The sequence below is a fragment of the Nonomuraea glycinis genome, from assembly GCF_014646515.1.
GTDB lineage: Bacteria > Actinomycetota > Actinomycetes > Streptosporangiales > Streptosporangiaceae > Nonomuraea > Nonomuraea glycinis.
The window spans coordinates 169,872-227,542 of sequence record NZ_BMNK01000001.1 but is presented as its reverse complement, the minus strand read 5'-3'; the positions used below and the strand labels follow the sequence as shown (position 1 = coordinate 227,542).

Genomic DNA, 57,671 nt, shown 5'->3' with positions numbered 1-57,671 from the left:
GAGGACGGGACATCCACGCAGGTCAGAGGGCCGTCCGGTAGCGTCATCCCTTGATATGAGACTTGACGGAATCCCACTCTGGGACGGCACAGAACCTCGCGGCCCGGTCGAGCTCCAGTGGGAGCCCGACCGGATCACCGGCCTGCGGCCCGCCGAGCAGCGACACGACGACCTCTGCGTCATCCCCGGTCTGGTGGACACGCACGTCCACCTGATCGGCGACGCCGGTGAGGGCCGGTCCGACTTCAGCACCTGGCCGCTGGTCACCACCCGGGACGAGCAGGTGCTGCACGGCGTCGCGCACGCCCAGCGCGCCCTGCGGCACGGCGTGACGACGCTGCGCGACATGGCCGGCGACGAGGCGCAGGTGGCGCTGGCCCGGGCCTTCGACGCGGGGCTGCTACCTGGCCCGCGGATCAGGGTGCTCGGCATGGTGGGGATGACCGCCGGGCACGGTGACCTGTTCGTGCCGGCCGCGCATCCGTTGCGCAAGCCGACCGCCGACGGTCCCGACGAATGCCGCAAGCTGGTGCGTACCTGGGCCAGGGCGGGCCTGCACGGGATCAAGATCACGACGAGCGGCGGCGTGCTGTCGGTCGGCGACCGCCACGCCTGGCGCAACTACACCCGCGCGGAGGTCGGGGCCATCGTCGACGAGGCGCACGCGCTCGGCATGCCGGTGGCCGCGCACGCCCATTCCGAGGACGGCATCCGCGTCGCCGTCGAGGAGGGCGTGGACTCCATCGAACACGGCACGTTGATGAGCGCCGACCTGGCCGAGACCCTGGCCGCGCGCGGCACCCCGGTGGCTCCGACGCTGCTGATCAGCAGGGTGATCGCCGAGGGCCGCGTCCCGGTGCCTCCTGACGTCATGGTCAAGGCCGCCGAGTTGGTGGCCCAGCGGGACAAGCTGTTCGCCGAGGCCGCGCGGGCGGGGGTCCGGTTCGTGCTGGGCACCGATGCCAACGGCTTCCACGTGCGCTTCGGCGACCAGTGCGCCGAGGTCGTCTACATGGCCGAGGTTCTCGGCCTCGACGCCCCGTCGGCGCTGCGTGCGGCCACCTCCGACGCCGCCGACGCCATCGGCATGCCGGTGGGGCGCATCGCGCCCGGACTCGGCGCCGACTTCATCGTGCTGCGCGGCCGTCCGTGGGAGCGGATCGAGGACCTGTCCGTGGCGAACATCGTCGCCGTGGTGTCCCGGGGCCACCTCGCCGCGGGCAACCTGCCCTGACCCGGAAGGGCGTGTACGGTCCCGCCTGGGCGACCTGATCGGGGGCGGCCTCCAGCGGTCGCAGATCGCCGCGTGCTTCGGGCTGATGCGGGGAAGACGGCCACGGTGTGCGGGGGGGCGATCCGGAGCGCCTGCGGCTTCTTCGTGGCGGCCTTCGGGATTCGGGGCCGGACAACGTGGAGGGGCCCGCCATGTAGACGGGCCCCGGGTCACGCTTCGCAGCCGCCGAGGGTGAACGTTAGCTGATCACGCACTTCGAGTCTTTGCTCTTGATGCCGAGGATCTGGCTCAGGATGTCGCCGGTCTGCAGGACGAGCACGCCCCTGGTGCTCTTGTCGACTGCTTCCTTGGTGAAGATGTTGTCGTCACCGCAGATGATGACCCTGTTGTCGAAGTCCGGGTCGTCATGCGGCCAGCCGACCGACGCCGAGGTGGGGGCGCTGGGCATCGCAGCTAGCGCGGAGCCGCCGAACATGACCATCCCGCCGACGATCCCGGCCAGGATGAGCCCTTGTCTGTACATACTGAATCTCCTTGATACCGATCGACTACTCTCCGTAGCTATCGGGAGAAGATCTGCCCGGCGCCTACTTTCCACAAACTCTCGCATTTTCACTCTTGACCTGCGAGAAGACGCCACATGGGGGAAGCGATGCCGAAGATCGGCCCACTTGACGCATAGATGTTCCTAGCTGAGACGCACTCCCGCTTCTCATGACCAGTTCCAGACCATCGCGCAGCGCCCCCTTGGCGCAAACTGGGTCATGTCAGTTGAAAACGGAGCATGGATACGCACATCGGGCATGCTCGGCAGACACCCCCGATATCGACTGACGGGAGGTGCCACAGCAGAGATGGAAACGCTCCGTGACGCGGCTTCTACACGCTCGCGTGCCGGAGGACGACGCCCGGCGTCCAGCGGGGCTCAGATGGGCTGCAGCGGCGGCCCGCATGACCAGGGCCGCCTCGGTCGAGCGGCGATGCCTGCTCGGGAGTGCGGTGGAAGGCGACCGCGGCGCGGACGACGAGCACGCCGTCCGCGCGGCGGGGCGGCGAGCGGGGTTCGCCGCCCCGCCGCCCGGAGTCGGTGTTGGCGAGCGGGGTTCGCCGCCCCGCCGCCCGGACTCGGTGTTACGCCCTCGGCGTTACGCCTTGAGCCAGCTCATCATCGGACGCAGCGTGGCGCCCGTCTTCTCGATCGGGTTCTCGGCGAGCTCCTCGCGGTGCTTGGTGAACTCCTTCTGGCCGCCGTCGAACTCCTCGACGAGCTGCCGGGCGAAGGTGCCGTCCTGGATCTCGCCCAGGATGCGCCGCATCTCCTGACGGGTCTCGTCGGTGATGACGCGGGAGCCGCGGGTGTAGCCGCCGTACTCGGCGGTGTCGGACACCGACCAGTACATCTTCGAGATGCCGCCCTCGTACATGAGGTCGACGATGAGCTTCATCTCGTGCAGGCACTCGAAGTAGGCGACCTCCGGCTGGTAGCCGGCCTCGATGAGGGTCTCGAAGCCCGCCTTGATGAGCTCGGAGACGCCACCGCACAGCACGGCCTGCTCGCCGAACAGGTCGGTCTCGGTCTCCTCGGTGAAGGTCGTCTTCAGCGCGCCGGCGCGGGTGCCGCCGATGCCCTTGGCGTAGGACAGCGCGAGGTCGAAGGCCTTGCCGGAGGCGTCCTTCTCGACGGCCACCAGAACCGGCACGCCGCGGCCCGCCTCGAACTGGCGGCGGACGAGGTGGCCGGGGCCCTTGGGGGCGACCATGCAGACGTCGACGCCCTCGGGGGCCTCGATGAGGCCGTAGCGGATGTTGAGGCCGTGGCCGAAGAACAGCGCGTCGCCCTGCTTGAGGTTGGGCGCGACATGCTCGGCGTAGAGGTGGCGCTGAATGTGGTCCGGCGCCAGGATCATGGTGACGTCGGCCTCCTTCACCGCCTCGGCGGGCGTGAGCACGCGCAGGCCGTCGTTCTCGGCCTTCTCGCGGCTCTTGGAGCCCTCGGGCAGGCCGACGCGCACGTCGACCCCGGAGTCACGCAGGGAGAGCGCGTGGGCGTGGCCCTGGCTGCCGTACCCCAGCACGGCCACCCGACGTCCCTGGATGATCGACAGGTCGGCCTGGTCGTCGTAGAAAATCTCGGTCACTTGCTGAAACCTTTCAGGCGGTACGGTCCAGTGCCCTGAGGGACCGGTCAGTGATGGAACGGGCACCGCGGCCGATGGCCACCATGCCCGATTGGACGAGCTCCTTGATGCCGAACGGCTCGAGGATCTTGACGAACGCCTCGAGCTTGTCCGTGGTGCCGGTGACCTCGATGGTCACGGCGTCGGCCGCCACGTCGATGCAGCGAGCGCGGAAGAGCTGGACGAGCTCCAGCACGCTCGACCGATTGTCGGCGTCGGCCTTGACCTTGATGAGCATGAGCTCCCGTTGCACGGCGTGCGAGGTGTCCAGCTCCACGATCTTGAGGACGTTCACCAGCTTGTTGAGCTGCTTGGTGACCTGCTCCAGCGGAAGCTCCTCGACGTTGACCACGATCGTCATGCGGGAGATGTCGTCGTGCTCGGTGGGCCCGACGGCCAGGGAGTCGATGTTGAAGCCCCGCCTGCTGAACAGGGCGGACACCCGGGCCAGGACGCCTGGCTTGTTCTCCACGAGCACCGAGAGCGTGTGCCTGCTCATTCTTCGTTCTCCCACTTAGGCGCCATGTCACGGGCGATCTTGATCTCGTCGTTGCTCGTCCCGGCCGCGACCATGGGCCAGACCATCGCGTCCTGGTGGACGACGAAGTCGACCACGACCGGCACGTCGTTGATCTCCATGGCCTTCTTGATGGTCGCGTCCACGTCCTCGGGGCGCTCGCATCGCAGGCCCACACAACCATAGGCCTCCGCCAGCTTGACGAAGTCCGGGATGCGGCGCGTCGCCTGCAGGTTCGTGTTGGAGTAACGCTTGTCATAGAAGAGGGTCTGCCACTGGCGAACCATGCCGAGATTACCGTTGTTGATAACGGCGATCTTGATCGGCACCCCCTCCAGGGCACAGGTGGCGAGCTCCTGGTTGGTCATCTGGAAGCAGCCGTCGCCGTCGACGGCCCACACGACCGCGTCGGGCCGGCCCATCTTGGCGCCCATCGCGGCCGGGACGGCGAAGCCCATCGTGCCGGCGCCGCCCGAGTTGATGAACGCGCCCGGCCGCTCGTGCTCGATGAACTGGGCGGCCCACATCTGGTGCTGGCCGACCCCGGCCACGTAGTAGGCGTCCGGCCCGGCGATCGCGCTCAGCCGCTGCATGACGTACTGGGGGGCCAGGGAGCCGTCCTCGAACTCCTCGTAGCCCAGCGGGTAGGTCTCCTTGTAGCCGTTGAGCGTGGTCCACCAGTCGGTGTAGTCGCCCTTCTCGCCGGCGGTCTCGAGGGCGGCGATCAGGTCACGGATGACATCCTTGCAGTCGCCCACGATCGGCACGTCGGCGTGGCGGTTCTTGGAGATCTCCGCCGGGTCGATGTCCGCGTGCACGACCTTGGCGTACGGCGCGAAGGAGGACAGCTGCCCGGTGACGCGGTCGTCGAAGCGGACGCCCAGGGCGATGAGCAGGTCCGCCTGCTGCAGCGCGCCGACGGCGGAGACCGAGCCGTGCATGCCGGGCATGCCCATGTGCTGGGGGTGGCTGTCGGGGAAGGTGCCCCGGGCCATCAGCGTGGTGACGACCGGGATGTGGACCAGCTCGGCGAGCGTCAGCAGGTCCGCCGAGGCGCCCGCCTTGTGCACGCCGCCGCCGACGTAGAGCACCGGGCGCCGGGCCTCGGCGATCAGCTTGGCCGCCTCACGGATCTGCTTGGAGTGCGGCCGGGTCACCGGCCGGTAGCCGGGCAGCTGCATCGTCGGCGGCCAGACGAACGTGGTCTCCTTCTGCAGCGCGTCCTTGGAGATGTCCACCAGCACCGGGCCGGGCCGGCCGGTGGAGGCGATGTGGAACGCCTCCATGATCGTGCGGGCGATGTCGTCCGGATCGGTGATCAAGAAGTTGTGCTTGGTGATCGGCATGGTGATGCCGGAGATGTCGGCTTCCTGGAAGGCGTCCGTGCCGATGGCCGCGCTGGCCACCTGGCCGGTGATGGCCACCATCGGCACCGAGTCCATGTAGGCGTCGGCGATCGGGGTGACCAGGTTGGTCGCGCCGGGGCCACTGGTCGCCATGCACACCCCGACCCGGCCGGTGGCCTGGGCGTAACCCTCGGCCGCGTGTCCCGCCCCCTGCTCGTGCCGTACAAGCACGTGCCGGACCTTGGCCGAGTCGTAAAGGGGATCGTAGGCGGGCAGGATGGCGCCGCCCGGGATCCCGAAAACGGTGTCGACTCCCACGTGCTCCAGCGCCCTGACCAGGGCCTGTGCACCTGTCATCCGTTCGGTCATCGGCTCGTTCCTTGCGTGGCTACTCACTTAAGGACATAAAAAATGCCCCTCCCCACCGGCGGTGGGACTGGGGCGGCGCGCAGGTCGAAGTGCTTCGCTAACGGCCTGCGCGCCGGCGAAGTACTACGAGAATCTCACTGCGAAGCATGCCTTACACCATAGCCGCTCCGAATGCCCAAGTGTCAACTCAGTGGACACTCGTCTCATACAGTGAGACTCGTCTGCATGAGCGAGTCGACGCCCCTGGCCGCCATCGGCCGGGCCACCAGGAAGCCCTGCCCCCGGGTGCAGCCCATCTCCCGCAGCAGTTCGAGCTGCTCGGGCCGCTCGATCCCCTCGGCCACCACGACGAGGCCGAGGTCGTGGCCGAGCCGCACGATGGTGCGGGTGAGCAGGGTCAGCGTGTCGTCCCGGCCGAGACCCGACACGAAGGACGGATCGATCTTGATCATGTCGACCGGCAACTGCCGCAGGAACGCCAGCGAGGCGTAGCCGGTGCCGAAGTCGTCGATGGCCAGGCGTACGCCCAGGGCGCGCAGCTCCGACAGCCGCTTGATCGTCTCCTCGGCGTCCTCTACGAGCATCTCCTCGATGACCTCAAGGGTGAGCGCGGAGGCCGGCAGCCCGCTCTCCGCCAGCGCCTCCTCGACGGTCTCGACGAACCTCGGCGCGGTGATCTGACGCGCCGACAGGTTGAGCGACAGCCCGATGTCCCAGGACGAGGCGCGCCAGGCGGCCACCTCGCGGCAGGACTCGCGCAGGATCCACTCGCCCAGCGGCACGATCAGGCCGGTGTCCTCGGCCGGGCCGAGGAACTGGTCGGGCGGCACGAACACCGAGCCGCGCCACCAGCGCACGAGCGCCTCGACTGCGGTCACCCGGGAGGTCGCCAGGTCCACCACCGGCTGGTATTCGATGGCGAACTGCTGCTCGATGAGCGCCCGCTGCAGGTCGGCGGCCAGCTCCAGCCTGCGCACCACGTCGGCGTGCATCTGCGCGGCGAACACCTCGACCCGGCGGCCGCCCAGCTCCTTGGCGCGGGCCATGGCCACGTCGGCGTTGCGGATGAGGTCGCCGGCGGGCAGCTCGTCCTCGGCGAAGGCGACGCCCACGCTCGCGGTGAGCGCCACGTCGCGGTCGGCCACCCGGAACGGCTCCTGCGAGACCGTCCGCACCAGCCGCTCGGCCAGGTCGACGGCGTGCTGCGCCTCGCCGCCGGTCTCCACCAGCACCGCGAACTCGTCGCCGCCCCACCGGGCGAGCGTGTCGTCGGGGCGCACGGCCCCGCGCAGCCGGCGCGCGGCCTGCCCGAGGAGGTAGTCGCCGCTGGCGTGGCCGACGGAGTCGTTGACGGAGGTGAAACCGTCGAGGTCCAGGAAGATGACGGCCACGTGCCCGGTGCTGTGCCCCGAGCCGTGCCCGGTGAGCACCTCGCGGGTGCGCTCCTCGAAGTAGGAGCGGTTGGGCAGGCCGGTCACGCCGTCGTGGAAGGTGAGGTGCGCCACCTGGTTGCGCAGCGCCTCCTCGTCGCTCACGTCCCTCGCGGTGACCAGCAGCTGGTCCTCACCGCTCGCGTGGCGGGTGGCGACGGACTCGGTGGGCCGCCAGGTGCCGTCCGCGCCGCGCACCCGGCAGACGATCATGCAGGCGCCGGACTCGGCGTTCTCGTCGTCGTCCAGGCCCATCGCGAGCAGCGAGGACTTGATCTGCGGCACGTCCTCGGGGTGGATGTAGTCGAAGATCGATCCACCGACCAGCTCGTCGGGGCCGTAGCCGTAGGTGGCCTCGACCCCCGCGCCGATCTCATGCACCTTGCCGTCGTAGTCGCAGATGAGCACCACGTCGCCGGTGCTCTCGGCCAGGTCCCTGAGCTGCTTGTCGCCGAGCGAGACCAGCGTGCGCAGCCGGATGTTGACCCCCGACAGCACGAACACGCGCAGCAGCAGGAGCAGGACCACCGAGGCGGCGACCACCACCACGCCGGTGACGGGATGCTGCCCTGGCCCGCTCGCCAGGTGCACGAGCATGGTGCAGGTCGCCACGGCGACCAGCGCCGGCGGCACCAGCGAGATCAGGGTGCCGACGAGCGGCACGGCCGGCATCTCGCGCGGGCGCATCCATGGGATGGCGGCCAGCAACAGGAACGCCAGCGGCGCGAGGGTGAGGCTCCAGGTCGGCGGCGGGCCGCCGTCGAGCCGGGCCATGGCGCTGGCCATGCCGGCCACCGTCGTGGTGGCGAGCACGGCGACGCCCGCCGCGCCCAGCGGCCAGGCGGCGGACCTGCCGGTGACCACGGACGGGATGACCGCGCAGGTCACCACCAGCGCGAGCATCGGCGGCAGCAGCGCGAAGGTGAACAGCGCGGGGTCGGCGGTCTCGGCGTAGACCTGCCGCAGCACCGCCACCCAGGCGATCAGGAACAGCGAGGCGGCGCAGAGGTAGGAGCCGGCGAGATGCCGTAACACCGTCATGGCCGACAGCTTGCGACCGGCGGCGATCAGCGCGCCGCCGCCCGTCAGCACGGTGCCGAGCAGCACGAGGAGGTCGGCGAAGCTCGACATGAAACTGGAGCTCGCGGCGAACGGGCGCACGGCCATGCCCACGGCCCAGACGGCCGCGCCACCGCCCATCCAGCGCGTGCCCATCGCCATGGTCCGGTGCTCGACCGGCTGGATCGAGGCGATCAGGAGGGAGGCCGCGGCCAGCAGGGCCGCGAGGAATCCGGCGACGGAGCCGGCGAGGAGGGCCGGGCCGCCCGCGAGGAGCGCGGCCGCGAAACCCGCCACACCGATCGCCGTCGCGGCGGTCAAAGGTGCCCGTGAATCACGCCAGCGGATCACAGTCGTTGCCCATCCCGTCTCGAACCCTGCTCCCGTGACCGCCGAAGCCCGGCGGTGCACATCGCCAGTGTGTGCGGTCGTGGGTGCGCGGGTGGTGACAATGCCGATGTCGTCACCGATCTGATAACCACACCGACCCATTGCCGCCAGGATCTCCTTGACAGGCAGTCAGGAAATCCTGCTTAGACGCCACCGTACGCACTGAAGGTCACGGACCAGCCACGGTCCGGATTCCTCTCAATACGCGTCGGTGATGACGTTGTCGAGTGGATCGCCGGCGAGGTGCCGAGTCATTTGCGAGCGCATGAGCCGCAGCATGCGACGCGCCGAGGCAGGGGTGCTGCCCGCGACGTGCGGCGTGATCAGAACGCCGGGGGCGCTCCAGAGGGGGTGGCCCTCCGGCAACGGCTCGGGCGCGGTCACGTCGAGTGCCGCTCGCAGCCTACCGTCTTTGAGCTCGGCGACCAGCGCGTCGGTGTCGACGATCCCGCCCCTGGCGGCGTTGACGAGCACGGCGCCGTCCTTCATCCGCGCCAGGAAGGCGGCGTCCACCATGCCGGCGGTCGCCTCGGTGGCGGGCACGAGCAGCACCACGACGTCGGCGGCGGGCAGCAGCGCGGGCAGCTCCGCCATGCCGTGCACCCCCTCGCGCGCCCGCCTGGCCACCCGTACGACCTCGACCTCGAAGCCGTCGAGCCGCCTTTCGAGCGCCGCGCCGATGGAGCCGTAACCGACGATCAGCACGGTGGCGTCGGCCAGCACGCCGGTGTGGTGGTAGGTCCACTCGCCCCGGCGCTGCGCGTCGGTGAAGCCGGGGAACTCCCGGATCACCGCGATCATCGCGCCGACGGCCCATTCCGCGGTGCCGGCGTCGTGCACGCCGCGGGCGTTGCAGAGCACCGCGCCCTCCGGCAGGTGCGGCCGGTAGGCCTCCACGCCGGCGGTGACGGTCTGCAGCAGGCGCAGCGACCGCATCCTGGCCAGCGTCCCCGGCACGTCGGGCACCGGGATCAGCGGCGGGATCCACACCTCGACGTCCTCGATCCCCCCGGGCTCCGGCCCCGTGCCGTCGTAGACGGAGCAGCGCACATCGGGCAGGGCTGACAGGGCTTCGGCGACCTCGCCGGACGGGACCCAGGTTTCCATGCACGAAACTTTATGGCCCTGGGGTGAGTATGGGACACATGAGGAAGCTATGGACGATCATGTTGTTGACGGTGCTCACCGCCTGCTCCAGCGCCGGAGGGGACGCCTCGCCGACGGCGTCGGTGTCCGCGGCCGCGCCGCCGGGCGAGCCCCGGGTGGTGGCGCGCGACCTCGCCGTGCCGTGGGCGATCGCCTTCCTGCCGGGTGGCGACGCGCTGGTGACCGAGCGCGACACGGCCAGGCTGCTGCGAGTGGGCCAGAACGGCCAGGTCACCGCGCTGGGCACGATCGACGGCGTCGTCCCCGACGGTGAGGGCGGCCTGCTGGGCGTGGCGGTCAAGAACGAGCAGGTGTTCTTCTACTACACCGCCGCCTCGGACAACAGGATCGTCCGCTACCGCCTCAGCGGCGACACCCTGTCGCAGCCGCGGGTCATCGTGGCGGGCATCCCCAAGGGCGGCATCCACAACGGGGGCCGGCTGGCATTCGGCCCCGACGGCCACCTGTACGCCGGCACCGGGGAGACCGGCGACGGGGACCTCGCCCAGCGGCGCGACTCCCTGGCCGGCAAGATCCTGCGCATGACGGCCGACGGCGCCCCCGCGCCGGGCAACCCGTTCGGCACGCTCGTCTACAGCCTCGGCCACCGCAACGTGCAGGGCCTGGCCTGGGACGACTCGGGCAGAATGTACGCCTCGGAGTTCGGCGCCAGCACCTTCGACGAGCTCAACCGGATCGAGCCGGGCGCCAACTACGGCTGGCCGGAGGTCGAGGGCCGCGGCGACGATCCCGACTTCACCGACCCGATCGTCACCTGGGACACCTCCGAGGCCTCACCGTCCGGCCTGGCCTACGCCGGCGGCTCCCTGTGGATGGGCGCGCTGCAAGGCGAGCGCCTGTGGCAGATCCCGCTGGCGGCGGACGGCGCGCCGGGCACGCCGGTCGCGCACTTCACGAACACGTACGGCCGGCTCCGCGCGGTGACCACCACCCCCGACGGCGGCCTGTGGGTGAGCACCAGCAACAAGGACGGCCGAGGCGACGAGCGCGACGGCGACGACAAGATCCTCGCCGTCTCGCCGTCGTAGCGCTCAGCCCGTGCCGGTGCAGGTCACCTGGGTATGCGGCCGATACTTCGTGGTCACCTTCGGGTCGCGCTTGAGCTCGTCGCCGCCCTTGAAGAACACCCGGGTGACGTCCATCGTGAAGCCCTGCTGGCCGATGACCGGCCGGCAGCCGGCGGCGGCGCCGGTCTCGACGCGGAAGGGGGTGAAGTCCCGCTTCGCCGACTCCACGGCCTCGATCTTGTCGTAGCGCTTGGTGCTCCACAGCGCGACCGTCACGGACGTGGCGGTGGACGCGGTCTTGATCAGCACTCCGTGCTCGGAGTCGTTGCGCCACTTCAAATCCACGCCCGGGTAGAGCAGCGCGGCGTCACGGCCCGCCGGGTAGCGGTTGGAGTGGTAGTCCATCGGGGTGTGCGCGACGTCGTCGAACCCGCCGAAGAAGGCCGCGTTGTAGAGGGTGGTGGCGAGCTGCGAGGCGCCGCCGCCCATGACGGTGATCACCCTGCCGCCGACGGTCTGGGGCGCCAGCACGTAGCCGCCCTCGGCGGTGCGCTCCCCCACCACGTCGTTGAGCGAGAACGTCTGGCCGGGCAGCACGAGCCGCCCGTCGATGTCGGCCGCCATCTGCCGGACGTTGGTCACCCGCGGCAGGCAGCACTCGAAGGTCGAGGTGAACGAGGCCACGTTCTCCTTGATGCCGAGCCCTGTCACCTGCTCGGTGGTGACCTGAGGCGGCGCGGCGGCGAGCCTGACCGGGATGACGCGCGGGCCGCCGTTGCGGACCAGCTTGGCCAGGTCGCGGGCGAGCAGCTTGCTGTTGACCCCTCGGCCCTGGCGGGCGGGCACCAGCACGAGCTTGCCGTTCACGACGTCGTACGTCGCGTCGCGCGGCACCTGGGCCGCGTCCACCAGGCTGCTCTCCACCCCGGTGAGCGCCGTCTTGGCGTCGAACTGGGGCGCCAGGCTGCCCTCGCCGTCGCTGCCGAAGGTGAGGTTGGCCGCGATCGTCTGCGGGGTGAGCTGCGCCTGCCTGTCGCCGAGCGTCAGCGTGATCGGCGCCGCCACGGCCCTCTTGGCCTGTGCCTCGGCCTTGGTGATGGCCTCGGGGGTGGTCGTCGGCTGGGCGGGCTCGAGCGAGAGCACCGCCGAGCCGCTGCCGCGCAGGAACGCCTCGCTGATCAGGTGGACCGCTTTCGCCCGGTCGATGAGCGCGCCGTCGCGGGGCGGGGTGGCGACCGGCTGCAGGCCCTTGAACGTCACGCGCCCGTCGTGCGGCGGCTTGTCGACGGTCTCGGCCAGGGCGTCCACGGTCCTGGCGAGCTGGGAGGCGTCGACGGTCACCCGGGGCTCGATCTCGGTCGTGCCGGTCAGCGCCCGCCACACCTCGAAGGGGGTGGGGAAGCCGCTGGGTGCCTCGCCGATCGTGGTCACCACGTCGAGCTGGAGGCCGGCCTCGTCGGGCTGGATGGTGTCCTTGCTGGTGCCGATGTCGACCACGACGGGCTTGTTGAGCTTGGCGGCTAGCTCGGTGCGGAGCTTTTCGGCCGCCTGGGTCACGGTCAGGCCGCCGATGTCGACGCCGCCGACGCGGGTGCCGCGCAGGACCGAACCCGACATGAGCACCGCGGGCACCAGGTAGGCCATGGCGACGGCGATCAGCAGGAGCACGGTGATGGCCGGGAGTAAGCGACGGCGGCGGGGCGGATCCGGTTCGATCAGGGCGGGGGCCGGCCGTTCCCGGCCGAACGAGGGGGTCTCCTGCGGATTCCCGTTCACCGGCCAGGGCTGCGACGGCGGCGTGGCCGGGGGCAGCGCGCCGCCGTTCGGCGCGCTCTGTGCCGGCGGGGTGGCGCCGGCAGGACGGCGGGGCTCCTGCTGCTGCTGGCCCGGCGCGCCGAAGATGTCGCGGGAAACGCCCGGGGGCAGGCCCTCGATCTTGGGTTTCTTGGACGTGGCACGGCTGGGCAGCGGGACCGAACTGAACGGGTCGGTCGGCGATTCGATCGGTCCGGCGTTACGCACGCCTCAATCTCCTCCCGCTCCGCAGCCACGTCTCAGGCAACAGTAAGGCACGCAGGTCCGCATATGTCACGGGAAAAGACTACGGAAGTGCGTCAGCCTAGCCATCGATATCGGTGTTCTGGGCGCCCGGCCGAGCCGTAGCGCGGACGCGACTCGGCCCTGCCGTCGGCGCAGAGATACTCCAGATATCGGCGGGCGCTGACCCGCGACAGACCCGCGAGCTGGGCGGTCTCCGCGGCCGACAGGTCGTGTCCCGCCTCGCGCAGTGTCTGGGCGACCAGCGCGCAGGTCGCCGCCGACAGCCCCTTGGGCAGCGTCGCGGCGGTCGTCGGCGTGCCGAAGAGCCGGTCCACATCGTCCTGGCGGGCCTCGGGCCCGATGGCGGTGAACGTCTTACGGGTCCGGGCGTAGTGCTGCAGCCGTTCGGTCAGGGCGGCGGCGGTGAAGGGCTTGATCAGATAGTTGACCGCGCCGCCGCGCATCGCCTCCCTGACCGTGGGCACGTCGCGGGCCGCGCTGATCATCAGCACGTCCACGCCGGTCAGCGCCTTGAGCACGTCCAGGCCCGACATGTCGGGCAGATAGATGTCGAGCAGCACCAGGTCGGGCCGGTGCTCGGCCACCGCCTCGATCGCGCCGGCCCCGTGGTGCGCGGTCGCGACGACCTGGAAGCCGGGCACCCGCGAGACGTAGCCGCTGTGGATGCGGGCCACCATGAAGTCGTCGTCCACCACGAGCACGCGGATCCCGTTCATACCGCTCGTACGGGGACCTTCGCCGCCGGAAGCAGAGCCGCTCGTACGGGGACCTTCGCCGCCGGAAGCAGAGCCGTTCATACGGGGACCTTCGCCGCCGGGAGCAGAGCCGTTCATACGGGGACCTTCGCCGCCGGGAGCAGAGCCGTTCATACGGGGACCTTCGCCGCCGGGAGCAGGGCCGTGAAGACGGCGCCGCCCGAGTTGCGGACCTTCACCCAGCCGCCCCTGCGCAGGCACGCCTGCCGCGTCAGCGCCAGACCGAGGCCGCGGGTGCCGGAGCGCGCGGCCTTGGTCGTGAAGCCCTCCCTGAAGACTTCCTCGACCAGCTCGGGGGTGATCCCCGGGCCGGAGTCACCGACCCGCACCCGTAGTCCCCGCTCGTCGGCCGCGACCGACACCTCGATGGTGCCGCCCCTGCCGTCCAGCGCGTCGATCGCGTTGGCCACCAGGTTGCCGACGACCAGGACGGCGTCCTGCGGGTCGCCGAGCACGCCCTCGGGCACGGCGGAGTCCTCGGCCAGCACCAGCCGGGCGCCGCGCTCGGCGGCCTCGGCCGACTTGGCCAGCAGCAGGGCGGCGAGCGTGGGGTCGCGCACCCGATCGTGCAGATCGCTGGCGTAGGTGCCGCGGGTGGTGCTGGTGATGAAATTGATCGCCGCCTCGTGCTCGCCCATCTCCAGCAGCCCGACGACCGTGTGCATGCGGTTGGCGAACTCGTGCGCCTGGGCTCGCAGCGCCCCGGTGGCGCTGCTGGTGTCGTCCAGCTCGCGCGCCAGGCGTACCAGCTCGGTACGGTCGCGCAGGGTGATCACCCAGCCGCGGTGCTGGCCGCGGACGGCGACCGGCGTGCGGTTGAGCACCAGCACCCGGTCGCGGTGCAGCACGATCCGGTCCTCGCCCGGGTCGGCGCCGCCGAGCACGTCGCGCATCCGGTCGGAGACCGCCATCTGGGTCAGGTCGTCGCCGACGTCGCCGAGCAGCTCACGGGCGGCGTCGTTGACCAGCGTCACCCGGCCGTCGAGGTCGAGTGCCAGCACCCCCTCCTTGACGCCGTGCAGCACGCCCTCGCGCTGCTCCAGCAGCGCGGCGATGTCGCGCGGCTCCAGCCCGAACGTCTGCCTGCGCACCCGCGCGGTGATCAGCGCGGCGGCGGCGAGCCCGGCGGCGAGCACGACCAGCGCGGTCCACAGCAGCGGCGGCAGCGCGCCGGCGACCTCGTCCACGACGGTGGTCTCCAGGACGCCGACCGAGACCAGGCCGATGACGGTGCCGTACTCGTCGAGGACCGGGGTCTTGCCCCTGACCGTGATGCCGATGGTGCCCTTCTCGGTGCCGACCCAGCTGCGGCCGGTGCTCAGCACGTAGGTGCCGTCGGTGGACAGCCGTTTGCGGATCAGCGAGGCGTTGGGATGGGCGTAGCGGATCTGGTCGTCGTTGGCGATCACCACGTAGTCGGCGCCGGTGGTCTGCTGGACGCTCAGCGCGAGCGGCTGCAGCACCGCCTCGGGCCGCTGGAGCTCGAACGCCTCGCGCACCTCCGGCAGGCCCGCCACGGACTGCGCGATGGCCAGGGCGCGCTGCTGGTAGAGGGAGTCGAGCTGGGCGCGCGTGTGCTGGGCCCACACGCCGGCCGTGCTCCCGACGGCGAGCAGCACGATCGCCATCTGCAGCACGAACAACTGGGTGCCCAGCGAGGGGTCACGTACCCGTCTCACGGGACTCATGCAAACACTCCCAGGTCACGGGCGGATTGCGACCAATACGACCACTACGACGGCTACCCACAAAGCCTCGACTCCCTGGGTTGGGGACATCACCATCCAGTTCTCATCATGTGAAATCCCCCCACCCTTGGAGTGATCATGCGTTTGCGCATACTCGCCGCGCTCGCGGCGCTCTCCGTCCTCGCGGTCAGCGGCTGCGGCGACACCGGCTCCGGCGGCGGCACCAGCGCGCTGCGCATCATGGCTCCGGCCGCTCCCGGCGGCGGCTGGGACCAGACCTCCCGTGTGGCCGAGCAGGCGATCAAGTCCGCCGTCCCGGACCGCCAGGTCGAGGTCTTCAACGTGCCCGGCGCCGGCGGCACGATCGGGCTGGCCCAGCTCGCCGGCGAGAAGGGCAACGGCGACCTGCTGATGACCATGGGCCTGGTCATGGTCGGCGCGATCGAGCAGAACAAGTCGAAGGTCACACTGGCCGAGACGACGCCGATCGCCAAACTGACCGAGGAGTACGAGATCATCGTGGTCCCGGCCGAATCGCCGCTCAAGACGCTGGCCGACCTGGCCGCCGCCTGGAAGGCGGACCCGGCCAAGGTCTCCGTCGCGGGCGGCTCGGCGGGCGGCACCGACCACATCGTGGCCGGTCTGATGGCCAAGGCCGCGGGCGTGGACCCCAAGCAGGTCAACTACATCGCGCACTCCGGCGGCGGTGAGGCGCTCAACGCGCTGCTGGGCAACAAGGTCACCATCGGCGTCTCGGGCGTCGGCGAGTTCGCCGAGCACGTCAAGTCCGGCAAGCTGCGCGCGCTCGGGGTCACCTCCGCCGAGCGGCTGCCCGACCTGGACGCGCCCACGCTGAAGGAGGGCGGCATGGACGTGGAGCTGGCCAACTGGCGCGGCTTCGTGGCCCCCGCCGGCCTCAGCGACGCCGACCACAAGGCGCTGACCGACCTGGTGACCAAGATGCACGACTCGCAGGCCTGGAAGGACGCGGTGGCCAAGAACGGCTGGATCGACTCCTTCATGACCGGTCAGGAGTTCGCCGGTTACCTGAAGTCCGAGGAGACCCGGGTCAAGGCCATCATCGCCGAGATGGGGCTCGTTTCCTGATGTCGGCACCGGACGAGGCGGCCCCGGCCGGCAAGCGGCGGTGGTGGCGTCCCGAGCTCGGCCTGGCACTGGTCGTGCCGGCCTTGGGCGTCCTCGTCGTCCTCGGCACGCTGGACGTGTCGACGGCGGCCTCCCAGCTCGGCCTGGGGCCCCGGTTCTTCCCGATGCTGGTGGGCGGCTCCATGATCCTTGTGGGCCTGTTCTACGTGGCCGACGTGCTGCGCGGCGGGCGGGGCGACCCTGAGGAGAGCGAGGACGTGGACGTCGACGCGCCCTCGGACTGGCGCAGCGTCGGCCTGGTGAGCGGCGTCTTCCTGGCCTTCGTCGCCGTGCTGGACGTGCTCGGCTGGATCATCGCGGCGAGCCTGCTGTTCTTCGGGCTGGCGACGGTGCTCGGCGCCGAGCACCGACTGCGCACGGCGGGCATCGCGGTGGTCATGGGCGTCTCGACGTACCTGCTGTTCGTCAAGGGACTGGGCGTCACGCTGCCGGGCGGCCTGCTGCGGGGGGTGATCTAGGTGGAGTCGCTGCAACTGCTGCTCGACGGGTTCGGCTCGGCGCTCACCCCGGTCAACCTGCTGTACGCGCTCGTCGGCGTCACGCTCGGCACCCTGGTCGGCGTACTGCCCGGCATCGGGCCGGCGATGACCGTGGCGCTGCTGCTGCCGATCACCTTCACCGTGCCGCCGGCCAGCGCGTTCATCATGTTCGCGGGCATCTACTACGGCGGCATGTACGGCGGCTCGACCACCTCCATCCTGCTCAACACGCCCGGCGAGTCCTCCTCGATGATCACCGCGCTGGAGGGCAACAAGATGGCCCGGCGCGGGCGGGCCGCGCAGGCGCTGGCCACGGCGGCCATCGGCTCGTTCGTGGCGGGCACGATCGCCACCGCGCTGCTGGTGTTCGCCGCGCCCGCCGTGGTGAGCTTCGCCATCTCGTTCGGGCCGGAGGACTACTTCGCGCTGGCGATCCTGGCGTTCACCGCGGTGTCGTCGGTGCTGTCCCGCTCGGTGGTGCGCGGCCTGGCCTCGCTCGGGCTGGGCCTGATGATCGGGCTGGTGGGCATCGACCAGCAGACCGGGCAGGCCCGCCTCACGCTCGGCATCGCCCAGCTCCTCGACGGCATCGACGTGGTGATCGTCGCGGTGGGGCTGTTCGCGGTGGGCGAGGCGCTGTACGTGGCCTCCCGGCTGCGCCACGCGCCGCCCGAGGTGGTGCCCGTCGGCCGGGCCTGGATGGGCCGCGCCGACTGGGGCCGCTCGTGGCGGCCGTGGCTGCGCGGCACCGCGCTGGGCTTCCCGTTCGGCGCGCTGCCCGGCGGCGGCGCGGAGATCCCCACATTCCTGTCGTACGCCGCCGAGAAGCGCCTGGCGCGCGGGGTGGCCCGCGAGGAGTACGGCAAGGGCGCCATCGAGGGCGTGGCGGGGCCGGAGGCGGCCAACAACGCCTCGGCCGCCGGCACCCTGGTCCCGCTGCTCACCCTGGGCCTGCCGACGTCGGCGACGGCCGCGATCATGCTCGCCGCCTTCCAGCAGTACGGCCTGCAGCCCGGCCCGCAGCTCTTCGACCACAACCCGGCCCTGGTGTGGGGCATGATCGCGTCGCTGTTCATCGGCAACACGATGCTGCTCGTGCTGAACCTGCCCCTGGCCCCGGTGTGGGCGAAACTCCTGCGCATCCCGCGGCCGTACCTGTACGCCGGGATCGTGTTGTTCGCGGCGCTGGGCGTCTACGCGCTCAACGCCAGCGCGGTCGACCTGGTGGTGTTGTACCTGCTCGGGGTGCTCGGGTTCGCGATGCGCCGGTTCGGGCTGCCGGTCGCGCCGGCGGTCATCGGGATGATCCTGGGACCGATGGCGGAGATCCAGCTCCGGCGCGCCCTGGCCATCGGGGCGGGTGACGTCGGCGTACTGGTGCGCAGTCCGATCGCGGTGGTCCTGCTGGTGCTGTCGGCGCTGGCGCTGCTGACGCCGCTGTTCAGGACGCTCCTGGCCCGGCGGACCGGCGGGCCGCCGCTGCCCGTCTCCCGGGAGGACTGACTCCCTCCCGGGAGGACCGACTCCGAGGGGGCGGGCTTCCCCGCCCCCTCGGGACGGTTCACGCCCTTCTGAAAGCCGGTACGGCGGACCGGACGGCACGTGGCGCGATCGCCAGCCCGGCCAGGGCCATGACCAGCGCGGCCGCGAAGACGGCCCAGTAGCCGGAGCCCACGGCGGTGAACAGCGCGCTGGTGACGGCGACGGCCACCACCGAGAACACCGCCTCGCCCACCTGCAGCGCCGAGCTGTTGACCCCCTCCTCGCCCGGCTCGGACAGCTCCAGGGTGAGCACCGACAGCGTCGGATAGATCAGCCCCATGCCGAACCCGGCCACGATCCACGACGGGTAAGCCAGCGCGACGGGCACCGCCGCGAATGTCACGGCCCCCATGAGCAGGACGCCCGCCGCCAGCATGGCCGAGCCCAGCCGCAGGTTCGTGATCTGGCTGAACACCTCTCGTCCCTGCAGCCACGAGGCGAAGGACCAGGTCACCGCGCCTCCGGTGAGCGCGATCCCGGCCCACAGCGGCGACAGCCCGCGCTCCTGGATGAGCATGAGCGGAATGATCACCTCGGTGGCGAAGAGCGCCCCGGTGGCCAGGCCGCGCAGCGCCACGACCGCGGGCAGTCCTCTGGCGGCCTTGAGCGTCCCGGCGGGCAGCAACCGGGGCAGCGCCACGGCCAGGATCGCCAGGCCGATGACCAGCAGGACGACCGGCCCGTTGCTGCCGTACTGCATGAGGCCCGCGGCGACGGCGGTGACCGCCGCCCACCCGACCATGGCGAGCAGGCCGGGGGCGGGCGTGCCCTGTCCGCCCCTGACCGGCTGGCCCGCGAGCCCGCGCCACAGCAGCAGGCCGCCCACCACCGTCAGGAACGGCACCAGCAGGAACACCCAGCGCCAGTCCCACACCTCGACGATGACGCCGACGATCCCGGGGCCCACCATGGACGGCACCACCCAGGCGGTCGCGAACAGCGAGAAGATCTTCGGGTGCAACTCCTCCGGATAGACCCGGGCCACCACCACGTACAGCGCCACGTTCACCAGCGCCCCGCCGAACCCCTGCACCAGCCGGCCGGCGATCAGCACCTCCATGTACGGCGCGGTCCCGGCCATGATCAGCCCAGCGGCGAAAGCGGCCACCCCGGTCCACAACGGGGCCAGCGGCCCGCGTAGATCGGCCCACCGGCCGCCCAGCACGGTCCCCACCACCCCGGCCGCCATCGCCCCGCTGAACGCCAGGCCGTACAGCTCGATCCCGCCGAGGTCGGCCGCCACCACCGGCATGGCGATCGCGACCGCGACGTATTCGAAGGCCACCAGCGACACCATCGCCACCAGGCCTGCCGTCAATGCTTTCCGTGTCATGTCTGCGACGCTAGGCCACGACCCCGGCGCGGCGCCTCCGGCCCTGGCCCTAGGTCTATGCACGAGAATAGACCTAGGACCTCAGGTCCGGCCGGCCAGCGCGCGGACCGTGCGGTCCTGCTCCGCGACGGTGCCGAACGGCGCGGCGAGAAAGTCGGTTACCCCCGCGTCGGCCAGCCTGGCGAGCCCGCGGGCCACCGCCCTCGCGTCCCCCACCACGGCCACGTCCTGCGGTCCCGCCACGCCTTCGCGGTCCAGCATCGCCCGATATTCCGGCACCTGCCCGGCGAGCCCGAACTGCTCGGCGATCCGCCCGCGCACCCCCGCCTCGTCCTCCGTCACGCAGACCGGCAGCCCCGCGACCACGCGCGGCGCTGGCCTGCCCGCCGACTCGGCGGCCCTGGTGATGGACGGCACGATGTGCTCGGCGAGCGTCCTCGGGCCGGTCATCCAGGTCACGGTGCCGTCGGCCAACTCGCCCGCGACGTTGAGCATGGCCGGGCCGAGCGCGGCCACCAGCACCTGTGGCGGCTCGGCGCCCGGCACCTCCGTCCGTCCTGAGGCGGTGATCAGCTCGCCCTGGTGGGCGACGCTCTCCCCGCGCAGGAGCGGCCGGAGCACCGTCAGATACTCGCGCATCCGGGTGGCGGGCCGGTCCGACGGCAGGCCGTACATGGAGGTGACCATCATCGCGACGCCCGCCCCGACACCGAGCGTGAGGCGGTTGCCGGTGGCGGCCTGGACGCTGAGCGCCTGGCTCGCCAGCACCAGCGGGTGGCGCTGCGGCACGGGGACCACGGCGGTGCCGAGCGAGATGTCCGGCACCAGCGCGCCGGCCACGGCCAGCGAGGTGAGCGCGTCCCAGCCGAACGCCTGACTCGACCAGGCCGTGTCGTAGCCGAGCTCGGCGGCCATGCGCACCTGGCCGATGAGGTCGGCCGGCGGCGTGGGGCCGCGCAGGTCTCCGATGGCGATGCCGATCCGCATATATGCCTCCCGATTAACCGGAGAACCTCTCCGATTGAATTGGAGGCTAGGATATGGAGAGCCTCTCCAGTTAGCAACTCCAGGAGCTTCCGTGATGATGCGTGCCGACGCCCGGCGCAACCGCGAACGGATCGTGGCCGCCGCCCGGGAGGTGTTCGCGGAGCAGGGGCCCGGCGCCTCGCTCAACCAGGTCGCCCAGCGGGCCGGCGTGGGCGCCGGGACGCTCTACCGGCACTTCCCCACCTCGCAGGACCTGTTCGTCGAGATCATCCAGGATCAGGTGGCGGCGCTGTGCGCGCACGGGCGCGAGCTGACGGGCCACCCCTCACCCGGCGAGGCGCTGCACCTCTGGCTGCGCGCGGTGGCGGTGCACGCGACGGCGATGCGCGGGCTCGTCGCGGTCGAGATGGCGGGCGCGGGCCCCGCGCTGGCGGCCTGCCACGCTCAGATCGAGGCGACCGGCGCCGCGCTCCTGGCCCGTACGCGCCACGCCGGCACAACGCGTATCGCCGATCTGCTCACCCTCGCCAACGCCATCGGCTGGGCGGCCGAGCGGTCCCCTGGCGACCCCGGCCTCGTCGACCGCCTCCTGGCCCTGGTCGTCACCGGCGAATGACGCGAAAGGCCCCGTCACGGGTGTGACGGGGCCCCTGCGTACGGCGTCGTGACTCCAAGACGCCCGGCTTCTCCAGGATCGTTATTCCGAGACGCCCAGCTTCCCCAGGATCGTTATTCTGAGACGCCCAGCTTCTCCAGGATCAGCGCGCGCGCCCGAGCGGCGTCGGCCTTGCCACGGCTGGCCTTCATGACGCCACCCACCAGCGCGCCCGCGGCGGCGATCTTGCCGGAGCGGACCTTCTCGGCGGCGTCGGCGTTGGCCGCGAGCACCTCGTCGATGATCGACGACAGCGCGCCGTCGTCGCTCACGATCTTCAGGCCGCGCTTCTCGACCACCTCGTCGGGCGAGCCCTCGCCGGCCAGCACGCCCTCCAGCACCTCGCGGGCCAGCTTGTCGTTGAGCGCGCCGGAGGCCACCAGCACGGTGACCCGGGCGATCTGCGCCGGCGTGATCGGCAGGTCGGCCAGCGCGACGCCGGTCTCGTTGGAACGGCGGGCCAGCTCGCCCATCCACCACTTGCGCGCGTCCGCGGCCGGCGCGCCCGCCGCGACCGTGGCCTCCACCAGGTCGATCGCGTCGGCGTTGTGCATGGCCTGCATGTCCAGGTCGCTCAGGCCCCACTCGGCCTTCAGCCGCTGGCGCTTGGCCGACGGCAGCTCCGGCAGCGCCGCCTTCAGCTCCGCCACCCAGGCCCGGTCCGGCGCGATCGGCAGCAGGTCGGGCTCGGGGAAGTAGCGGTAGTCCTGCGCCTCCTCCTTGGACCGGCCCGACGTGGTCGTGCCGGTGTCCTCGTGGAAGTGCCTGGTCTCCTGCACGATCCGGCCGCCGCCGGACAGCACCTCCGCCTGCCGCTCGATCTCACTGCGCACCGCCCGCTCGACGCTGCGTAGCGAGTTGACGTTCTTGGTCTCGGTACGGGTGCCCCACTCGGAGGCGCCGCGCGGCATGAGCGAGACGTTCACGTCGCAGCGCAGCGAGCCCTCCTCCATGCGCACGTCGGAGACGCCCAGCGAGCGCATGACCTCACGCAGCTCGGTGACATAGGCCTTGGCCACCTCGGGCGCCAGCCGGTCGGTGCCCGGGATCGGCTTGGTGACGATCTCCACCAGCGGGATGCCCGCGCGGTTGTAGTCGACGATCGAGTAGTCGGCGCCGTGGATGCGGCCGGTCGCGCCGCCCATGTGGGTGGACTTGCCGGTGTCCTCCTCCAGGTGCACCCGTTCGATCTCGATCCGCACCGGCTTGCCGTCGACCTCGATGTCGAGGTAGCCGTCGAAGCAGAGCGGCTCGTCGTACTGCGAGATCTGGTAGTTCTTCGGCATGTCCGGATAGAAGTAGTTCTTCCGGGCGAAGCGGCACCACTCGGCGATGGAGCAGTTGAGCGCCAGGCCGATGCGGATCGTCGACTCGATCGCCATGACGTTGGCCACGGGCAACGCCCCGGGCAGCGCCAGGCAGGTCGGGCAGACGTTCGTGTTGGGCGGCGCGCCGAACACGGCCGCGCACCCGCAGAACATCTTCGACCGGGTGCCCAGCTCGACGTGCGTCTCCAGCCCGAGCACCGGCTCGAAACGATCGAGCGCTTCGGCGTACGGCATGCCCGTCTCGACAGTCATGTTGAAGTCCTTAGTTCAAATCGCGTTCGAAACTATCAAAGAGAAGCTCAGAGAAAGCCATGCCCTCTCAGGACCTCCGAGGTCGCCTCGACCCAGGTGGCGTAGGCCGGGAGCTGTGCCAGCACGGCGAGATCGACATGATCGCCGGCGAAAGCGAAGTGCTCGCCGACCTTGCGGTGGGCGACACCCGCCAGAACCGTCCTTAACGCGGCTTTCGGGTCCGGAATTCGCTCCACCTCCCTGGGCCTTGGCGGCAGGACACCCGTGTTGGCACCCGGCACCTTCTTCCACACCTCAGAGTCCGCGAGGAGCCATGCTTCGGTCTCCCTTACGGGCACCAGAGGGATGATCGGCCGCTTCACCCCACGGTCCGCCAGGTGGCCCGCGAGGCGATCGGCCTTACCCCGTTCACGATGATCGCTGTGCAGGAAGATCAGGTGACAGTCGCCGGCCAGCTCCTCGACCGCCGCGCCGATCCGGCTGTCGTCCTTGGTCATCCGGCAGCCCGCGTACTGCACGGACTGCACGTCGATCGAGCGGGGAGCGAGGTCCGTCAGCGCGCGGAGCTGCCGAGCGATGACCGTGCCGAGGAAGACCTCGTCAGTGTCTCCCTCGGCGACCAACCCTGGAACGAGTGGACGGCTCATGGCGCCGATCCCACGGTGCTGAGGTAGGTCCGGACCTGCCGGGGAGACACGAACGTACCGGGCTCCCCCTCCGATCGCACCGGCTTGGCCACTGTCACCCGCGACCGAGGTGCTCCCCCTCCGGTTCTCCAGGCCGAATCCAGGAAGACGAGCGAGTCCGGAGCCATCTCGTAGAGAGTGGACACCGCCACGGGAGAGTGCGTGGTCAGGATGACCTGGCGCCAGGACCGGCCCACCGTTTCCACCCGTTGGGCGATCCGCTGGAGCAACTGGCCCAGCCTGCTCGGGTGGAGACCATTCTCGATCTCCTCCACCATGAGCAGCCCGGACGACGTGCGATCATAGAGCGCCGCCAGCAGCGCCAGCACGCGCAGCGTGCCATCGGAAGCGAGCCGACCCGGCATGGGTTCGTGGTCGACCAGGATGTCGAACGACCACTCCTCCTGACGCTCGTCGAAAACCGGGCGGACCCCTGTGACGTCAGGCACCAAGGCGGACAGGTCGACCATGAGATCGTCCAACTCGCCGGTTTCGGCCATCCGGCCGAGCACGGCGGCCAGATTTCCGGCGTTCTCCGCCAGAGGTCTGTGGTCGAGTGCCGTGACCGGCCGCCGGGCGGCGGCCGGATCCGGCACGTGAAAGTGCCACGAGCTCGCTTCTTCCGGCCAGACCTTGCTCATGGCCCAAGCCGGCTGAGCCTCCACTTCCCATCGCGCGTCCTCACGGCTCGCCATGATCAACGCGTCGACGCTCTGCGACTCGCCTTGCACGCCGACATGAGCTCGCACCCCGATGGTGAAGTCGGCCACGGACCGCTGACCGAGCGGCCGGTGGAAGAGCTCCTGCGGCTTCCCCCTGCGCGCGTCGAGAAGGGGATCCTCAAGTGAGGCCCGCCCCTTCCACCGGTCCGCCAGGAGCGCCGCCCGCGCGAAGGCCAACGCGTCCAGCAGATTGGACTTTCCGCTCGAATTCGGGCCCACGAGAGCGAGGAACGGCGGCACGTCGAGCTCGAAGTCCAGGAAGGACTTGAACCCGTCGATCTCGATCCGCGTCAGCACGCCGTCCCTCCCTCTCCTAGAGCGCCGGAGCCTTGGCCAGCAGGCCACCGCCCCAGCGGCTCTCCAGGGCCTTCTCCACGGCGGCGCCGACGCGGTAGCAGCGGTCGTCGCCCAGCACCGGGGCCATGATCTGCAGGCCGACCGGCAGGCCGTCCTCGTCCGCCAGGCCGCACGGCACCGACATGGCCGCGTTGCCCGACAGGTTGGACGGGATGGTGTAGAGGTCGGCGAGGTACATCGCCATCGGGTCGTCGGCGCGCTCGCCGATCGGGAACGCCGTGGTCGGCGTCGTGGGCGAGATCAGCACGTCGACCTGGTGGAAGGCGGCCTCGAACTCGCGCGAGATGACGGTGCGGACCTTCTGGGCCTGGCCGTAGTAAGCGTCGTAGTAGCCGCTCGACAGGGCGTAGGTGCCCAGCATGATGCGCCGCTTGACCTCGGGGCCGAAACCGGCCGCCCTGGTCAGCGCCATGACCTCCTCGGCGCTGCGGGTGCCGTCGTCGCCGACGCGCAGGCCGTAGCGCATGGCGTCGAAGCGCGCCAGGTTGGACGAGCACTCCGACGGCGCGATGAGGTAGTAAGCCGGCAGGGCGGTCTCGAAGGACGGGCAGGAGACCTCGACGACCTTCGCGCCGAGCGACTCCAGCAGCTGGACGGCCTCGTTGAAGCGGGCCAGCACGCCCGGCTGGGCGCCCTCCCCGGCGAACTCCCTGATGACGCCGATCCGCATGCCGGAGACGTCGGCGTTCCTGGCCGCCTCGACGACCGACGGCACCGGGGCGTCGATCGAGGTGGAGTCCATCGGGTCGTACCCGGAGAACGTCTCCTGCAGCATCGCGGCGTCCAGCACGGTGCGGGCGAACGGGCCCGGCGTGTCGAGCGAGCTGGCGAAGGCGATCAGGCCGTAGCGGGACGAGCCGCCGTAGGTCGGCTTCATGCCCACGATGCCGGTCACCGCGGCGGGCTGGCGGATAGAGCCGCCCGTGTCGGTGCCGGTCGACAGCGGCGCCTCGTAGGAGGCGACGGCCGCGCTGGACCCGCCCGACGACCCGCCGGGAACCCTGGTCAGGTCCCACGGGTTGTGCGTCAGCTGGTAGGCGGAGTTTTCCGTGGAGGAGCCCATGGCGAACTCGTCCAGGTTGGTCTTGCCCAGGATGACCAGCCCGGCCTCGCGCAACCGGCGGGTCACGGTCGCGTCGTACGGCGGATGCCAGCCCTCAAGGATCTTGGACGCGGCCGTGGTCGGCATGTCGCGGGTCGCGAAGATGTCCTTGTGCGCGATCGGCACCCCGGCCAGCGGGCCGAGCTTCTCGCCCGCCTGAAGCCGGGCGTCGACGGCCCGCGCCTGCTCCAGCGTGGTCTCCCGGTCGACGTGCAGGAACGCGCCCACCTTGGGCTCGACCTCGGCCATCCGGTCGAGATGCGCCCCGGCCACCTCGGCGGCGCTCACCTCGCCGGCGGCGATCATCGCGCCCAGCTCGGCGGCGGTGTTGTGAATCAGACTCATGCCTCCTCCCCGAGGATGCGCGGCACCCGGAAGCGGTCGTCCTCGACGGCGGGCGCGCCCGACAGGGCCTGCTCGGGCGTCAGGGACGGTCGCACCTCGTCGGGACGGAAAACATTGGTCAGCGGAAGAGCGTGCGACGATGGCGGCACATCCTCGGCGGCGACCTCTGCCACCTTCGCGACCGACTCGATGATGGCATCGAGTTGCGTGGCGTAGTGGTCGAGCTCGTCGTCGGTAAGCGCCAGCCTGGACAACCGGGCCAGATGCGCGACCTCGTCGCGGGTTATGGCGGACATGAGTCGTTGAACCCGTTTCGTGGATGGAGTTCGGACACTCACATCCTAGGGGCCTTGACGGATGGCCCCCGAACCCTTAACCACCTGGAAACATCACCCGTACAGCTCCCCGAGCCCGACGGCCCGCACATCCCCCTCCGAGCCCAGCTCCCCATCGAACCCCACCCCGCTGTAGCAGGCCAGCACCGTGTCCCGTACGTCGTACTTCTTGGCGGCCAGCAACTCCCGCGCCCGCCTGAGGCGAGCGCTGTGCCCGGGGCCCATCGCCTTGCCCCACTTCACCTCGCCCAGCGACAGCACCCGCCGGGGCTCGCCGGGCATGGCCGGCGCGAACACCGCGACATCCACCTCGATCTGCTCGCGCCGCACAGGATCCGTGATCACCCCCGCGCCCACCTCGCCGGGCAGCTCACCGAAGACGTCCTCGGTCCTGGCGAACGCGCGGCAGATCTCCTCGAAGTGGGGGCCGAGCACCTGCCCGCTGAACCGCGCGCGAGCGTCCTTCCAGACCGCCGCCGCCCGGCCGCTCTCCAGCAGCCCCCAGCGTGGCCGCATCACCACCTGGTAGAAGTTGATCAGTGGTTCGCACACGCGGTAGACCGAGCGCGAAGGGTGGAACACGTCGGGTTCCCGGCGCAGCAGGCAGCTGTCCTCCAGGACGTTGAGGTGATGGCCGATGTCCGTGGCCTTACGGCCGATGTAGGAGGCGATCCCGCCCCGCGTGGAGTTGCCGGTCGCCACCGCCGCCAGCACGGAGTGGTAGAGGGCGGAGTCGCGCACGTCCGCTTCCTCCTCAAGGAGGTAACGGGCCTCACGGAACAGCGGCGTGCCCGGGTCGAGCACGGTGCGGCGCACCCAGTCGTCGAAGTCCTCGGGGCCTTGCGGCCCGTCGCCGCCGAGAAACCTGAGGTAGGCGGGCGTGCCACCGACCACGGCATGCGTCTGTACGGCCAGACGCGGGTCACTTACCCGCCAGTAGTCCGCCGCCAGGCGGTATTCGAAGGGCCGCACCACGAGTTCCATCGACGCACGGCCGCGCAGCGGCGCGTTGCCTGCCGGCAACCGGCCCATGACCGACATCGCCGAGCCGCAGAGCAACAGGGACACCGGAGTGTTCGAGGACACGGCCCGGTCGATCTCCCGTTGGATGATTGAGGGCAGCGCGGGTGACACCTTGCACAGGTAGGGGAACTCGTCGATCACCATGATCTCGCGCCGCTCGGCACTGAGCGCGAAGAGCTGCCGCACCGCCTCGTCCCAGCTCGCGAACCGATGCGGGACTTCGGTACCGGTGTACTCGGCCAGCGCGGCCGAGAACAGCATCAGCGATTCGACCTCGGTGGCCTCGGTCGCCGCGAAGTAGAACCCACCGGTCAGGGCGGCCAGCGCCTCCACCAGGAACGTCTTGCCCTGGCGGTGCCGGCCGCTGATGACTCCCAGTTGGGGGCGCTCGCCGGCACGGTCGGCGAAGCGGGCCAGGTGCCGCCATTCGAAGTCACGAGCGAAGATGCGGTCCGGCTTCGCGAGCATGGGGCCTCACAGAACGTAGAAGTACACTTCTAAGAAGTGCGCTTCTATCGTGTCAGGCGGTCGTGACCTCGGGGTGGAGGTCGTAGGTGGCCTCTGGGCTGGTCATGTGGCGGTCGCGGAGCCAGGCTGTGGCGTCCTGGGCGGGCATCGGGCGGCCGAAGAGCCAGCCCTGGCCCAGGTCGCAGCCCATTTCGGCGAGGCGGAGGGCCACCGCGTCCGATTCGACGCCCTCGGCGACCGAGCGCAGGCCCAGGGAGCGGACCAGGTCCACGATGGAGCGGACGATCCGGTTGTCGTCCTCGGACTCGGCGATGCGGCGGACGAACGAGGCGTCGATCTTGACCTCCGACACCGCCAGGCGCTGGAGCCTGATCAGCGAGGAGTAGCCGGTGCCGAAGTCGTCGAGTGCCAGCGGGACGCCGAGGGCGGCCAGGGCCTTGATGGTGTCGTGGGTGTAGGCCTGCTGACCGGTCAGGATGCGCTCGGTGACCTCCAGCTGGATCGCCGACGGCGGCAGCTGGAGGCGGGCCAGGCCGGCTTCGAGCTGCTCGGGCAGCGCCGAGTCGAGCAGGTCGCGGGCGGAGATGTTGACCGAGATCTGCACCGGCAGGCCGGCGCGCCACCAGCGGGCGGCCTGCTCCAGCGCCTCGTTGATGACGTACTCGGTGAGCTGGCGCATCAGGTAGGACTGCTCGGCCAGCGGGATGAACTCCGACGGCGCGATCGCCCCGTGCACCGGGTGCCGCCAGCGCAGCAGCGCCTCGACGCCGTGCACGGTGCCGTCGGCCAGACTCACCTTCGGCTGGTAGTGCAGTTTGAGCTCGTGGTTGTCCAGCCCACGGCGCAGGTCCCCGAGGAGATTGAGCCGTTCAGGCGAGTTGCGGTCCTTGTCCGCCTGATAGAGCTCCACGCCTGTACGGCCTTCCTTCGCCAGGTACATGGCCACGTCGGCGCGCTGGAGCAGCATCTCGAAGTCGGGCGCGTGGTCCGGGTAGAGGGCGATGCCGACGGAGCCGTCCAGGTCGAACGTCATGCCTTCGAGCCGCACCGGCTCGGTGAGCGCGGCGCGCAGCCTGGCGGCAACCTCGCGCGCGGCGTGCGCATCCCTGATCGAGGGCAGCAGCACGGCGAACTCGTCGCCGCCCAGCCGCGCCACGACGTCGCCGGGCCGTACGGAATGGGTGAGCCGGTGCGCGACCATCTGCAGCAGCCGGTCGCCGACCGGGTGGCCCATCGTGTCGTTGACCTCCTTGAACCGGTCGAGGTCCAGCAGGAAGAGGCCGACCCGCTCGTCCTGACGGGCCTCGGCGAGCGCCTCCTCGGTGCTGACGATGAGCATCTTGCGGTTCGGCAGGCCGGTCAGCTCGTCGTGCAGCGCCTGGTGGTCGCGGCGCATCGACAGCGTGGCGGTGAAGTAGACGGCGGCCAGCGGGGCCACGAACAGCGGCACGATCCCCGGTGAGTGCGCCATCACGACGACGACCGGGGGCGCGAGGCCGAGCAGGGCGGCGTACACCAGGCTCTGCGGTCCCACCGTGGCCCGCAGCACGCGCACGATGGACCTACGCTCGTGCAGCGCGACGGCGCCGCACACGAGCATGGCGCGGGTGGCGAAGTAGGCGACCCCGGCCAGGCCGATCGCCGGCAGGTCCGCGCCGGACGGCACCCAGGGCGCCACGGCGCTGGGCATGATGCCGAAGGCGCCGAGCACCACGGCGGCGGCCGTGAGGGCGAGCGTCGACTGGGAGACGTTGAACATCACCCGGTGCCACGCCTTGCGGGTGACCACCCCGTTGACGGCGATGGCCACCGCCTGCAAAAGCACGGCGACGGGCAGCCCGTAGTGCAGCAGGACGGCGAAGGTGAACATGGCCGAGGGGTAGGTGCCGCCCACCGCGGCGGCCGAGGACACCATGACGGGCCGCAGCTCCCCCAGGACGACCAGCACCGTCACCACCCAGAACAGCGCCGTGCGGCCCAGCTCCACGAGCCCGGTCGTGTCCAGCCTGAGCAGGGCGACGACCAGCGCGGTGCAGCCGATCACGGTGGCGCCCGCGAGGAACGCCCACAGGGGCGTGCCCACGCGTGGCCCGGTGTCGCGGGTGTCGGTTGGGTCAGTCATCGGTAACAGAACCCCCATTAGGTCACTATGGGAGGGTACGACCTTAACCCCACTTCGCGAAACCAAGCGCGTACGTTGCGTCACGTCGCTTTCCGGATATACCCACCCTGTGTAGCTCTTAGGTGAACGCTACGTGTGCGCCAGACCTTCCCGAATCCAGAAATCTGTCCGGGTACGGCGCCGCCTGCTTGACAGCTCACTCCTCCGGGGTTACCGCAAGCTTCGCCGCGGCCTCGGGGCCCCCGTCGAGCAGCGCCCGCAAGCCCGCCTCGTCCAGGATCGGGATCTGCAGGCTGACCGCCTTGTCATACTTCGACCCGGCGTCCTCCCCCGCGATCAGGAACGACGTCTTCTTCGACACCGAGCCCGTCACCTTGCCGCCCCGGCTGGTCAGCTCGGCGGCCGCCTGGTCGCGGGTGTACTGGGACAGCGTGCCCGTCACCACGAAGGTGAGCCCGTCCAGCGTCTTGGCCACCTGCTCGACGCCGACCGGCGCCTCGTCCCGCATGCGGACCCCCGCCCGCCGCCAGCGGGTGACGATCTCGCGGTGCCAGTCGACCTCGAACCACTCCTTGATCGTGGCCGCCACGCGCGGGCCGATGCCGTCGACGGCGGCCAACTCCTCTTCCGAGGCGTTCATGACGGCCTCGATCGAGCCCATCGCGGCGGCCAGATCCCGGGCGGTGGGCGGGCCGACGTGGCGGATCGACAGGGCCACCAGGATCTGCGCCAGCGGCCGCTCCTTGGCCAGCTCCAGCTGCTCGATGAGCCGGTGGGCGTTCTGGCTCGGCCGCCCGTCGGCGTTGGAGAAGAGCGAGACGACCTTCTCCTCGCCCGTCTTGGGATCGAGCTTGGGCAGGCCGGAGTCCTGGTCGCGGACGACGGACCGGATGGGGACGAGCCGCTCCAGGGTGAGGTCGAACAGGTCGGCCTCGGTGCGCACCACCGGCTCCTGCGGCGGCAGCGGCTGGGAGAGCGCGGTGGCCGCCACGTAGCCGAGGCCCCTGATGTCGAGGGCGTCGCGATGCGCGGCGAAGAACAGCCGCTCACGGATCTGCGCCGGGCAGCCGCGCGCGTTGGGGCAGCGCAGGTCGGCGTCGCCCTCCCGCTCGTAGGCCAGCGCGGTGCCGCATTCGGGGCAGACGACCGGCATCTCGAACGCGCGCTCGCTGCCGTCGCGCAGGTCGGTGACCGGGGCGATGATCTCGGGGATGACGTCACCCGCCTTGCGCAGCACCACCGTGTCCCCGATGAGCACGCCCTTCTTGGCCACGACCGAGGCGTTGTGCAGCGTGGCCCGTACGACCGTCGACCCGGCCACCACAACGGGCGCCATCACCCCGAACGGCGTCACCCGTCCGGTGCGGCCGACGCCGACCTGAATGTCGAGCAGCTCGGTGTTGACCTCCTGCGGCGGATATTTGTACGCGATCGCCCAGCGCGGCGCCCGCGAGGTGGAGCCCAGCTCGCGCTGCTCCCGGAACCGGTCGACCTTCACCACCACGCCGTCGATCTCGTAGGCCGGGTCGTGCCGGTGGCGGCGGTAGTGCTCGATGTAGTCGTTGATCTCGTCGAGGCCGCCGACCACCCGGTAGAGGTCGCTGACCGGCAGGCCGAACTCCCGCAGCCGGTCGTACACCTGCGACTGCGCCTGCGGCTCGGCCGCGCCCTCCCAGACGCCGACGCCGTGCACCAGCATGCGCAGCGGCCGGCGCGCGGTCACCCGCGGGTCCTTCTGCCGCAGCGTGCCAGCGGCGGAGTTGCGCGGGTTGGCGAAGGGCGGTTTGCCCTGCTCGACGAGCTCCTCGTTGAGCTTGCCGAAGTCCTCGACCGGGATGTAGACCTCGCCGCGCACCTCCACCAGGCTTGGCACGTCATCGCCGGTGAGCCGGTGCGGGATGCCCTTGATGGTGCGTACGTTGGCCGTCACGTCGTCGCCGACCCGCCCGTCGCCGCGAGTGGCCCCGCGCTCCAGCCTGCCGTCACGGTAGACCAGCGCGATGGCCAGCCCGTCGATCTTGAGCTCGCACAGGTAGGGGCCCGGGTCGTGCTCAGCCAGCCGCTCCGCCCTGGCCAGCCAGGCCGTCATCCCCTCGGCGTCGAAGACGTTGTCCAGGCTCTCCAGCTTGGCCAGGTGCTCGACCTTGGCGAAGTCGCCCGAGGTGGGAGCGCCGACCTTCTGCGTCGGCGAGTCGGGGGTCCGCAGCTCCGGATGGGCCTCCTCCAGCGCCAGCAGCTCGTTGAACCACGCGTCGAACTGGGCGTCGCTGACCGTGGGCCGATCCTCGACGTAGTAGCGACGGCGCGCGTCCTCGACCAGCTCGCTCAACTCGGCGTGCCGCTGCGACGCGGCACCGGGCACGATCCCCTGTTCGCTCACGAAGATGCTCCTTCCGCTCGGGAAAACGCTATCGCTCAGCTGTGCTCCGGATCCTCCCGGAGCACCTTGGCCGCCTTGCGGCACGCCGCCAGCGCCGCCCTGGCGTAAGCGGGCGTGGCCCCGGCCAGCCCGCAGGCCGGGGTCAGCACGACCTGCCCGGCCAGCCGCTCGGGCGCGAACCCGAGCCGCCGCCACAACTCCAGCGCCGGCTTGGCCACCACCCCCGTGTCCGGCGGCCGCGTCCCGGTCCCCGGCAGCACGCCGAGGAACAGGGCGACATCCGCCTCGACCAGGTCCCCGATGATCTCCTCGTCCCGGCGCCGCAGCAGGGACGCGTCCAGGGAGATGCCTCGTACGCCCGCTCTCTGCAGCAGTCTGAACGGCACCGACGGCGCGCAGCAGTGCACCACCGGTGCGTCGAACAGGCGCAGCGACTCCTCCACCCGCCACCCCTCCACGGCGCGCAGCCGCCCGAACCCGGAGGCCGTCGGCACGGTCCCCCTCAGCACCCCCGGCAGCCCCGGCTCGTCGAGCTGGAGGACGATCTCGGTGACGCCGGGCAGCCGCCGCCGCACCTCGGCGCAGTGATCCGCCACCCCCTGCGCCAGCGACCCGATCAGGTCCCGCACCGCCCCCGGGTCCGACAGCATCTTGTCGCCGTGCCGCAGCTCGATCGACGCCGCCAGCGTCCACGGCCCGCACGCCTGCAGCTTCAGCGGCCCGGTGTAGTCGTGCCCGATCTCCTCCAGCGCGTCGAGATCGCGCCGGAGATGGTCGACCGCCCGATGGTGGTCCCGCCCCGGCCGCCCCGACATCCGCCATCCGGAGGGCTGCACCTCCACCGGCAGCTCGACGAGCAGCGCGGCGGTCCGGCCCACCATGTCCGCGCCGACTCCCCGGGCGGGCAGCTCCGGCAGATAGGGCAGCCCGGGGACTTCCCCGAACACCATCCGCATCGCCTCGAAATGATCTACGCCCGGATGCGATCCGACCCCGGTGGCTTCCCACGTCAACATGGGCACCAGCGTAGGCTGTCCGATATGGAGCTCACGAAGTACGGGCATGCGTGTGTGCGCCTGGAGAAGGACGGCAAGGTTCTGGTCGTCGATCCCGGCACCTTCACCGCTGACCCGGTCCTCGACGGCGCCGACGCGGTCCTGGTCACCCATGAGCACTTCGACCACCTGGACGTCGACCGCCTCGCCGCCGCGCCGGGCCTGGAGGTCTGGACCTGCGAAGCGGTCGCCGCCCAGCTCACGGACCTCCCCGTCAAGGTCCACGTCGTACGGCACGGCGACGACTTCCAGGCCGCGGGCTTCACGGTCAGAGCGTTCGGCGAATGGCACGCCAAGAACCACCCGGACCTGCCCATCGTGCAGAACGTCGGCTTCCTGGTGGACGACGAGGTCTTCTACCCCGGCGACGCCCTGACCGTCCCGGACGTCACGATCGGCACCCTGCTCGTGCCGACCAACGCGCCCTGGCTCAAGCTCACGGAGATGGTCGACTACCTGCGCGCCGTCCGCCCCGGCCGCGCCTTCTCCACCCACGACGGCCTGCTCAACGACGTCGGCCTCTCGCTGGTGGACAACTGGCTCCGGCTGGAATCGCAGAAGCAGGGCGCCGACATGCGCCGACTCGCCACCGGCGAATCCATCACCCTCGGCTGACCGTGCGGGCTCAGGCCGCGGAGTCGATCGTGGCCGAGCCGATCACGGTGGAGCCGGAGTAGAGGACCGCCGCCTGCCCGGCCGCTACGCCGGTCGCCGGGCGGTCCAGGTCGATGACGAGAGCGCCGTCCCGCTCCTCGAAGCGGCAGCCGTACACCTCGCCGTGCGCGCGGAGCTGCACGGTCACGTCCTGCTGGGCCGACGGGCCGTTCCACAGCGGGCGTACGCAGGTGATCGAGGTGACCTCCAGCGCCGCGCGCGGGCCGACGGTGACCGTGTTGGACACCGGCTCGATCGACAGCACGTAGCGTGGCCTGCCGTCGGCGGCCGGACGATCGATGTGCAGGCCCTTGCGCTGGCCGACGGTGTAGCCGTGGGCTCCCTGGTGGCTGCCGACCACGGCGCCACGCTCGTCCACGATGGGCCCCTCGGCCGAGCCGAGCCGCTTGGCCAGGAACCCCTGCGTGTCGCCGTCGGCGATGAAGCAGATGTCGTGGCTGTCGGGCTTGTCGGCGACGGTCAGGCCGCGCTCGGCGGCCTCCACGCGCACCTCGGCCTTGGTGGACTCCCCGAGGGGGAAGATCGCGTGGCTGAGCTGCTCACGGGTGAGCACGCCCAGCACGTACGACTGGTCCTTGCCGGGGTCGACGCTCCTGGACAGCACGCCGTCGACCACCTTGGCATGGTGCCCGGTGGCGACCGCGTCGAAGCCGAGGGCCAGCGCCCGGTCGAGCACCGCCTCGAACTTGATCTTCTCGTTGCACCGCAGGCAGGGATTGGGCGTGCGGCCGGCGGCGTACTCGGCGACGAAGTCCTCGACCACATCACGCTGGAAACGCTCGGCCATGTCCCAGATGTAGAACGGGATGCCGATCACGTCGGCGGCGCGCCGGGCGTCGCGCGAGTCCTCCACCGTGCAGCAGCCTCTGGCGCCGGTGCGGTGGGATTGGGGGTTCGCCGACAGGGCGAGATGCACACCGGTGACGTCGTGCCCGGCCTCGGCGATCCGAGCGGCGGCCACGGCCGAGTCGACGCCGCCCGACATGGCGGCAAGCACGCGCAGTTTCATGACCGTTCCAGCCTACTGTCCGCCCGGCACTGCCGGGCGCGCAGGGAGGCGCGGGTACGGCGACGTGCGCCGAGCGCGTAAGAAGGCACGAGTGGGGGTGGCGTCTGGGAGGATTCTGGGCATGCGACTGTTCGGGCGCAAAGACGATGATGAGGACCCGGCCAGGGCCGATGATGCCATCGCCGGATTCTGGGCGTGGTGGGACGGCGCCAGGCCGCAGCTGGACGCGATGGTGGCGGCCGGGGAGTCGGAGCGGTCGGCCGACCTGCTCGGGCCCGCGGTGAGCGCGCTGCACGAGGGGCTGGTCTGGGAGGTGGCGCCGGGCCGGAACGCGGCGCACGCCCTGGTGGTGACCGCCGCGGGCGACGCCGAGCTGAGGCCGCTGGCGCACCGCTGGGCCAGGGCCGCGCCGCCGGCCGACCTGCTGTGGGAGTTCCACCCGTCGCGCCCGGCCCATCCGCGGGCCGCGGAGCTCTCCCTGGAGGTGGCGGGCCTGCAGTTCGGGCTGGACCGCCTGGCGCTGGGGTTGCGGGCGCCTCGGGGAGCGCCACGGGTCGACGTGACGGCCTACCATCCGATCTTCGGCGAGCTCGACGAGGACGCCCGGATGGACGCCACGCTGCTCGCTCTCGACTGGCTGCTCGGCGAGGACGACGTGGCGCGCTGGGTGGGTGACATCACCCCGGCCACCTTCCAGCCGATCGACTCGGTGCCCGCCGTTCACCTGCCCGCGATCGTCGCCGACCTGGTCGCCGAGTTCGGCCAGGAGCAGTGGGCGCAGCTGGAGGGGCAGACGGCCGGTGGCGCGCCGCTGGCCGCCATGGCCCGCTATCCGCTGCGGCCGGTCGACTATCCGCTGTTCGACCAGCACATCGCCATCACCCTGCCCTACAAGCACCGTGACCCGAACGGCCTGCCCACCGGCGGCTCGCTGGCGGCGCTGCGGGACTTCGAGGAGCGACTGGCCGCCCGGCTGCTCAAGCCCGGCGGGGACGCGGTGATGGTCGCCCAGCTCAGCGCGGAGCGCCACCGGATCATCCACGTCTACGCCGACCCGTCCGGCGACGGCGCGAGCCACGCCAAGGAGCTGATGGCCGACTGGCGTGAGGGCAAACCCCGGCTGGACGTGACCACCGACCCATCCTGGAGCGCGGTAGCAGCCTTCCTCAGCTGACCCCGGCCTCAAACGCACGCCCGAACCCGGACTGCCTCAACTGAACCCGGCCTCAAACGCGGGCCCGGGGCTGTCTCAACTGAACCCGGCCTCAAACGCGGGCCCGGGGCTGTCTCAGCTGAGGCCGGCCCTTCGGGCGCGCTCCACTACTGCCGGGAGGACTTCGATCAGGCGGTCGATGTCGTCGTGGGTCGAGGTGTGGCCGAGGGTGAAGCGGAGGGAGCCGCGGGCCGCGGCGGCTTCGGCGCCCATCGCCAGCAGGACGTGGGACGGCTGGGCGACACCGGCCGAGCAGGCCGAGCCGGTGCTGCACTCGATGCCCCGGGCGTCGAGCAGCATGAGCAGGGCGTCGCCCTCGCAGCCGGGGAAGGAGAAGTGCGCGTTGCCCGGCAGCCGGTCGACGGGGTCGCCGTTGAGCACCACGTCGGGCACGGCCCGTCGCACCCGGTCGATGAGCTCGTCGCGCAGGCCGGTGAGGCGCAGGAAATGCTCCCGCTGCTCCTTGACGGCGGTGCGGACGGCGGCGGCGAAACCGGCGATGGCGGGGGCGTCGAGGGTCCCGGAGCGCACGTCGCGCTCCTGGCCGCCGCCGTGCTGCACGGAGACGGGGGTCACACCCCTGGCGAGCAGCAGCGCCCCGGCGCCCATCGGCCCGCCGATCTTGTGGCCGGTCAGGGTGAGCGCGTCGGCGCCGGACTCCGCGAACGACACCGGGAGCTGGCCGATGGCCTGGACGGCGTCGGAGTGGAAGGGGATGCCGTGGTCGCCGGCGACGGCCGCGAGGGCTTGGACGGGCTGGACGGTGCCGACTTCGTTGTTGGCCCACATGATGCTGATCATCGCGACGTCGCCGGGGTCGCGGGCGATGGCGGCGCGCAGCGTGTCGGGGTGCACCCGGCCCTGCTCGTCGACCTCCAGGAGCTCCACCTGCGCGCCCTGACTGTCGGCCAGCCACGCGGCCGAGTCGAGGGCGGCGTGGTGCTCGACGGAGCTGAGCAGGACGCGCTTCCTGGGCCGGCGCGCCCAGAACAGGCCCTTGATGGCGAGGTTGTCGGCCTCGGTGCCGCCCGAGGTGAACACGACCTCGCTGGGTCTGGCGCCGAGCGCGTCGGCGATGGTCTCGCGGGCCTCCTCCACCACCTTGCGCACTTCCCGCCCGGCGGCGTGCAGGGAGGAGGCGTTGCCGACCCGGCCGAGTTGCTCCGTCATGGCCTCGATCGCCTCGGGAAGCATGGGCGTGGTCGCCGCGTGATCAAGATAGGCCGACGGTCTGTTCACCCACCCAGGGTATCTCGTTTGCCGGTGTACCGTCCGGACGGTACAGTAGGGGCATGCGAAGGGACGAGCTACTGGATGCTGCGGAGGATCTCCTCTGCGACCAGGGCTCGACCTCGCTCACCCTGTCCGCCGTCGCCGACCGGGCAGGCGTGAGCAAGGGCGGCCTCCTCTACCACTTCGGGACGAAGGAAGCCCTCATCAAGGCCATGGTCGAGCGATTGATCGACGACTTCGACAATCTCATGGCCGCCCAGCACGACGACACCTACACCGAGCGCTACATCGGCGCCACCCTGGCCGCGCTGCGCTCGGGCAGGCTGCGACGATGGGCCGTGGTGACCGGCGCCTCGGGCAATCTCTACCTTCTCGCACCGCTGCGCGAGGCGATGACCCGCTGGCATCGCGAGGAGCTGGACGAGGAGCCCGACCGGCTGGCGTCGCAGATCGTGCGGCTGGCGTGCGAAGGGCTGTGGGACGTGGCGAGCCACGACCCGGAGCTCAACACCGAGAGCGACCTCCAGGCCCTGGACGCCAGGTTGCGGGCGCTGGCCAAACCGCCTGCCTGATCCAGGATCCAGCCGCCCCCGCCCCCGCCCCAGCACCGAAGCCGACCCGTACCGAACGGGAACACGAGCGCACGACCCTGCGTTCGTACGGCTCGCGCCGGAAGAACAAACCCTCCCGAGAGGTACGGAACCCTACCGACACGGGTGCCGTACGGACCTCTTCCCGGGCCTGCCGACACCGGCCCCGGCACCCTGAACGGGCGTGCGCGCCCGTCCGAAACCCCTGACAGTCCGGCAGCCGCCGCTCCCGAAGCGCGGCGTGCCATGAACTCCCGACAGATCCTGATCACGAAAGAGGTGTGCCTCATGACGCGCGACCTGAGGACAGCCCGCAACGGGGCCGTTCTCACCTTCCTCCTCGGCGGCCTGATGGTCGGCACGATGACCGTCCGCATCCCGGCCCTGACCGACAAGCTGCACCTGTCGGAGGCCATGATCGGCACGGTGCTGCTGGTCTGGGGCCTGGGTGCGCTGGTGACCATGCAGGCCATGCGGCCCGTCATGGCCAGGGCGGGGAGCAGGACGGTGCTGCGCGTCGGCGGCCCGGCGACCGCGATCGGCCTGGTGGCCGTGGCGTTCGCGCCGAACCTCCCCCTGCTGCTGGCCGCGGCGGCGCTCTTCGGCATGGCCTTCGGGATGATCGACATCGCGATGAACGCCCAGGGCTCGACCGTCGAGCGCGTCCACGGCCGGCCGTTGATGAACGGCATGCACGCCGGCTGGTGCGTCGGCGCGATCGCGGCGGGCGCTATGGGCGCCCTGTCGATCGTGCTGGGCCTGTCGTTCACCGCCAACGTGGCGCTGGTCGGCCTGGTGTCGCTGCCGGTCATGGTCGCGCTCGGCCGCACCTACCTGCCGGACACCCCGGCGGCGGGGTCGGCCGGTGCGGCTCGCCGCCGGCTGCCGCCGATCGTCTACCTGCTGGGCGCGCTGATGTTCTTCGCGTTCATGGTCGAGGGCACGGTGGCGGACTGGAACGGCCTGTTCATGCGGGACACGCTCGGCGCGCCGGAGGCGCTGGCCGCGCTCGGCTACCCGATCTTCGAGGCGGGCATGCTGATCGCCAGGCTCACCGGTGACCGGCTGCGCTCCCGGTTCGGGGTGCGCGGCATGCTGACCGTCTCGGGCCTGGCCACGGCCGGGTTCTTCGCGGTCGTGCTGGCCGCGCCCGCGCCGATGGTGGCGTTGGTCGCGGTGTTCTTCGTCGGGCTGGGGGTGGCGACGATCTCGCCGCTGACCCTGTCGCTGGCGGGCACCGCCACCGACACGCCCGGCCCGGCGATCGCGCAGGCCGGCGCGATGGGCTACGCGGGGCTGCTGCTGGGGCCGGTGGCGATCGGCTTCCTGTCGGACGCCACGTCGCTGCGTACCGCGCTCGGGCTGGCGGTCGTGCTGGGGCTGCTGATCGCGGCGACCGCCCGCTTCCTGCCCCGCGAGGAGCCGGTGGCGACCCCGCCCGCTCCCGTGCGCGAGCCTGCCGCGGTCGGCTGAACGGAACCTGTCACGGTCGGCTGAAGCGAGCCTGCGGCAGTCAGCCGAAACCCTGTGAGTTCCCGGTGAATCGAGCGTCCGGCCCCGCCGGACGCTCCACCCCTCACAGAACCCTCACAGATTCTCCCAGAACGCCTCCAACCAGGCAGGCCACGCTGGGTCTCATGATCCAGCTCAATGATCTGACCAAACGCTACGGCGAAGTGATCGCCGTGGACGGCCTCGACTTCACCGTACGGCCGGGCGTGGTGACCGGCTTCCTCGGCCCGAACGGCGCGGGCAAGACCACCACGATGCGCATGATCCTCGGGCTCGACCTGCCCACGTCGGGCTCGGTGACCATCGGCGGGCGGCTCTACCGCGACCTGCCGACGCCACTGCGCGAGGTGGGCTCGCTCCTGGACGCCCAGGCGCTGCACCCGCGCCGCAGCGCGAGCGACCACCTGCGCTACCTGGCGCAGAGCAGCGGCATCCCGACCGGTCGCGTCGCCGAGGTGCTCGACCTCGTCGGCCTGTCCAACGCGGCCGGCCGCAGTGCCGGGGAGTTCTCGCTCGGCATGAGCCAGCGGCTGGGCATCGCCGCCGCCCTGCTCGGCGACCCGCCCGTGCTGCTGCTCGACGAGCCCGTCAACGGGCTCGACCCCGAGGGCGTGCTGTGGATCCGCACCCTCATGCGCTCCTGGGCCGCCGAAGGGCGCACGGTGCTGGTGTCCAGCCACCTGATGAGCGAGATGGCACTCACCGCTGACCGCCTGCTGATCATCGGGAAGGGCCGGCTCATCGCCGAGGCGGACACCGCCGAGTTCACCGCGACCGGCGAGGAGGTGTTCGTCCGGGCCGGTGATCCGGCCTTCGCCCGGCGGCTGGAGCTCGCCGGCGGCCAGGTGCTGTCCCAGGAGGGCGGGTTCGTCGTCACCGGCGTCACCGCACCCGACGTCGGCCGGCTGGCCGCCGCCGAGGGCGTGACCCTGTACGAGCTGACGCCGCGCCGTACCTCGCTGGAGACGGCGTTCATGGAGCTCACCCGCGACAGCGCCGACTACAGCGCCGGTCAGGGGGTCGCGCGATGAGCGGCATCCTGCAGGCCGAGTGGACCAAGTTCAGGAGCGTGCGCTCCACCCTCGTCCTGGCCGTCGCCGTCATCGTGATGTCGGGCGCGTTCGGCTGGCTGTTCGGCAACGCGGGCGCCATGGCCTACCTGGACGCCACGCCTCAGGAGCAGCTCGATTTCGTGCCGCTGCACATCGGGAGCCGGGGAATCCTTCTCGTCCAACTGCTGATCGCGGCGATGGGGGCGCTGGCGGCCACCACCGAGTACAACTTCGGCACGATGCGGGCGAGCGTCGCCGCCGTGGGCCGGCGAGAACGGCTGCCTGTCGCCAAGGCCCTGCTGGTCGTGCTGGTGGCCTTGCCGGTGGGGCTGCTGGCCGCGCCGACGATGTTCCTGACGAGCCAGATGGCGCTCATGGCGGGCGGCGCGCCACGGACCTGGTTCGGTGACCCCGCGGTGACCAGGTTCCTGATTCTGGCGCCGGTCGTGCTCGCGCTGCTGGCGCTGTTCGGGCTGACCCTCGGGTTCCTGCTGCGGAGCACCGCCGCGGCGGTGAACGTGAGCACCGTGTTCCTGCTGCTCCCGGTCATGAGCGACGTCGCCCCCGCCCTGGTGAGCGACTTCATCACCACCTACTGGCCGAACGTCGCCGGTTTCCAGGCCGCGGCCGTCACGGAGTCGTCCTGGCTCGGGCTCTGGGGCGGGCTCGGCCTGCTGCTCGCCTTCGTGGCCGCCATGGCGACCGCCGCTTTCGTACGGTTCCGTACGCGTGATGTCTGACTCCGGTGGGTTCGGGCTCGTAAGGTGAAGGCGTTCCGGAGGGGAGAGCCGTCAGGTGCGTGCGGAGACAGGCGAACGGCTGCTCGTGGTCGACGACGAGCCCACGGTCAAGGAGCTGCTGTCGGCGACCCTGCGCTTCGCGGGCTTCACCGTGACCTCGGCCGACAACGGCAGGCAGGCGCTGGAGGCGGCCCGCCGTGAGCCGCCCGATCTGGTGCTGCTCGACGTCATGCTGCCGGATCTCGACGGGTTCGAGGTGATCCGCAGGCTCCGGACCCTGCCCCGGGGCGGCGGCCGGCCGGGGCCGGTGCCGGTGCTGTTCCTGACCGCCCGCGACGGCACCGCCGACAAGATCAACGGCCTGCGGCTGGGCGGCGACGACTATGTGACCAAGCCGTTCGACCTGGAGGAGCTCCTGGCCCGGATCAGGGCCATCCTCCGGCGCACCGGCGCCTCACCGGGCACCCACACGCTGACGGTCGCCGATCTGGAAGTCGATCCCGACGGCCTGCAGGTGACCAGGGCGGGGATCCCGGTGCGGCTGTCGCCGACGGAGTTCAGGCTGCTGCACTACCTGGTGGAGAACGCGGGGCGGGTGCTGCCGAAGGCGGAGATCCTGCAGCAGGTGTGGCGTTACGACTTCGCCGGCGACTCCAGCATCGTCGACACGTACATCAGCTATCTGCGCCGCAAGGTCGACACCGGTGACCCCAGGCTCATCCACACCGTGCACGGCGTCGGCTACGTGCTGCGCAAGCCGAAGCGATGATCGCCCGGCTGTCCCTGCGCGCCCGGCTGCTCGCCATCACGGTGGCGCTGCTGGTCACCGGCCTGGCCGTGATCAGCTCGGTGGTGGTCAAGCAGCTCGAGACCCATCTCATGGCCAGAATGGACGAAAGGCTCAGCCCGCTGTCCTCGGCGCTGGCCACGCTGACGCCGGAGGTTCTCACCACCCTGCAGGAGCGGATGCGCGCCATCCCGGTGCCGCTGCGCGGGGACGAGTTCGACCTGGCCGGCGAGGGGTACGTCGCCTTCCTGGCCGCCGACGGCACGGTGCTCCGGGAGGTGGACCTCGGCGGCCACGTCGAGCTGCCCAGGCTGGACACCGCCGCCGTCACGGAGCGGGCGGGCCGGCCGTTCACCGTCGACGACGCGTCGGGCGGGCGGTGGCGCGTGCTGGCGGTGGCCTCCCGGGTGGGGGAAGATCTGTCGCCCCTGCTGAAGGTGGAGCTGCGGGCGCGGTCCGGCGACGTCCCCGGCCACAGCGCGGTCGCCATCGCGCTCTCGCTCGACGCGATGGACTCCACCGTCGACCGGCTCCGCCTGGCCAGCCTGGTGGCCGGCGCGCTGTTGCTGGCCGTACTCGCCGTGGTGGGCGGGGTGGCGATCCGGGCGGGGTTGGCGCCGCTGCGGCGGGTGGAGGAGACGGCGGCGGCGATCGCCGCCGGGGACCTGACCCGGCGCGTGCCCGAGCCCGACGCGCCCGGCACCGAGGTCGGGCGGCTGACCCGCTCGCTCAACGGCATGCTCACCCAGATCGAGCAGGGCTTCGCGGCCAGGCAGGAGTCCGAGGCCCGGATGCGCAGGTTCGTCGCGGACGTCAGCCACGAGCTGCGCACGCCGCTGTTCGGCATCAAGGGCTTCTCCGAGCTCTACCGGATGGGCGGCACCGACGCCGAGGCGGCGCTGGCCCGCATCGAGAGCGAGTCAGGCCGCCTGGCCCGCCTGGTGGACGACCTGCTGCTGCTGGCCGCCCTCGACGAGCCCGAGGGGGTGGCCGCCGCCCTGGAGCCGACCCCCATGGACCTGCGCACGCTGGCCGCCGACGCCAAGCACGACTTCGCCGCCCTGGACCCGTCCAGGCCCGTCACCCTCACCGGCCCGGACGGCGGCCCGGCGGCGAGCGCCCCGGTGCTGGGCGACGAGGCCAGGCTGCGCCAGGTGGTCAGCAACCTGGTCGGCAACGCCGTCACGCACACCCCGGCGGGCACCCCGGTCCGCATCGGCGTCGGCACCGTGGGCGCCGAGGCGGTGCTGGTCATCGAGGACTCCGGCCCCGGGCTGAGCACCGAGGAGGCCGCCCGGGCCTTCGACCGCTTCTACCGGGCCGACACCTCCCGCGCCAGAGCGACGGGCGGCGCGGGGCTCGGCCTGGCCATCGTCCGCTCCATCGTCACCGCCCACGGCGGCCACGTGGAGATCCATTCGGCCCCGGGCCACGGCGCGACCTTCCAGATCCTGCTGCCGGCCGTCACACCGTGAGGCGCCGTTCCGGAGAAACTCCGGCCGATATCGGCCCTCGTCTCTTGACGAAGCCTCGATCCTCCCCGGCACACCAGTACGGCTCCGCGCGCAGGCGGAGCCGTACGGGAAAAAGAGGACTACTTGCGCTTGTTCACCTCGTCGGCGAGCTGCGGGACGACCTGGTGCAGGTCGCCCACGACGCCGTAGTCGGCCAGCTCGAAGATCGGCGCCTCGGGGTCCTTGTTGATCGCGACGATGGTCTTCGCGGTCTGCATGCCGGCCCGGTGCTGGATGGCGCCCGAGATGCCCGCGGCGATGTAGAGCTGCGGCGAGACCGTCTTGCCCGTCTGGCCCACCTGGAACTGGTGGGGGTACCAGCCCGCGTCCGTGGCGGCGCGGGAGGCGCCGACGGCCGCGCCGAGCGCGTCGGCCAGGCCCTCGATGACCGAGAAGTTCTCGGCCGAGCCGACGCCGCGACCGCCGGAGACCACGATGGCGGCCTCCGTCAGCTCGGGGCGGGCGCCCTTCTCTTGCTTGACCCGCTCGACGACGCGGGCGGACTTGGCGGAGTCGGACAGCGTCACCGACACCTCCTCCTCCGTGCCGGCCCCGGCCGAAGCCTCGGGGGCCGTCGAGTTGGGGCGGACGGCGACGATCGGGGTGCCCCTGCTGACCTTGGAGTGCACGTTGACGCCGCCGCCGAAGATGGACTGCTCGGCGACGAAGCCCTCGCCGAGGCCGACGGCGTCGGTGATGACTCCGGAGTCGGTCTTGACGGCGAGCCGTCCGGCGACCTCCTTGCCCTCGGCCGTGGCGGCCACCAGCACGGCGGCCGGCGACTTGGCGGCCACGAGCTGGGCGAGCAGCTCGGCCTTGGGGGCGACGACGTAGCCGACGATGTCCTCGGCGCCGGCGACGTAGATCGTGTCCGCGCCGTACTCGGCCAGTTTGGCCTTGGCTTCGGCGGTGATGCCAGGGCCCGCCCAGACGGCGGCGGGTGTGCCGAGGGAGCGGGCGAGGGTCAGCAGCTCCAGCGTGACCTTCTTGACCTCTCCGTCGACCTGCTCAACGAGAACGAGAATCTCCGACATATCAGTAATACCCCCGTTCTCAGATGAACTTCTTGGCGGCGAGGAAGTCGGCGACCTTGACGCCGCCGTCACCCTCGTCCTTGGCGATCGTGCCGGCGGCACGCGGCGGCGCGGCGGCGAAGTCGACCACCTGGGACCAGGAGGCGTCGAGGCCCACCTGGGCGGCGTCGATCCCGGCGTCGGCGATGGCCAGCGTCTGCACCGGCTTCTTCTTGGCCGCCATGATGCCCTTGAAGGACGGGTAACGCGGCTCGTTGATCTTCTCGACCACGGAGACGACGGCCGGCAGCGTGGCCTCGACCTTGTCGTAGCCGTAGTCGGTCAGGCGCTGGACGGTGATCGACGAGCCGTCGACGTCGACCTTGTTGGCCAGCGTGAGCTGCGGCGTGCCGAGGCGTTCGGCCAGCATCGCGGGCAGCACGCCGGTGCGCGCGTCGGTCGACTCGGAGCCGAGGATGACCAGGTCGAACCCGATCTGCTTCAGCGCCTGAGCCATCGCGTAGGAGGTGCCGAGCGCGTCGGAGCCGCGCAGCCCGTCGTCGAAGAGGTGGACCGCCTTGTCGGCGCCCATGGCCAGGGCCTTGCGGATGGTCTCGGTGGCCTTGCCCGGGCCCATGGTGAGGACGGTGACCTCGCCGCCGTGGGCCTCCTTGAGCTTGAGCGCCTCCTCGACCGCGTACTCGTCGAGCTCGTTCACCACGCCGTCGACCGCGTCACGGTCGAGTGTGTTGTCTTCGGACCGCAGCTTGCGCTCGGTCGCCGTGTCGGGGACTTGCTTCACGCAGACGACGATGTTCATGGCCGGTGGCCGACCTCCCGTATTCGCGTGCGCCTCCGCGACGATGCGGTGGGCGCCGGATGCATGCTGTCCAGACTGCCAGGTGCTCCATGGAACGGTGACAGTGGGTGCGCTCACGCTCCCGAAGTCATGTTACCCATGAGTAGCTTACGTGCAAACTCGCGAAAGCGGCTTGCGGCACCACCTTACCGAACTATGTTCCGTTATCCCGGGACCGGGGTCGTTCAGGCGGAGAGCACGAAGACGATCCCCACCACCAGCGCCGTGCCGGCGAACAGCGCCAGCACGGGCGTGCTGAAGAAGGCGCTCAACGCCAGCGAGATCCCCAGCGTCCCCGCCACCCCGGTGAAGTCGGCGATGATCCGGCTCTTCCTGAACGGCCCCCTGGTGGCCAGCGCCACCCCCGCGTCGGCCACCACTGCCAGCGTGAACGCGGCCAGCAGGAACAGCGCCACCTCCGGCAGCGGCTCCTGGGCCGCGGCGGCCAGCAGCGACATGAACAGCCCCGACCCGATCAGCCAGCGCCTGCGCACCCGCTCCCGATGCCGGGCCCTGGACAGCTCCGCCGACTCCGCCTTCGGGCCCCGGCCCGGCTGCCATTCACGCGTGGACAGGTGGTGAACATCACTCTCCTCGCGCCGCGCCGTACCCATCGAGAACCGGGACAGGCGGCGGGCCGGCGGGGTCGCGTCCACGCCCAGCCGGGCACAGATCCGCGCGGCCGTCGGCCGCGCGGCCGGGTCGGTGGCCAGGCACTCGCGCAGCAGCGGCTCCAGCCAGCCGGGCACGCCCTCCAGATCGGGCTCGTGATGGACGGCACGGTAGGCGACCGCCGACGGCGGCCCCTGCCCGTACGGGTGGCGACCGGTCGCGGCGTAGGCCAGCGTCGCGCCGAAGGAGAACACGTCCGCCTCCGGACCCACCACGCCGCCCTCCAGCACCTCCGGGGCTAAGTAGCCCGGCGTGCCGACCACCGCCCCTGAGGCGGTGACCGACAGGGAGTCGAGCGCGCTGGCGATGCCGAAGTCGATGACGACGGGGTCGCCCTCGGTCATCATCACGTTCGCGGGCTTGAGATCGCGATGCACGACCCCCGCCTCGTGTACGGCCAGCAGCGCGTCCGCCAGCCCGGTCGCCAGCGACCGCAGGTCGGCCACCGGCACCGGGACGGCGCTCAGCGGCCTGCCCTGGACGTAACGGGTGACGAGGTAGGGCCTGGCGCCCTCCAGCGAGGCGTCGAGCACCTCGGCCACGTGCGGCCCGCCCACCCGCCGCATGGTCTCCACCTCGCGGGCCAGCCGCGCGAGCGCGCCGCCGTCGGCCGCCACGTGCGGGTGCAGCACCTTGACGGCGACCGTGCGGCCCTCGGAGTCGAGTGCCAGGTGCACTTCGCCGAACCCGCCCGCGCCCAGCCGCGACAGCAACTGGTAGGGGCCGAGGCGCTCGCCGTTCATACCCCTATCTCTCCCCCCGCCCGCGGGCGGGGACACTCAGGACCAGGGAGACAGGAACCCGAGATTCAGGTCCTTCAGAAGGTCGTTCACCAGGCCGGCGATCAACCCCGTGACGCTGTTGCGGGCGCTGGCGGTCAGCTCGTTGATCACCGTTTCGGGCGCCCGCCACGGATCCCACACGGTCTCCGTGCCCAGCGCGAACATCACCGCGAACAGCGCGATCGTGCCCGCGACCATCGCCGCGGCCAAGGCCGCCCCCGGAGTGCGCAGCACGCCGGTGAGGGTGCGGGTGACCGCCTGGCGCGGCGCTCCGCCGCCCGGCAGCACGAACAGCCCGGCCGCGAAGGCGCCGGCGGCGTAGGCGGCGGCGTCGTTGACGCTCAGCCCGCCGCCCCAGCGCAGCACCCCCCAGACGCACGCTCCGAAGGCGATCGCCAGCGGCACGTGGACCAGGCTCACCAGCGACGCCTTGATCAACGCCCAAGGCGTGCCCACCAGCACGAGCAGCGGGTCGGCGGCGCTGCTGCCGCGCACCTGACGCCGCTTCACCATGTCACCGAACAGGTATTCGCCCACCCTGAAGACCACCGCGAGCGCGATCGCCGCCGCGCCCACCATGACGGGCAGCATCACGGTCAGCGCGACCAGCGAGACCAGCAGCAGCAACGAGACGAACTGGGCGCCGGCCAGATAGCGCTTGCGCTCGCTCGCCGGCGCGGGCGGCGGCGTGTAGGGCCTGACCTGCTGCTGGGGCTGCTGGGTCGGCGGGGCGTAGGCCGGGCGCGGCGCCGGGTAACCGGCCACGCGCTGGTCGGCCACGGGCGGCCTGGCGGACATCGGCGCCGGGATGTACGGCGGCGGCCGCTCCTGCCGGGCCGGCTTCACCTCGCGCGACGGGCGTTCGTACTGCACCGGCGGCAGCAGGTCGGAGTAGGCGTCCATGGTCCGGGTGCGGTTCGGCAGCCGCTTGGTGCGGCCCGGCCCGTCATCCGGCGCCGGCTGGTTGAACGTGGTCACCGAGGGGTCCAGCGCCCTGGCCATCCTCAGCAGCTCCTGCGCGTTGGGCCGGGCGGCGGGGTCCACCTGGAGCGCCCGCAGCAGCCAGCCGCGCAGCCACACGGGCGCCTTGTCGAGCTGGGCCCGGCCTTCCATGATGTTGAAGCAGACCGCTTCGAAGGTGCCGGTGCCGAAAGGCGGCGCGCCGACCGCGGCGAAGAACACCGTGGAGGCCAGCGAGTGCACGTCGGCCGCCTGGGTGATCTCGGAGTCCCGGATGATCTCGGGCGCCAGATAGCCGGGCGTGCCGACGAACATCCCCGTCTGGGTCAGCCGGGTGGCGTTGACCAGATGGGCGATGCCGAAGTCGATGACCAGCGGCTCGCCGTCGACGAGCATGACGTTGGAGGGCTTGAAGTCGCGGTGGATCACCTCGGCCGCGTGGATGGCCACCAGGGCCTGGCAGAGCCCCTGGGTCATCCGGATGAGCTCGCGCGCCGGCAGCGCGCCCTCCTCCAGGACCGTCGCCTCCAGCGTGCGGCCGGGGGCGAACCGGGTCACGACGTAGGGCTGCCCGCCGACGAGCTCGGCGTCGACCACCTCGGCGACGTGCGGGCTGCGCACCCGGCGCATGGTCTCGACCTCGCGGGTCAGCCGGTCGCGCGCCTTGAGGTCGGCGGCGACGTGCGGGTGCAGCACCTTGACGGCGACCTCACGGCCGTCGCCGTCGATCCCCAGGTGGACGACTCCCATGCCACCCTCGCCGATCTTCCTGATCAGCCGGTAGGGACCGAGCCGCTCTGGCGTCTGGGTGTTGCCCGTGCTCATCGGCACCTGCCCCGCGTCATCCCCCCGAGTTCCCCTTCAGATTGTTGAGCAGCCCTACCACCGGCCCGACGTCCACCGGAGCCCATATGGACCTCCTCGTGTTGTCCCCGAACGTGCTGACCGCGAGGATCAGCGAGAGCACGGCTCCTGCCGCGAGAACTCCCGCCATCACCATCGCCGCTGTTCTCGAGGGTACGAGGGATGACAGCGTCCTGCGCATCTGTCTGCCGGGCCCTTCGACTCCCGGGCCCGCGCAGACGGTCCACAGTGCCACCGCGCTCCCCCATGCCAGCGCGTTGTACGGGCTCATCCCCGCCACCACGGCGAGCAGGAGCGTCACCGGCAGTCCAAGGATGAGCGCGTAGAGGAACAGGGCGAGCGTGATGCCCGCCGATTTGGCCAGCGCCTTGGGGAAGGCGAACACCCTGATGACGTCGAGCGCCGCCGCGCCCGTCGACCGGAGCTCCGGCTGGGCGAGGTCGGCGGCGCGCAGCAGCACCGCGACCGGGATCGCCAGCACGGCCACCACCACGGGGGCGAAGGACGCCAGCACGATCATGATGACCAGCAGCATCGCGCTCGCCACGCCGTAGGCCGCCGAGCGCTGCAGGGCCTGACCAGGGATCGCGCCGGGGATGAACGGCTCGCGCTTGGTCCTGAGGTCGGGCTGGAACTGGCCCTGCGCCGGGATGTAGGGCGGCGGCTGGACCGGGTTGTTCCTGCCGTAGTCGAGCCCTTCCGGGCGCACCCGCCTGGTCGGCATGTCACCCTCGGGCTGCGCACCGTAACCAGCCTCACGCGGACCGCCCTGACCGTGACCCCCGTCGCGCGGACCGGCCTGGCCATGGCTCCCGTCACGCGGACCGCCCTGACCGTGGCTCGCGTCGCGTTGGCCGGGCTGGCCATGGCCGCCTTCGCGCGGCGGGGCGCTCTGGCCGTGGCCGGCGGCCTGCGCGGGCGCCTGCTGCCAGGGCAGGCTCGGCTGGGACGCCGCCTCCCGCTGCATCTGGCGCAGCTCCTCCGGGCTCACCCGGCGGGTGGGCCACGGGTCGCTCTGGCCGGGCAGCAGCGAGACGTACTGGTGGTCCTGACCCGGCGGCCCCGGCTGTGCCGGGGGCGGGATCTTCGGGTACTGGCCTTCGACGCCTTCGACCAGTTTGCGCGGCGTCATCGGCGGCGTGGAGCCGTCCCACGGCGCCTGCCCCGAGGACGCGTCGTACGGCCCACTACCAGGCTGAGGCCCGCTCCCCGGCTGAGGGCCGCTACCAGGCTGCGACCCACTACCAGACTGAAACCCGCCGGCAGGCTGAGGCCCACTGCCCGGCTGGGGGCCGCTACCGGGCTGGGGGCCGCTGCCGTACTGGGGGCCGCTACCGGGCTGGGGGCCGCTGCCGTACTGGGGGCCGCTGCCCGGCTGGCGGACGATTCGGGGCTCGTACGGCCGGTCGGCGCCGTACGGCGGGGTGACCGAGGGGTCGTGCGGCGGCAGAAGGCTCTCCACGGGCGGCGGCTCGGCGTCCGGGCGCGGCACGGTGGAGATCTCGTCGGGCATGCCGCCCGGCGGCTTGGTGAACATGCGCGCGGTCTGCTCGGCCAGCTCCGCGGCCTTGGGCCGCTTGTTCGGGTTGCGCTGGAAGGCGGCCTTGAGCAGCGGCTGGAGGGCCGCCGGGGCGGCGCTGACGTCGGCCTTGCCCGCGGTGATGTTGTAGAAGATCATCTCCAGTGTGCCCTTGCCGAAGGGCGGCTGGCCGGTGCCGGCGTAGAGCAGGGTGCCGGCCCAGGCGTGGATGTCGACCTCCGGCCCGGCCTCCTGCCCTTCGATGATCTCCGGCGCCAGGTAGCCGGGCGTGCCGATGAACATGCCCGTCTGGGTCAGCCGGGTCGCGTCGACCGCCTGGGCGATGCCGAAGTCGATCAGGACGGGCTCGCCGTCGAGGATCAGCACGTTGCCCGGCTTGAGGTCGCGGTGGATGACGCCGACCGAGTGCACGGCGGCCAGCGCCGTGGCGATCCCGTGCCCGATCCGCACCAGCGCGGGCAGCTCGAGCGGCCCGTCGTTCTTGATGATCTCGTCGAGCGGCCGGCCCGCCACGTAACGCGTGACGATGTACGGGCGATGACCGGTCACATCGGCGTCGAGCACCTCGGCGATGTATCTGCTGCGCACCCGGCGCATCGTCTCGACCTCGCGCGAGAGCCGCCGCCTGGCGACTTCGTCACCGGCGACTTCGGCGCGCAGGACCTTGACCGCAACCTGCCGTCCCTGCGGGTCGACAGCGAGGTGGACAACGCCCATTCCGCCTTCACCGAGCCGCCTGAGCAGCCGGTAAGGGCCGAGTCGGTCATCGTTCATGGCATGAAGCACCATACCGGCTTAATCCCCGCCCACGAGATGAACCACGAGGCCACATTCCCAGTCGTACAACGTCCAGACAGGGCCCATCGGTTTCCCAATCAACGGTCTCGAATTGGCGTCAGTTGGCCAAGCTCATCACGTAAGCACTCTTCAGCGAGGCCAGCGCGGCCCCGGACAGGGCGAGTTTGGAGCGGCGCACACCGCTGCCGATGATCACCTCCGGATGCTCGGCGACCGCCGTGTCCACCAGGATCGGCCAGTCGTCGGGCAGGCCGACCGGGGTGATGCCGCCGTACTCCATGCCGGTGAGCTCCACCGCCTGTGCCATCGGCGCGAAACTCGCCTTGCGCGCGTCCAGGTGCCTGCGCACCACGCCGTTGACGTCCGCCCGCGTCGTGGCCAGCACCATGCAGGCCGCGTAGCGGGTCTCGCCGCCGCGCTTGGCCGCGACGACCACGCAGTTGGCCGACGCGTCCAGCGGCACGCCGTAGCGCTCGCAGAACGCGGCCGTGTCGGCCAGCTCGGGGTCGATCTCGGCCACCCGCACGCCGTCGATCTCGCCCACGGCACGCGCCACCGGATCGGCCAGCAGGTCGCTCCGCTCGGTGGCGGGCACCCAGTCCAACGTCATCCCAGCTCCTCGATCGCTCTCCCAGGACCCTACGCCGGTCACGGGAGCGGCGTGCGCCGTCACGGGGACCGCAGCACCCGCTGGTGCAGCTGAGTGACGGCACTGCGGGCCGACTGCATGGCTCCCGCCTGCCAGGCGATCAGGTGGGTGAGCCAATCACCCGCGAAGTACACCCTCGCGCTGGGACGTTGCAGAAGAGTGAAGGACGAATCAATGACCGGCCAGCGTACCCAGCCGCCCTGGATGTGCTCCTGGCGCTCCCAGGCGATCGAGGCGGCCGACAGCACGTCCGCGCGGTATTTCTCGCCGTGGATCTTCTTGCCCTGGGTGAGCGCGCGGCGGCGGCGGTCCTCGGGGGTGAGCGCGCCGTACAGCTCGGCCTCGGCCCCGGTGTTGTAGTAGCCGACTACCACGCCACGGGCGGCGTGGTAGTCGTGCGAGGGGTACCAGATGTGGGTGATGTCCAGGTCGGTCTCGGTGATGCCGCCGTAGATCCGGTCCTCGATCTCCCACCAGCGCCTGCCGTACTCCAGGCCGATCTTGCCGGCCGCGACGGGGACGGGCGTGCGGAGCGCGGCCGTGACGGGTTCGCCCAGGTTGTGCGGGATCTTCGCCAGCACGTGCGGCGGGAGGGTGGCCACGCAGTAGTCGGCCTTCATCCGGCCGCCGCGCCAGGTGACCTCCACGCCGTCGGCCAGGCTGGTGATCTGGGTGACCTGGGCGCCGGTCCTGATCCGGTCCGCGCCGACCGCCTCGACGAGTCCGGTGACGATCGCGTCCATGCCGCCGACCGGCTGGAACATCGGCGTGGCCTGCTCGTAGCCGAAGTCGTTGGTGATCGCCCGGCCGGTGCCGGCGGCAAGGACCTGGCTGAGCGTGCCCGGCGCGCCGAGCGGTGCGCCGGCGTCCAGGCCGGGGAGTTCGGCGTAGCCGCGCCTGCTGGAGCCCTCGTAGTCGAGCTTGGGGCCGAGGTCGCCGAACCTGGTGAGGAATTCCAGCAGCCGCTCCCGGTCGTCTCGGGTGAGCTTTTTGTCGAGCGCGCCGAGGTCTGTCGCTTTGGCGAGGAGTTCGGCGACATATCCGTACATGTCGGCTCGGGCCGCTCCCGACCGGACCGTCTGGCCGCTGGTGTGCACGTAGGCGTGCGCGTTGCGGTTCACGAACGTCTCGATGGGGATGCCCAGCTCGCGGCAGTAGTCCAGGGTGACCATCCACGGCGCGATCCGGGCGGGCCCCGCGTTGAAGTAGGCCCTTTCCCCGAACGTCACCTGCTGCGCCGGCCCGTTCAGCTCGGTCAGCCGGTCCCCGCCGCGTAACGTGAGGTTCCGCCCGCCCGCCTTGCCCCTGGCCTCCAGCAGCGTGCAGTCGTAGCCCGCCTTGCCGAGCTCGTAGGCCGCCGTCAGCCCCGCCACCCCGGCCCCGAGGATCACCACCTTGCCCGCGGCCCTGCCCTGCAGCGAGAAGTCGCTCGCCCGCGGCGGCACGAACGCCTTGTCCTGGTCGCCGGGCGCCAGCCCGAGCGCCCCCATGGCCGCGTACATCGCGCCGGCGCCCCCGGCGGCCCCGATGCCCACCAGCAGCCCGCGCCTGGTCAGCGCCGCACCCTCCACGTCAGCTACTCCCGTGCGCTCAGCCGTACGGACCGCTGCCGCAGGCGACCTGGCCGCCGATGGTGGCGAAGATGCCGAACAGCGCCATGATCTCCGTGTAGTCGTCGGTGGTGAACTCGGTGTGCCGCGACCCCACCGACTTGACCCCGGGAACCAGCGCCACAGCGGCCGCGATCGCGGTGGAGTTCCACTCCACCCCCAGCGTGTACGGCGCCGGAATCGTGTAGGGCGTGAAGTCGCTCAACCGGCTGAGTGCTCGCACCGTGGCCTCACGGATCCGAGCCTGGGCCACGCTCGGCGGCAGCAACTCGGCCGAGAACTTGTCGATGCCCTTCTTGACCGCGACGGTCTCCACGTCGCCGAGCAGCTCACGCGCCTCTTCGCCGACCGCCTCGTCCCCGGTCACCAGCACGACGGGGACACCGTGGAAGCCGGCGCACGCCGCCACCACCCGCGTCTCGCCGCACTCCTCGCCGTTGAGGTAGACGTTCTGGATCTCCTTGCCCATCCAGGTGTGGTTGAGCACCCCGTGCCGCACCCCGGCCCGCGCGTGATAGCCGACCAGGCAGGCGGCCTGGAAGGACCCGTCGAGCCCCTGCGCCATCCGCTGCGCCTTGCCCGGCCCGCGGATCAGGCTGGCACGCGGGTCGAGCAGGTCGATCCGCAGGTTCTTGGTCGACCCGTGCGCGTCGTTGACCAGCGCCCTGTCCGCGCCCGCCGCGAACGCGCCGTCGATGGCGGCGTTGGCGTCGGCCGTCATCAGCTCGCAGCCGCGCTCGTAGCCGCGCTTGCCCGCGTGCATCTCCTCGGGGTCGGTCAGCCCGGTGACGCCCTCCATGTCGACCGACAGGTACACCCTCATCCGCCGCTCCTTCTCATCACACCGCATTCTTCCGGGTGGGCGGCGTGCCCTGCCCGGCGGTGCCCCACGTCTCCACCCGGAGCGCCTCCTCGCGCGTCATGAGGCCGACCTCCGAGGTCATGAAGGCGGCCGCCCTGCCGCGCCAGGGAGCGGCGATCTCCTCGATCGCGGGCGGGTAGCAGTGATCGAGCCAGCTCGTGGACTCCTCGGTGGCGTCGAAGTGGTGCATGATCCCGCCGAAGAGGGTCCGCTCGATGCCGGGGACGCGGGCGAGGCCGTACTCGACCATCTCCTGACCGCCGTACGGGGGCGGGCGGAGCCACTTGGCGGCGCGCGGATGGTCGGCGGTGATGGGGGTGTCGAGCGGGCGGCGCTCGACGGCGGCCTGGATGAGCTCTTTGTACAGGCACTTGGCACAGGTGCGGCAGGGGCCTTTGACGCCGGTCAGGCACCAGCGGACCTGATCCTTGAGATCGGAGTCCAGGGCCAGGCGCATGGTGACGGCCTCGCTCACGCCGCCCACCGGCAGCACGATGTGCACGCCCGCCGCGGCGAACAGCCGCCCCCACGCGCCGTGCGGCGCCCACATGGGGTTGTCCGGGGTGTAGCGCTTGACGTAGCGGCCGCCGCCCAGCCAGCGGGAGCCGAGCTCGTAGCCGAAGGCCAGGCCGCCGAGGTCCAGCCGGTCGGCCAGCAGCAGCGCCCCCGCCGCGACGGCGTGGTGCTCGGGATAGCCGGGCCTGGGCTCGGCCAGGGTGAACTCCAGGTCGGACGGCACGACGGTGAGCTCGCGCCCGGTCCTGCTCGCGAGGTCGGCCAGCACGTCGGAGCGGTAGTGCTGCCAGCGGTTCGGCACCCGTTCGTGCGAGACCCGTTTGAAGTGCACGAACGGGGCCTCAGGGTAGATCGCCGCGGCGGCCACGGAGTCGGCGCCGCCGCTGTAGGAGATCGCCAGCCGCCGCCCGGCCGGGCGCGGCTCGGCGCCCACGGGCCCGGCCTCGATCCCCCACCCGTCGTGCAGCGCGGCGGCCAGGCCGGCGGAGACGGCCCGGTCGAAGGTGATCCTCCTGCGCGTCCACGGCGCGACCACGGTCCAGGCGGCGACGGCGAACAGGTCGGGGTGCGCGTCCTCCGGCACGTCGTGCAGGGTGCAGGTGTTGATGGCCAGCTTGACCGGGTGCCCGTCGGCGGCCCTGCCGGTGATCTCGTCCTCGGGGTCCAGGCGGAAGGTCAGTCTGCCCGCGGCCCAGCTCACGCGCACGGCCGCTCCTCGCTCTCGGGCGCCGGCAGCCGGGACTTGAGGTCGTCGACCGCCTGCCAGAGGAGCACCTCGTTGCGCAGCAGCCCGTCGAGCGCCTTGGCGGTCTCCTGGGCGAGCTTGCGCGTCTGGTCGAAGGTGGCCTTGTCCACGCCGCCCTTCACGGGCGGTCCCGAGCTTCGCAGCCGCTCGACCTCGCCCTGAAGGGTGGCCATCTCCCGGCGCAGGGTCTGCACCTCCCACAGGGCGTCCCTGATGTCCTGACGATGGTCAGTTATGGAGATGTAGCGGGAGTCGAACCAGCTGCGCACCGCCGAACGCAGCCGGGAGGGGACGAGGACGCGCTTCATGAAACGCCACCATAGTGGCAAACCCATCCCCGTCAGGACGTGCCAGCCAAGATCTGTATGACTGCCGCGGCCGCGCATTCCCGTCCGGAAAATCCTGACAAGGGTGTTGACGCCATCGCCGTCCCCGCTTACGTTTCCGGCATTCGACGAAATATATCGTCGTATGTCCGAAAGTTTCGAAGGCGTGCGCCCTGCCCCCCGTCGCCGTCAAGGAGCACCGATGAGACCACTGATCCTCGCTCTGGCGCTGGCACTCGCCGTGCCGGCCATCGCCTTACCCGCGTCCGCGACCGCCACCGGGCCCGGGCACGGGTCCGAGCACGGGTCCGAGCATGGGCCCCACCGTGTGCAGGACCTGCGGGACCTGGCGCGCAAGCTCCGCATCAACATCGGCTCCGCCGTCGACGTCGCCGTCCTGCGCGCCGAGCCGGACTACAAGGCCCGGCTCAACCGCGAGTTCGACCACCTCACGGCGGAGAACGCGATGAAGTGGGAGTCGGTCGAGCCCGAACGCGGCGTGTACACCTGGCAGGACGCCGACGAGGTGGTGCGCAACGCGCGCCGCAACGGCCAGCAGGTGCGCGGCCACACGCTGGTCTGGCACAACCAGCTCCCCGCCTGGCTGACCACCGGCGTCGAGAACGGCACGATCGGCGCCACCGAGCTCAGGCAGATCCTGCGCGACCACATCACCACCCAGGTCCGCCGCTACAAGGGCCAGGTCAGGGCCTGGGACGTGGTCAACGAGGCCTTCAACGAGGACGGCACGCCCCGGCAGACCATCTGGCTGACGCACCTCGGCCCCGGCTACATCGCCGACGCCTTCCGCTGGGCGCACCGCGCCGACCCGCACGCCAAGCTCTACCTGAACGACTACAACGTGGAGTGGAACGTCCCCAAGATCGAGGCCACCCTCACCCTGATCAAACAGCTGCAGGCCCAGCGGGTGCCGATCGACGGCATGGGCTTCCAGGGCCATCTCGGCATTCAGTACGACTATCCGGGTGACTGGGCGAACGTCATGCGGCGCTTCGCCGACCTCGGCCTGGAGATCGCCGTCACCGAGCTCGACGTGCGCATGGTGCTGCCGGTGACGCCGGAGAAGCTCGCCACCCAGGCGGACTACTACGGCAGGGCGCTGAGCGACTGCCTCAGCGTGCGGGCCTGCCGGGAGTTCACCGTCTGGGGCTTCACCGACCGGCACTCCTGGGTCCCGGGCTGGTTCGACGGTGAGGGCTCGGCGTGCCTGCTGGATGAGAACCTGGCCCCGAAACCGGCCTACGACAAGCTGCTGACCACCAGAAGGGTCAGCGGCCGGTGAACTTGGGGGTGGACTTCTCGGTGAACGCCCCCATGCCGATCTTCGCGTCATCCGTCGCGAAGAGCCCGGCGAACTGGAGCCGCTCGATCTCCAGCCCGGTGTCGAGGTCCACCTCCAAACCCTGGTCCACGGCCTGCTTGGCGGCCCGCAGCGCGACCGTGGGGCCGCCGGTGAAGGTGGCGGCCCAGTCGCGGGCGGCCTGGTAGACCTCGGCGTCGGGGACGACCCGGTCGACCAGGCCGATGGCGAGGGCTTCGGCGGCCGGCACGTGCCGGCCGCTGTAGATGAGGTCCTTGGCCCGGGACGGGC

The 57,671-nt window shown here is 71.2% G+C and carries 48 protein-coding genes (1 of these 48 only partly in view); 15 read left to right on the top strand and 33 right to left on the bottom strand.

Annotated features, from left to right (window positions below; all coding sequences use genetic code 11):
* Window positions 1-55 precede the first annotated feature (55 nt).
* Window positions 56-1,234, top strand: coding sequence for a metal-dependent hydrolase family protein (locus IEY87_RS01030; RefSeq protein ID WP_189136542.1), 1,179 nt, complete (start codon window positions 56-58; stop codon window positions 1,232-1,234).
* A 238-nt stretch (window positions 1,235-1,472) separates the two neighbouring features.
* Here IEY87_RS01030 and IEY87_RS01025 read toward each other — a convergent pair whose 3' ends face one another.
* From IEY87_RS01025 to IEY87_RS01000, 6 genes are all read right to left on the bottom strand, one after another.
* Window positions 1,473-1,757, bottom strand: a complete 285-nt coding sequence (locus IEY87_RS01025) for a hypothetical protein (RefSeq protein ID WP_189136541.1) — start codon at window positions 1,755-1,757, stop codon at window positions 1,473-1,475.
* Between the two features lie 622 nt (window positions 1,758-2,379).
* Window positions 2,380-3,363, bottom strand: a complete 984-nt coding sequence (gene ilvC, locus IEY87_RS01020) for a ketol-acid reductoisomerase (protein ID WP_189137265.1) — start codon at window positions 3,361-3,363, stop codon at window positions 2,380-2,382.
* Window positions 3,364-3,385: 22 nt separating this feature from the next.
* A complete protein-coding gene (ilvN, locus tag IEY87_RS01015; RefSeq protein WP_189136540.1) occupies window positions 3,386-3,910 on the bottom strand; it encodes an acetolactate synthase small subunit in 525 nt (174 codons plus the stop codon).
* A complete protein-coding gene (locus IEY87_RS01010; protein ID WP_189136539.1) occupies window positions 3,907-5,643 on the bottom strand; it encodes an acetolactate synthase large subunit in 1,737 nt (578 codons plus the stop codon). The genes ilvN and IEY87_RS01010 overlap by 4 nt, the downstream gene beginning before the upstream one ends.
* A 203-nt stretch (window positions 5,644-5,846) precedes the next feature.
* Window positions 5,847-8,453, bottom strand: coding sequence for a putative bifunctional diguanylate cyclase/phosphodiesterase (locus IEY87_RS01005; protein WP_225276855.1), 2,607 nt, complete (start codon window positions 8,451-8,453; stop codon window positions 5,847-5,849).
* A 267-nt stretch (window positions 8,454-8,720) separates the two neighbouring features.
* Complete coding sequence (locus IEY87_RS01000) at window positions 8,721-9,629, bottom strand: 2-hydroxyacid dehydrogenase (RefSeq protein WP_189136537.1); 909 nt, start codon at window positions 9,627-9,629, stop codon at window positions 8,721-8,723.
* 38 nt (window positions 9,630-9,667) lie between these two features.
* On the opposite strand from IEY87_RS01000, the gene IEY87_RS00995 reads away from it, so the two are divergent.
* Window positions 9,668-10,717 carry a PQQ-dependent sugar dehydrogenase gene (locus IEY87_RS00995; RefSeq protein WP_189136536.1) on the top strand — a complete coding sequence of 350 codons (1,050 nt, stop codon included), beginning with the start codon at window positions 9,668-9,670 and terminating at the stop codon, window positions 10,715-10,717.
* Window positions 10,718-10,720: 3 nt separating this feature from the next.
* Here the strand turns inward: IEY87_RS00995 and IEY87_RS00990 are convergent, their stop codons facing one another.
* From IEY87_RS00990 to IEY87_RS00980, 3 genes are all read right to left on the bottom strand, one after another.
* Window positions 10,721-12,718 (bottom strand): VanW family protein, encoded by a 1,998-nt coding sequence (locus IEY87_RS00990; protein ID WP_189136535.1) that lies wholly within the window; start codon window positions 12,716-12,718, stop codon window positions 10,721-10,723.
* 92 nt (window positions 12,719-12,810) lie between these two features.
* Window positions 12,811-13,473, bottom strand: a complete 663-nt coding sequence (locus IEY87_RS00985; protein ID WP_189136534.1) for a response regulator — start codon at window positions 13,471-13,473, stop codon at window positions 12,811-12,813.
* Between the two features lie 149 nt (window positions 13,474-13,622).
* Entirely contained in the window at window positions 13,623-15,191 is a 1,569-nt protein-coding gene (locus IEY87_RS00980; RefSeq protein WP_373294316.1) for an ATP-binding protein, read from the bottom strand.
* A gap of 147 nt (window positions 15,192-15,338) precedes the next feature.
* Here IEY87_RS00980 and IEY87_RS00975 point away from each other — a divergent pair, with 147 nt between their 5' ends.
* Genes IEY87_RS00975 through IEY87_RS00965 form a run of 3 tightly spaced genes read left to right on the top strand, consistent with a single transcriptional unit; the run spans window position 15,339 to window position 18,349 of the window.
* Window positions 15,339-16,307, top strand: coding sequence for a Bug family tripartite tricarboxylate transporter substrate binding protein (locus IEY87_RS00975; RefSeq protein WP_189136532.1), 969 nt, complete (start codon window positions 15,339-15,341; stop codon window positions 16,305-16,307).
* On the top strand, window positions 16,307-16,825 hold the full coding sequence (locus IEY87_RS00970; protein WP_189136531.1) for a tripartite tricarboxylate transporter TctB family protein: 519 nt from the start codon (window positions 16,307-16,309) through the stop codon (window positions 16,823-16,825). Before IEY87_RS00975 ends, IEY87_RS00970 begins: the two co-directional genes overlap by 1 nt.
* Window positions 16,826-18,349, top strand: coding sequence for a tripartite tricarboxylate transporter permease (locus tag IEY87_RS00965; RefSeq protein WP_189136530.1), 1,524 nt, complete (start codon window positions 16,826-16,828; stop codon window positions 18,347-18,349).
* Window positions 18,350-18,407: 58 nt separating this feature from the next.
* On the opposite strand, the gene IEY87_RS00960 is transcribed toward IEY87_RS00965, so the two are convergent.
* Window positions 18,408-19,721, bottom strand: a complete 1,314-nt coding sequence (locus tag IEY87_RS00960; RefSeq protein ID WP_189136529.1) for an MFS transporter — start codon at window positions 19,719-19,721, stop codon at window positions 18,408-18,410.
* 81 nt (window positions 19,722-19,802) lie between these two features.
* Window positions 19,803-20,708 (bottom strand): TIGR03564 family F420-dependent LLM class oxidoreductase, encoded by a 906-nt coding sequence (locus IEY87_RS00955; RefSeq protein WP_189136528.1) that lies wholly within the window; start codon window positions 20,706-20,708, stop codon window positions 19,803-19,805.
* Window positions 20,709-20,802: 94 nt separating this feature from the next.
* Between IEY87_RS00955 and IEY87_RS00950 the strand changes: the two genes are divergently transcribed.
* On the top strand, window positions 20,803-21,324 hold the full coding sequence (locus tag IEY87_RS00950) for a TetR/AcrR family transcriptional regulator (protein WP_225276895.1): 522 nt from the start codon (window positions 20,803-20,805) through the stop codon (window positions 21,322-21,324).
* Between the two features lie 113 nt (window positions 21,325-21,437).
* Here the strand turns inward: IEY87_RS00950 and gatB are convergent, their stop codons facing one another.
* The 9 genes from gatB to IEY87_RS00905 form a co-directional block, all read right to left on the bottom strand.
* Window positions 21,438-22,943, bottom strand: a complete 1,506-nt coding sequence (gatB, locus tag IEY87_RS00945) for an Asp-tRNA(Asn)/Glu-tRNA(Gln) amidotransferase subunit GatB (protein ID WP_189136527.1) — start codon at window positions 22,941-22,943, stop codon at window positions 21,438-21,440.
* Between the two features lie 47 nt (window positions 22,944-22,990).
* Complete coding sequence (locus IEY87_RS00940; protein WP_189136526.1) at window positions 22,991-23,590, bottom strand: DUF4276 family protein; 600 nt, start codon at window positions 23,588-23,590, stop codon at window positions 22,991-22,993.
* The gene (locus tag IEY87_RS00935) at window positions 23,587-24,648 is read right to left on the bottom strand and encodes an AAA family ATPase (protein WP_189136525.1); all 1,062 of its coding nucleotides are present in this window, start codon (window positions 24,646-24,648) and stop codon (window positions 23,587-23,589) included. The genes IEY87_RS00940 and IEY87_RS00935 overlap by 4 nt, the downstream gene beginning before the upstream one ends.
* Before the next feature lie 16 nt (window positions 24,649-24,664).
* Window positions 24,665-26,155: an Asp-tRNA(Asn)/Glu-tRNA(Gln) amidotransferase subunit GatA gene (gatA, locus tag IEY87_RS00930; RefSeq protein ID WP_189136524.1), complete on the bottom strand. Its 1,491-nt coding sequence runs from the start codon at window positions 26,153-26,155 to the stop codon at window positions 24,665-24,667.
* The gene (gene gatC, locus IEY87_RS00925; RefSeq protein ID WP_189136523.1) at window positions 26,152-26,451 is read right to left on the bottom strand and encodes an Asp-tRNA(Asn)/Glu-tRNA(Gln) amidotransferase subunit GatC; all 300 of its coding nucleotides are present in this window, start codon (window positions 26,449-26,451) and stop codon (window positions 26,152-26,154) included. Before gatC ends, gatA begins: the two co-directional genes overlap by 4 nt.
* A gap of 93 nt (window positions 26,452-26,544) precedes the next feature.
* A complete protein-coding gene (locus IEY87_RS00920; protein WP_189136522.1) occupies window positions 26,545-27,981 on the bottom strand; it encodes an AAA family ATPase in 1,437 nt (478 codons plus the stop codon).
* A gap of 52 nt (window positions 27,982-28,033) precedes the next feature.
* Window positions 28,034-30,103: a putative bifunctional diguanylate cyclase/phosphodiesterase gene (locus IEY87_RS00915; protein ID WP_189136521.1), complete on the bottom strand. Its 2,070-nt coding sequence runs from the start codon at window positions 30,101-30,103 to the stop codon at window positions 28,034-28,036.
* A gap of 196 nt (window positions 30,104-30,299) precedes the next feature.
* Complete coding sequence (gene ligA, locus IEY87_RS00910) at window positions 30,300-32,483, bottom strand: NAD-dependent DNA ligase LigA (RefSeq protein WP_225276856.1); 2,184 nt, start codon at window positions 32,481-32,483, stop codon at window positions 30,300-30,302.
* 35 nt (window positions 32,484-32,518) lie between these two features.
* Window positions 32,519-33,499, bottom strand: a complete 981-nt coding sequence (locus IEY87_RS00905; RefSeq protein WP_189136520.1) for a methionine synthase — start codon at window positions 33,497-33,499, stop codon at window positions 32,519-32,521.
* 24 nt (window positions 33,500-33,523) lie between these two features.
* On the opposite strand from IEY87_RS00905, the gene IEY87_RS00900 reads away from it, so the two are divergent.
* Entirely contained in the window at window positions 33,524-34,153 is a 630-nt protein-coding gene (locus IEY87_RS00900; RefSeq protein WP_189136519.1) for an MBL fold metallo-hydrolase, read from the top strand.
* A gap of 10 nt (window positions 34,154-34,163) precedes the next feature.
* Here IEY87_RS00900 and mnmA read toward each other — a convergent pair whose 3' ends face one another.
* Complete coding sequence (gene mnmA / locus IEY87_RS00895) at window positions 34,164-35,222, bottom strand: tRNA 2-thiouridine(34) synthase MnmA (protein ID WP_189136518.1); 1,059 nt, start codon at window positions 35,220-35,222, stop codon at window positions 34,164-34,166.
* Window positions 35,223-35,343: 121 nt separating this feature from the next.
* Between mnmA and IEY87_RS00890 the strand changes: the two genes are divergently transcribed.
* Window positions 35,344-36,396, top strand: coding sequence for a DUF695 domain-containing protein (locus tag IEY87_RS00890; protein WP_189136517.1), 1,053 nt, complete (start codon window positions 35,344-35,346; stop codon window positions 36,394-36,396).
* A 114-nt stretch (window positions 36,397-36,510) separates the two neighbouring features.
* On the opposite strand, the gene IEY87_RS00885 is transcribed toward IEY87_RS00890, so the two are convergent.
* Complete coding sequence (locus IEY87_RS00885) at window positions 36,511-37,674, bottom strand: cysteine desulfurase family protein (RefSeq protein WP_225276857.1); 1,164 nt, start codon at window positions 37,672-37,674, stop codon at window positions 36,511-36,513.
* A gap of 53 nt (window positions 37,675-37,727) precedes the next feature.
* Between IEY87_RS00885 and IEY87_RS00880 the strand changes: the two genes are divergently transcribed.
* The 6 genes from IEY87_RS00880 (at window position 37,728) to IEY87_RS46540 (ending at window position 43,824) form a co-directional block, all read left to right on the top strand.
* The gene (locus tag IEY87_RS00880) at window positions 37,728-38,240 is read left to right on the top strand and encodes a TetR/AcrR family transcriptional regulator (protein WP_189136516.1); all 513 of its coding nucleotides are present in this window, start codon (window positions 37,728-37,730) and stop codon (window positions 38,238-38,240) included.
* Between the two features lie 306 nt (window positions 38,241-38,546).
* Window positions 38,547-39,731: an MFS transporter gene (locus IEY87_RS00875; protein WP_189136515.1), complete on the top strand. Its 1,185-nt coding sequence runs from the start codon at window positions 38,547-38,549 to the stop codon at window positions 39,729-39,731.
* A gap of 164 nt (window positions 39,732-39,895) precedes the next feature.
* On the top strand, window positions 39,896-40,801 hold the full coding sequence (locus tag IEY87_RS00870) for an ABC transporter ATP-binding protein (protein WP_189136514.1): 906 nt from the start codon (window positions 39,896-39,898) through the stop codon (window positions 40,799-40,801).
* Entirely contained in the window at window positions 40,798-41,562 is a 765-nt protein-coding gene (locus IEY87_RS00865; RefSeq protein ID WP_189136513.1) for a hypothetical protein, read from the top strand. Before IEY87_RS00870 ends, IEY87_RS00865 begins: the two co-directional genes overlap by 4 nt.
* Before the next feature lie 55 nt (window positions 41,563-41,617).
* Window positions 41,618-42,331, top strand: a complete 714-nt coding sequence (locus tag IEY87_RS00860) for a response regulator transcription factor (RefSeq protein ID WP_189136512.1) — start codon at window positions 41,618-41,620, stop codon at window positions 42,329-42,331.
* Window positions 42,328-43,824: a sensor histidine kinase gene (locus IEY87_RS46540; RefSeq protein WP_189136511.1), complete on the top strand. Its 1,497-nt coding sequence runs from the start codon at window positions 42,328-42,330 to the stop codon at window positions 43,822-43,824. Before IEY87_RS00860 ends, IEY87_RS46540 begins: the two co-directional genes overlap by 4 nt.
* A 119-nt stretch (window positions 43,825-43,943) precedes the next feature.
* Here the strand turns inward: IEY87_RS46540 and IEY87_RS00850 are convergent, their stop codons facing one another.
* The 10 genes from IEY87_RS00850 to IEY87_RS00805 all read right to left on the bottom strand — a co-directional run bounded on the left by IEY87_RS00850 (window position 43,944) and on the right by IEY87_RS00805 (window position 56,041).
* Window positions 43,944-44,897 (bottom strand): electron transfer flavoprotein subunit alpha/FixB family protein, encoded by a 954-nt coding sequence (locus tag IEY87_RS00850; protein ID WP_189136510.1) that lies wholly within the window; start codon window positions 44,895-44,897, stop codon window positions 43,944-43,946.
* A gap of 19 nt (window positions 44,898-44,916) precedes the next feature.
* Complete coding sequence (locus IEY87_RS00845; RefSeq protein ID WP_189136509.1) at window positions 44,917-45,696, bottom strand: electron transfer flavoprotein subunit beta/FixA family protein; 780 nt, start codon at window positions 45,694-45,696, stop codon at window positions 44,917-44,919.
* A 224-nt stretch (window positions 45,697-45,920) separates the two neighbouring features.
* Window positions 45,921-47,150: a serine/threonine-protein kinase gene (locus IEY87_RS00840; protein ID WP_189136508.1), complete on the bottom strand. Its 1,230-nt coding sequence runs from the start codon at window positions 47,148-47,150 to the stop codon at window positions 45,921-45,923.
* A gap of 36 nt (window positions 47,151-47,186) precedes the next feature.
* The gene (locus tag IEY87_RS00835) at window positions 47,187-48,974 is read right to left on the bottom strand and encodes a serine/threonine-protein kinase (RefSeq protein ID WP_189136507.1); all 1,788 of its coding nucleotides are present in this window, start codon (window positions 48,972-48,974) and stop codon (window positions 47,187-47,189) included.
* Between the two features lie 16 nt (window positions 48,975-48,990).
* Window positions 48,991-51,327, bottom strand: a complete 2,337-nt coding sequence (locus tag IEY87_RS00830) for a serine/threonine protein kinase (protein WP_189136506.1) — start codon at window positions 51,325-51,327, stop codon at window positions 48,991-48,993.
* Window positions 51,328-51,448: 121 nt separating this feature from the next.
* Complete coding sequence (locus IEY87_RS00825; protein ID WP_189136505.1) at window positions 51,449-51,961, bottom strand: YbaK/EbsC family protein; 513 nt, start codon at window positions 51,959-51,961, stop codon at window positions 51,449-51,451.
* Between the two features lie 59 nt (window positions 51,962-52,020).
* Complete coding sequence (locus IEY87_RS00820) at window positions 52,021-53,571, bottom strand: flavin monoamine oxidase family protein (RefSeq protein ID WP_225276858.1); 1,551 nt, start codon at window positions 53,569-53,571, stop codon at window positions 52,021-52,023.
* A gap of 19 nt (window positions 53,572-53,590) precedes the next feature.
* The gene (locus IEY87_RS00815; RefSeq protein WP_189136504.1) at window positions 53,591-54,433 is read right to left on the bottom strand and encodes a M55 family metallopeptidase; all 843 of its coding nucleotides are present in this window, start codon (window positions 54,431-54,433) and stop codon (window positions 53,591-53,593) included.
* Window positions 54,434-54,449: 16 nt separating this feature from the next.
* A complete protein-coding gene (locus IEY87_RS00810; RefSeq protein ID WP_189136503.1) occupies window positions 54,450-55,694 on the bottom strand; it encodes a DUF6395 domain-containing protein in 1,245 nt (414 codons plus the stop codon).
* Window positions 55,685-56,041: a hypothetical protein gene (locus IEY87_RS00805; protein ID WP_189136502.1), complete on the bottom strand. Its 357-nt coding sequence runs from the start codon at window positions 56,039-56,041 to the stop codon at window positions 55,685-55,687. Before IEY87_RS00805 ends, IEY87_RS00810 begins: the two co-directional genes overlap by 10 nt.
* 220 nt (window positions 56,042-56,261) lie before the next feature.
* On the opposite strand from IEY87_RS00805, the gene IEY87_RS00800 reads away from it, so the two are divergent.
* Window positions 56,262-57,362 carry an endo-1,4-beta-xylanase gene (locus IEY87_RS00800; RefSeq protein WP_225276859.1) on the top strand — a complete coding sequence of 367 codons (1,101 nt, stop codon included), beginning with the start codon at window positions 56,262-56,264 and terminating at the stop codon, window positions 57,360-57,362.
* Here IEY87_RS00800 and IEY87_RS00795 read toward each other — a convergent pair.
* Window positions 57,349-57,671, bottom strand: the 3' portion of a protein-coding gene (locus IEY87_RS00795; protein WP_189136500.1) for an enoyl-CoA hydratase/isomerase family protein. It continues 451 nt past the right edge of the window; only the last 323 of its 774 coding nucleotides appear in the window; its start codon lies beyond the right edge, outside the window — the gene reads right to left on this strand; its stop codon occupies window positions 57,349-57,351. The genes IEY87_RS00800 and IEY87_RS00795 overlap by 14 nt on opposite strands.

Bases quoted from the DNA above. Each gene is read 5' to 3' on its own strand.
- IEY87_RS00970 (WP_189136531.1), top strand. From the start codon at position 16,307: ATGTCGGCACCGGACGAGGCGGCCCCGGCCGGCAAGCGGCGGTGGTGG.
- IEY87_RS00950 (WP_225276895.1), top strand. From the start codon at position 20,803: ATGATGCGTGCCGACGCCCGGCGCAACCGCGAACGGATCGTGGCCGCC.
- IEY87_RS01010 (WP_189136539.1), bottom strand. From the start codon at position 5,643: ATGACCGAACGGATGACAGGTGCACAGGCCCTGGTCAGGGCGCTGGAG.
- IEY87_RS00805 (WP_189136502.1), bottom strand. From the start codon at position 56,041: ATGAAGCGCGTCCTCGTCCCCTCCCGGCTGCGTTCGGCGGTGCGCAGC.
- IEY87_RS00840 (WP_189136508.1), bottom strand. From the start codon at position 47,150: ATGAACGGCGAGCGCCTCGGCCCCTACCAGTTGCTGTCGCGGCTGGGC.
- IEY87_RS01030 (WP_189136542.1), top strand. From the start codon at position 56: ATGAGACTTGACGGAATCCCACTCTGGGACGGCACAGAACCTCGCGGC.
- IEY87_RS00880 (WP_189136516.1), top strand. From the start codon at position 37,728: ATGCGAAGGGACGAGCTACTGGATGCTGCGGAGGATCTCCTCTGCGAC.
- IEY87_RS00870 (WP_189136514.1), top strand. From the start codon at position 39,896: ATGATCCAGCTCAATGATCTGACCAAACGCTACGGCGAAGTGATCGCC.
- IEY87_RS00890 (WP_189136517.1), top strand. From the start codon at position 35,344: ATGCGACTGTTCGGGCGCAAAGACGATGATGAGGACCCGGCCAGGGCC.
- IEY87_RS00845 (WP_189136509.1), bottom strand. From the start codon at position 45,696: ATGAACATCGTCGTCTGCGTGAAGCAAGTCCCCGACACGGCGACCGAG.
- IEY87_RS00955 (WP_189136528.1), bottom strand. From the start codon at position 20,708: ATGCGGATCGGCATCGCCATCGGAGACCTGCGCGGCCCCACGCCGCCG.
- IEY87_RS00995 (WP_189136536.1), top strand. From the start codon at position 9,668: ATGAGGAAGCTATGGACGATCATGTTGTTGACGGTGCTCACCGCCTGC.
- gatC (WP_189136523.1), bottom strand. From the start codon at position 26,451: ATGTCCGCCATAACCCGCGACGAGGTCGCGCATCTGGCCCGGTTGTCC.
- IEY87_RS00835 (WP_189136507.1), bottom strand. From the start codon at position 48,974: ATGAGCACGGGCAACACCCAGACGCCAGAGCGGCTCGGTCCCTACCGG.
- gatB (WP_189136527.1), bottom strand. From the start codon at position 22,943: ATGACTGTCGAGACGGGCATGCCGTACGCCGAAGCGCTCGATCGTTTC.
- IEY87_RS00865 (WP_189136513.1), top strand. From the start codon at position 40,798: ATGAGCGGCATCCTGCAGGCCGAGTGGACCAAGTTCAGGAGCGTGCGC.
- IEY87_RS00850 (WP_189136510.1), bottom strand. From the start codon at position 44,897: ATGTCGGAGATTCTCGTTCTCGTTGAGCAGGTCGACGGAGAGGTCAAG.
- IEY87_RS00815 (WP_189136504.1), bottom strand. From the start codon at position 54,433: ATGAGGGTGTACCTGTCGGTCGACATGGAGGGCGTCACCGGGCTGACC.
- IEY87_RS01025 (WP_189136541.1), bottom strand. From the start codon at position 1,757: ATGTACAGACAAGGGCTCATCCTGGCCGGGATCGTCGGCGGGATGGTC.
- IEY87_RS00875 (WP_189136515.1), top strand. From the start codon at position 38,547: ATGACGCGCGACCTGAGGACAGCCCGCAACGGGGCCGTTCTCACCTTC.
- IEY87_RS00915 (WP_189136521.1), bottom strand. From the start codon at position 30,103: ATGACTGACCCAACCGACACCCGCGACACCGGGCCACGCGTGGGCACG.
- IEY87_RS00830 (WP_189136506.1), bottom strand. From the start codon at position 51,327: ATGAACGATGACCGACTCGGCCCTTACCGGCTGCTCAGGCGGCTCGGT.
- IEY87_RS01000 (WP_189136537.1), bottom strand. From the start codon at position 9,629: ATGGAAACCTGGGTCCCGTCCGGCGAGGTCGCCGAAGCCCTGTCAGCC.
- IEY87_RS00975 (WP_189136532.1), top strand. From the start codon at position 15,339: ATGCGTTTGCGCATACTCGCCGCGCTCGCGGCGCTCTCCGTCCTCGCG.
- IEY87_RS00960 (WP_189136529.1), bottom strand. From the start codon at position 19,721: ATGACACGGAAAGCATTGACGGCAGGCCTGGTGGCGATGGTGTCGCTG.
- IEY87_RS00985 (WP_189136534.1), bottom strand. From the start codon at position 13,473: ATGAACGGGATCCGCGTGCTCGTGGTGGACGACGACTTCATGGTGGCC.
- IEY87_RS00900 (WP_189136519.1), top strand. From the start codon at position 33,524: ATGGAGCTCACGAAGTACGGGCATGCGTGTGTGCGCCTGGAGAAGGAC.
- IEY87_RS00825 (WP_189136505.1), bottom strand. From the start codon at position 51,961: ATGACGTTGGACTGGGTGCCCGCCACCGAGCGGAGCGACCTGCTGGCC.
- IEY87_RS00940 (WP_189136526.1), bottom strand. From the start codon at position 23,590: ATGAGCCGTCCACTCGTTCCAGGGTTGGTCGCCGAGGGAGACACTGAC.
- gatA (WP_189136524.1), bottom strand. From the start codon at position 26,155: ATGAGTCTGATTCACAACACCGCCGCCGAGCTGGGCGCGATGATCGCC.
- IEY87_RS00920 (WP_189136522.1), bottom strand. From the start codon at position 27,981: ATGCTCGCGAAGCCGGACCGCATCTTCGCTCGTGACTTCGAATGGCGG.
- mnmA (WP_189136518.1), bottom strand. From the start codon at position 35,222: ATGAAACTGCGCGTGCTTGCCGCCATGTCGGGCGGCGTCGACTCGGCC.
- IEY87_RS46540 (WP_189136511.1), top strand. From the start codon at position 42,328: ATGATCGCCCGGCTGTCCCTGCGCGCCCGGCTGCTCGCCATCACGGTG.
- IEY87_RS00800 (WP_225276859.1), top strand. From the start codon at position 56,262: ATGAGACCACTGATCCTCGCTCTGGCGCTGGCACTCGCCGTGCCGGCC.
- IEY87_RS00905 (WP_189136520.1), bottom strand. From the start codon at position 33,499: ATGTTGACGTGGGAAGCCACCGGGGTCGGATCGCATCCGGGCGTAGAT.
- ilvN (WP_189136540.1), bottom strand. From the start codon at position 3,910: ATGAGCAGGCACACGCTCTCGGTGCTCGTGGAGAACAAGCCAGGCGTC.